General features: G+C 61.7%; 43 protein-coding genes and 1 pseudogene (1 of these 44 running past the window's edge). 23 read left to right on the top strand and 21 right to left on the bottom strand.

Annotation, left to right across the window (positions count from 1 at the left end):
- Nucleotides 1-205: 205 nt before the first annotated feature.
- On the top strand, nucleotides 206-622 hold the full coding sequence (locus tag AB6809_RS30515) for a MarR family winged helix-turn-helix transcriptional regulator (protein WP_371027899.1): 417 nt from the start codon (nucleotides 206-208) through the stop codon (nucleotides 620-622).
- Between the two features lie 476 nt (nucleotides 623-1098).
- On the opposite strand, the gene AB6809_RS30510 is transcribed toward AB6809_RS30515, so the two are convergent.
- Nucleotides 1099-2211, bottom strand: a complete 1113-nt coding sequence (locus AB6809_RS30510) for an MFS transporter (protein ID WP_371027898.1) — start codon at nucleotides 2209-2211, stop codon at nucleotides 1099-1101.
- A 147-nt stretch (nucleotides 2212-2358) separates the two neighbouring features.
- Here AB6809_RS30510 and AB6809_RS30505 point away from each other — a divergent pair, with 147 nt between their 5' ends.
- Entirely contained in the window at nucleotides 2359-2928 is a 570-nt protein-coding gene (locus tag AB6809_RS30505) for a CGNR zinc finger domain-containing protein (RefSeq protein WP_371027897.1), read from the top strand.
- Between the two features lie 217 nt (nucleotides 2929-3145).
- Here AB6809_RS30505 and AB6809_RS30500 read toward each other — a convergent pair whose 3' ends face one another.
- From AB6809_RS30500 to ribA, 4 genes are all read right to left on the bottom strand, one after another.
- A complete protein-coding gene (locus tag AB6809_RS30500; protein WP_371027896.1) occupies nucleotides 3146-4645 on the bottom strand; it encodes an IS3 family transposase in 1500 nt (499 codons plus the stop codon).
- Nucleotides 4545-5276 carry a hypothetical protein gene (locus AB6809_RS30495; RefSeq protein ID WP_371027895.1) on the bottom strand — a complete coding sequence of 244 codons (732 nt, stop codon included), beginning with the start codon at nucleotides 5274-5276 and terminating at the stop codon, nucleotides 4545-4547. Before AB6809_RS30495 ends, AB6809_RS30500 begins: the two co-directional genes overlap by 101 nt.
- Before the next feature lie 253 nt (nucleotides 5277-5529).
- Nucleotides 5530-6804 carry a tyrosine-type recombinase/integrase gene (locus AB6809_RS30490; RefSeq protein ID WP_307259596.1) on the bottom strand — a complete coding sequence of 425 codons (1275 nt, stop codon included), beginning with the start codon at nucleotides 6802-6804 and terminating at the stop codon, nucleotides 5530-5532.
- A 221-nt stretch (nucleotides 6805-7025) separates the two neighbouring features.
- The gene (gene ribA / locus AB6809_RS30485) at nucleotides 7026-7676 is read right to left on the bottom strand and encodes a GTP cyclohydrolase II (protein WP_006053011.1); all 651 of its coding nucleotides are present in this window, start codon (nucleotides 7674-7676) and stop codon (nucleotides 7026-7028) included.
- A 336-nt stretch (nucleotides 7677-8012) separates the two neighbouring features.
- On the opposite strand from ribA, the gene AB6809_RS30480 reads away from it, so the two are divergent.
- Nucleotides 8013-8453: a CBS domain-containing protein gene (locus AB6809_RS30480; protein WP_006053012.1), complete on the top strand. Its 441-nt coding sequence runs from the start codon at nucleotides 8013-8015 to the stop codon at nucleotides 8451-8453.
- 316 nt (nucleotides 8454-8769) lie between these two features.
- Here the strand turns inward: AB6809_RS30480 and AB6809_RS30475 are convergent, their stop codons facing one another.
- Both AB6809_RS30475 and AB6809_RS30470 read right to left on the bottom strand, forming a co-directional pair.
- The gene (locus tag AB6809_RS30475) at nucleotides 8770-9114 is read right to left on the bottom strand and encodes a DUF4148 domain-containing protein (RefSeq protein ID WP_371027894.1); all 345 of its coding nucleotides are present in this window, start codon (nucleotides 9112-9114) and stop codon (nucleotides 8770-8772) included.
- Nucleotides 9115-9386: 272 nt separating this feature from the next.
- The gene (locus AB6809_RS30470; protein ID WP_029968764.1) at nucleotides 9387-10034 is read right to left on the bottom strand and encodes a DNA-3-methyladenine glycosylase; all 648 of its coding nucleotides are present in this window, start codon (nucleotides 10032-10034) and stop codon (nucleotides 9387-9389) included.
- 426 nt (nucleotides 10035-10460) lie between these two features.
- Between AB6809_RS30470 and AB6809_RS30465 the strand changes: the two genes are divergently transcribed.
- Nucleotides 10461-10826, top strand: a complete 366-nt coding sequence (locus AB6809_RS30465; protein WP_029968762.1) for a BON domain-containing protein — start codon at nucleotides 10461-10463, stop codon at nucleotides 10824-10826.
- Between the two features lie 194 nt (nucleotides 10827-11020).
- Complete coding sequence (locus tag AB6809_RS30460) at nucleotides 11021-12103, top strand: calcium:proton antiporter (RefSeq protein WP_006053016.1); 1083 nt, start codon at nucleotides 11021-11023, stop codon at nucleotides 12101-12103.
- Nucleotides 12104-12132: 29 nt separating this feature from the next.
- On the opposite strand, the gene AB6809_RS30455 is transcribed toward AB6809_RS30460, so the two are convergent.
- Entirely contained in the window at nucleotides 12133-13026 is an 894-nt protein-coding gene (locus tag AB6809_RS30455; protein WP_029968760.1) for a LysR substrate-binding domain-containing protein, read from the bottom strand.
- A gap of 332 nt (nucleotides 13027-13358) precedes the next feature.
- On the opposite strand from AB6809_RS30455, the gene AB6809_RS30450 reads away from it, so the two are divergent.
- The 3 genes from AB6809_RS30450 to AB6809_RS30440 are packed head-to-tail and all read left to right on the top strand — an operon-like array spanning nucleotide 13359 to nucleotide 15630.
- Nucleotides 13359-14183, top strand: a complete 825-nt coding sequence (locus AB6809_RS30450) for a transporter substrate-binding domain-containing protein (protein ID WP_029968758.1) — start codon at nucleotides 13359-13361, stop codon at nucleotides 14181-14183.
- 41 nt (nucleotides 14184-14224) lie between these two features.
- Nucleotides 14225-14971, top strand: coding sequence for an amino acid ABC transporter permease (locus AB6809_RS30445; protein WP_029968756.1), 747 nt, complete (start codon nucleotides 14225-14227; stop codon nucleotides 14969-14971).
- A 2-nt stretch (nucleotides 14972-14973) separates the two neighbouring features.
- Nucleotides 14974-15630, top strand: a complete 657-nt coding sequence (locus tag AB6809_RS30440) for an amino acid ABC transporter permease (RefSeq protein ID WP_029968753.1) — start codon at nucleotides 14974-14976, stop codon at nucleotides 15628-15630.
- Nucleotides 15631-15721: 91 nt separating this feature from the next.
- Here AB6809_RS30440 and AB6809_RS30435 read toward each other — a convergent pair whose 3' ends face one another.
- The 3 genes from AB6809_RS30435 to AB6809_RS30425 are packed head-to-tail and all read right to left on the bottom strand — an operon-like array spanning nucleotide 15722 to nucleotide 19742.
- Entirely contained in the window at nucleotides 15722-17020 is a 1299-nt protein-coding gene (locus AB6809_RS30435; protein WP_029968750.1) for a cytochrome c, read from the bottom strand.
- A 12-nt stretch (nucleotides 17021-17032) separates the two neighbouring features.
- Nucleotides 17033-19285 carry a xanthine dehydrogenase family protein molybdopterin-binding subunit gene (locus AB6809_RS30430; protein ID WP_192700283.1) on the bottom strand — a complete coding sequence of 751 codons (2253 nt, stop codon included), beginning with the start codon at nucleotides 19283-19285 and terminating at the stop codon, nucleotides 17033-17035.
- Nucleotide 19286: 1 nt separating this feature from the next.
- Complete coding sequence (locus tag AB6809_RS30425; protein WP_371027893.1) at nucleotides 19287-19742, bottom strand: (2Fe-2S)-binding protein; 456 nt, start codon at nucleotides 19740-19742, stop codon at nucleotides 19287-19289.
- Nucleotides 19743-20066: 324 nt separating this feature from the next.
- Here AB6809_RS30425 and AB6809_RS30420 point away from each other — a divergent pair, with 324 nt between their 5' ends.
- Entirely contained in the window at nucleotides 20067-20465 is a 399-nt protein-coding gene (locus AB6809_RS30420; protein ID WP_006053024.1) for a hypothetical protein, read from the top strand.
- A gap of 399 nt (nucleotides 20466-20864) precedes the next feature.
- Complete coding sequence (locus AB6809_RS30415; RefSeq protein WP_371027892.1) at nucleotides 20865-21683, top strand: alpha/beta fold hydrolase; 819 nt, start codon at nucleotides 20865-20867, stop codon at nucleotides 21681-21683.
- Between the two features lie 30 nt (nucleotides 21684-21713).
- On the opposite strand, the gene AB6809_RS30410 is transcribed toward AB6809_RS30415, so the two are convergent.
- From AB6809_RS30410 to AB6809_RS30400, 3 genes and pseudogenes are all read right to left on the bottom strand, one after another.
- On the bottom strand, nucleotides 21714-22646 hold the full coding sequence (locus AB6809_RS30410; protein ID WP_371027891.1) for a peptidoglycan DD-metalloendopeptidase family protein: 933 nt from the start codon (nucleotides 22644-22646) through the stop codon (nucleotides 21714-21716).
- 471 nt (nucleotides 22647-23117) lie between these two features.
- Complete coding sequence (locus AB6809_RS30405; protein ID WP_029968743.1) at nucleotides 23118-23534, bottom strand: hypothetical protein; 417 nt, start codon at nucleotides 23532-23534, stop codon at nucleotides 23118-23120.
- A gap of 133 nt (nucleotides 23535-23667) precedes the next feature.
- Nucleotides 23668-24422, bottom strand: a pseudogene (locus AB6809_RS30400) (DeoR/GlpR family DNA-binding transcription regulator).
- 128 nt (nucleotides 24423-24550) lie between these two features.
- On the opposite strand from AB6809_RS30400, the gene AB6809_RS30395 reads away from it, so the two are divergent.
- Nucleotides 24551-25138 (top strand): NUDIX domain-containing protein, encoded by a 588-nt coding sequence (locus tag AB6809_RS30395; protein WP_107710336.1) that lies wholly within the window; start codon nucleotides 24551-24553, stop codon nucleotides 25136-25138.
- A gap of 72 nt (nucleotides 25139-25210) precedes the next feature.
- Complete coding sequence (locus AB6809_RS30390; RefSeq protein WP_310032136.1) at nucleotides 25211-25693, top strand: hypothetical protein; 483 nt, start codon at nucleotides 25211-25213, stop codon at nucleotides 25691-25693.
- 28 nt (nucleotides 25694-25721) lie between these two features.
- Here the strand turns inward: AB6809_RS30390 and AB6809_RS30385 are convergent, their stop codons facing one another.
- Nucleotides 25722-26882, bottom strand: a complete 1161-nt coding sequence (locus AB6809_RS30385) for a porin (RefSeq protein ID WP_053860276.1) — start codon at nucleotides 26880-26882, stop codon at nucleotides 25722-25724.
- A gap of 502 nt (nucleotides 26883-27384) precedes the next feature.
- On the opposite strand from AB6809_RS30385, the gene AB6809_RS30380 reads away from it, so the two are divergent.
- The gene (locus AB6809_RS30380) at nucleotides 27385-28494 is read left to right on the top strand and encodes an OpgC domain-containing protein (RefSeq protein ID WP_029968732.1); all 1110 of its coding nucleotides are present in this window, start codon (nucleotides 27385-27387) and stop codon (nucleotides 28492-28494) included.
- A 77-nt stretch (nucleotides 28495-28571) separates the two neighbouring features.
- Nucleotides 28572-29444: an esterase family protein gene (locus AB6809_RS30375; protein WP_029968730.1), complete on the top strand. Its 873-nt coding sequence runs from the start codon at nucleotides 28572-28574 to the stop codon at nucleotides 29442-29444.
- A 49-nt stretch (nucleotides 29445-29493) separates the two neighbouring features.
- Here AB6809_RS30375 and AB6809_RS30370 read toward each other — a convergent pair whose 3' ends face one another.
- Complete coding sequence (locus AB6809_RS30370) at nucleotides 29494-30612, bottom strand: AI-2E family transporter (RefSeq protein ID WP_029968728.1); 1119 nt, start codon at nucleotides 30610-30612, stop codon at nucleotides 29494-29496.
- Between the two features lie 347 nt (nucleotides 30613-30959).
- On the opposite strand from AB6809_RS30370, the gene AB6809_RS30365 reads away from it, so the two are divergent.
- The 3 genes from AB6809_RS30365 to AB6809_RS30355 all read left to right on the top strand — a co-directional run bounded on the left by AB6809_RS30365 (nucleotide 30960) and on the right by AB6809_RS30355 (nucleotide 35707).
- Nucleotides 30960-31247 (top strand): DUF3331 domain-containing protein, encoded by a 288-nt coding sequence (locus AB6809_RS30365; protein ID WP_029968727.1) that lies wholly within the window; start codon nucleotides 30960-30962, stop codon nucleotides 31245-31247.
- A gap of 272 nt (nucleotides 31248-31519) precedes the next feature.
- The gene (locus AB6809_RS30360) at nucleotides 31520-34099 is read left to right on the top strand and encodes an adenosylcobalamin-dependent ribonucleoside-diphosphate reductase (protein WP_307259620.1); all 2580 of its coding nucleotides are present in this window, start codon (nucleotides 31520-31522) and stop codon (nucleotides 34097-34099) included.
- 129 nt (nucleotides 34100-34228) lie between these two features.
- Nucleotides 34229-35707, top strand: a complete 1479-nt coding sequence (locus AB6809_RS30355) for a diguanylate cyclase domain-containing protein (RefSeq protein ID WP_029968725.1) — start codon at nucleotides 34229-34231, stop codon at nucleotides 35705-35707.
- 19 nt (nucleotides 35708-35726) lie between these two features.
- On the opposite strand, the gene AB6809_RS30350 is transcribed toward AB6809_RS30355, so the two are convergent.
- Entirely contained in the window at nucleotides 35727-36725 is a 999-nt protein-coding gene (locus AB6809_RS30350) for an AraC family transcriptional regulator (RefSeq protein WP_029968722.1), read from the bottom strand.
- A 340-nt stretch (nucleotides 36726-37065) separates the two neighbouring features.
- Between AB6809_RS30350 and AB6809_RS30345 the strand changes: the two genes are divergently transcribed.
- Together AB6809_RS30345 and AB6809_RS30340 are read left to right on the top strand one after the other, a co-directional pair.
- Nucleotides 37066-38118 (top strand): NAD(P)-dependent alcohol dehydrogenase, encoded by a 1053-nt coding sequence (locus AB6809_RS30345; protein WP_371027890.1) that lies wholly within the window; start codon nucleotides 37066-37068, stop codon nucleotides 38116-38118.
- A gap of 855 nt (nucleotides 38119-38973) precedes the next feature.
- Complete coding sequence (locus AB6809_RS30340) at nucleotides 38974-39930, top strand: LysR substrate-binding domain-containing protein (protein WP_310401648.1); 957 nt, start codon at nucleotides 38974-38976, stop codon at nucleotides 39928-39930.
- Nucleotides 39931-39991: 61 nt separating this feature from the next.
- Here the strand turns inward: AB6809_RS30340 and AB6809_RS30335 are convergent, their stop codons facing one another.
- Together AB6809_RS30335 and AB6809_RS30330 are read right to left on the bottom strand one after the other, a co-directional pair.
- Complete coding sequence (locus tag AB6809_RS30335; RefSeq protein WP_006052912.1) at nucleotides 39992-41128, bottom strand: nucleoside hydrolase; 1137 nt, start codon at nucleotides 41126-41128, stop codon at nucleotides 39992-39994.
- Nucleotides 41129-41290: 162 nt separating this feature from the next.
- Nucleotides 41291-42253 carry a hypothetical protein gene (locus AB6809_RS30330; RefSeq protein WP_029968715.1) on the bottom strand — a complete coding sequence of 321 codons (963 nt, stop codon included), beginning with the start codon at nucleotides 42251-42253 and terminating at the stop codon, nucleotides 41291-41293.
- Nucleotides 42254-42378: 125 nt separating this feature from the next.
- On the opposite strand from AB6809_RS30330, the gene AB6809_RS30325 reads away from it, so the two are divergent.
- The 4 genes from AB6809_RS30325 to AB6809_RS30310 all read left to right on the top strand — a co-directional run bounded on the left by AB6809_RS30325 (nucleotide 42379) and on the right by AB6809_RS30310 (nucleotide 49335).
- Nucleotides 42379-43224: a M15 family metallopeptidase gene (locus AB6809_RS30325; RefSeq protein ID WP_029968713.1), complete on the top strand. Its 846-nt coding sequence runs from the start codon at nucleotides 42379-42381 to the stop codon at nucleotides 43222-43224.
- 270 nt (nucleotides 43225-43494) lie between these two features.
- A complete protein-coding gene (gene tssM, locus AB6809_RS30320) occupies nucleotides 43495-47373 on the top strand; it encodes a type VI secretion system membrane subunit TssM (protein ID WP_006052915.1) in 3879 nt (1292 codons plus the stop codon).
- Nucleotides 47370-48362 carry a type VI secretion system-associated protein TagF gene (gene tagF / locus AB6809_RS30315; RefSeq protein WP_006052916.1) on the top strand — a complete coding sequence of 331 codons (993 nt, stop codon included), beginning with the start codon at nucleotides 47370-47372 and terminating at the stop codon, nucleotides 48360-48362. The genes tssM and tagF overlap by 4 nt, the downstream gene beginning before the upstream one ends.
- A gap of 4 nt (nucleotides 48363-48366) precedes the next feature.
- On the top strand, nucleotides 48367-49335 hold the full coding sequence (locus AB6809_RS30310; protein WP_029968711.1) for an OmpA family protein: 969 nt from the start codon (nucleotides 48367-48369) through the stop codon (nucleotides 49333-49335).
- Between the two features lie 103 nt (nucleotides 49336-49438).
- Here AB6809_RS30310 and tssA read toward each other — a convergent pair whose 3' ends face one another.
- Both tssA and tssH read right to left on the bottom strand, forming a co-directional pair.
- The gene (gene tssA / locus AB6809_RS30305; RefSeq protein WP_029968709.1) at nucleotides 49439-50569 is read right to left on the bottom strand and encodes a type VI secretion system protein TssA; all 1131 of its coding nucleotides are present in this window, start codon (nucleotides 50567-50569) and stop codon (nucleotides 49439-49441) included.
- Nucleotides 50570-50604: 35 nt separating this feature from the next.
- Nucleotides 50605-51728, bottom strand: the 3' portion of a protein-coding gene (tssH, locus tag AB6809_RS30300) for a type VI secretion system ATPase TssH (protein ID WP_029968707.1). 1552 nt of this gene lie beyond the right edge of the window; the window shows 1124 of its 2676 coding nt (coding positions 1553-2676); its start codon lies beyond the right edge, outside the window; the stop codon is at nucleotides 50605-50607.

The raw sequence follows: 51728 nt of genomic DNA, 5'->3' as shown, positions 1-51728 counted from the left end.
ACAGACCGGATATACGTGAGCGATCGATCCTGAGGCTTAAAAGGCGACGTGTTTGCAAACGAGGAGGAGTCCATATAGGGTCACTCGGCATCGTGCTCAAAAGCTACCGTTCGGTTGCGGGTTGATTCCTGATACCTACGTTTCCGCAACAACGTCAATAAAATATCGGTTGGCTTGCTAATCATATTGCGCTCTAATGAGTCTCATGTTTGATCATTGCCTCTACTTCAATTCATCGGCTCTCGCGCGCCTCGCTGAGCGCGAATGGGCGGCGGTATACGCACCATTCGGGCTGACACCGGCGCAGGGATTTGTGCTGCGCGTCGTGCTTGCATCGCCTGGGTGCCTGAGTAGTCAGGTTGCGGACACATTAGGCATCGCTCGTCCCACTGCCACCCGACTTATCGACAATCTCTCTGAAAAGCGATTGGTCGAACGCCGCCAGGCTGAATCGGATGGTAGGGAATGGTGCATTTACCCGACCCGTGCAGGAAAGGCGCTCGACCGGCCTATCAATGATGCTAGTGCAGAGGTCGCGAGAGCACTGCGTGCGAAAGTTGGACCTGAACTGTTCGAATCGGCTGTCTCCAGCATGCACGGCATCAGGAAGGCGCTTTCTTGAGGCTTGGTTTCTTGCTCCAAATAATTGTCTTGCTAATTAGATTGGAAGATCAATGAGAAACGCATCGACACAAAGTACGACTACCTTACGCAGTTCGCAGCCACGATCATGGAGATTGCGGGGAGTAGCGCGATGGACGGTGGGCATCGCCATCGCGGTAGCGGCGATTGCATTGTTCCTCATGGCTGTCGCCAGTGCGCCGGCAAGCATTCGCGCAAACAATAATCTTTGTCTTCGCCAGGTTGCGAACGATGAACACGCGAGTCTCGAAGCTTTTTTTCAGAGTCCCGCTGAACAAGACGCCTTTGTACAGGCCATTACTGTCTGTTCGCGCTGAGCAAACAAAGTCCTCCCACGAATGCATTGGCGAGCATCCGATTCTTCGTTTCTCCAAGGGCCGCTGTGGGTCAGAGAGACCCTGAGGGAAACGGAGTCGGACGGAGTTCGGCGGCAGTCGCTCGATTTGAGCTGCGGGCCTACTCGACCATTGCAGCGCGCTGACGCTTGGGAAGCATCAGCGCGGCTGCTGCAAATCCGATCGCGCCGACGCCGCCCAACACCGTCCATGTTTCCACCGGTGTCCCGTTCAGGATGAGCCAGCTACCGGCGTAGTAGCCGGCAGCGCCAGCCAGCGCTCCAGCGGCACTCAGCATACCGAAGAACGTCCCCTGGCTGCCCTCGACGGCCAGCGAAGCTGTCATGGTGTCGAGCGCGGGAAGCATGACTGTCTCGATGATCGTGTACCCGGCGATGAAGATGAGAAACCACCCGAAACCATGGAGCACCCCTACGCTGGCGAAGGCACCCGCAGCAGCCAGGTAGGCGTAAATGGTCGAGGTGACTGGATTCATACGCACGAGCCAGCGTTTCGCGGACAACATGAAGGTCAATCCGATCAGACCGTTCACGACGTACACCGCCGACGCCGCGTGTGGACCTGCCAGCCGCGCGGCATACAGTGGAAATGCGACGTAAAGCTGTGGAAACAAAAAGAACCAGGGCGACGCAACGACGATCAGGCGCCAGAGGTGCCGGTTGGTTGTAGCAGTCCGGAGACGTGAAAGAACCGGAGTGCGACCGGATGTTTCAGACAACGCCAGGTCCAAGCGAAAGACAACGACTCCAAGCATGGCGAACGCGATTGCGCTCGCCGCGAACGCGAATCGGGCGTCCGCAAGACCGGCGAGCCCTCCAATTATCGGACCCACCGCCGCCCCCGTGTTCAGCATCTGGTTGTTCGCGGCGAACACCGCTGCGAGCGACGCTTTCGGTTGCCGACCAAACGTGCCGTAGATACCGGCCTCGTAGCAAGCGACGCCTGAACCTGCCGCGAATGCGAAACACGTCCACGCAGTCACGTCGGTCGTGATGCTGAACCCGAGAAACCCCAATCCTCTTAAACAGAGCCCCAAAGCCATCATTTGCCGCGATCCGAAGCGGTCCGCGATCGCCCCTGCAAACAGCGGCAGAGCCTGAGCGGACAATAGATTAGCCGACATTACGGTCGCAAGCGCTGCGGAATGAAAATGCAGCGTAGCAGACATATGCAAGGCAAGAAGCGGAACGGTCATGAAGTGAGAAGCATTCATGAGACCCTGCGTACGCAGCAGCGCCACGACGTGGGGTGAAAACGCTGGCCTGGCTGAGAAGACATTAGCGGGCATCTTGCTTCCTTGTAACCACCGTAGTATTTTGATGGTTACGTAAACTTTGCGCTTTTGCAACACGGAGAAGTCATGCCTGATCACAATCAGACCGCGCCAGGCGATCTGGAAGTCGTGCGACGGTTCATCAACACGTGGTCGATCCCGAACGACACCCGTGAAGAAACAGACGCGCTGCCACAGCTGGCAGGCTCGCCCGAGTTGTGGCGCACTGGGTTTCCCGAGAACGCCCGAGCACGAGTCGACACTGTGTCGAGGCTGCAACGGCTGCGCACCGATCTGCGCAGAGCTTGCCGGCGAGAGGTTTCAGGTGAGGATGCGTTGAACGAATGGTTCAGTACCGCTGAACTCAGCGTGAAGGTGCGATCGATTGGCGATGCCGTGAAGTTGATTGTCGAGCCCTCGGAAGCGAGCTTCGTAGGTTATGTCGTTGCGGGTGTAGCCAATGCCATCGCGTCCGGCGAGTGGCTACGTCTGAAGACTTGTCCCGATTGCCAATGGGCCTTTTACGACCACACACGCAACGGGACAAAACGCTGGTGCGGTATGACGAAGGGAGGTCCTGAAGGACGCGCGTGCGGCACCATCGCTAAGGTCAGAGCGTATCGTGCTCGCGAAGAAAAGAAGGGCAGCACTGGTTGATGCGGTTTCTGACTCACGTCGATCCTTGTTCTTGTCGGTTCTGTGTCGGTTGCCCACAAACCGGAATGTCGGCTTTGGAGAACGCTGACTGGCCGCTTCGGGTCGTCTACGGAAGTTCAGCATTCGGCGGAGGACGTTGCTGCTCGCGCCATCCCTGGACTGTTTACGCCGACCGAAAATTCAGCCACAGGGGGTGCGGCTATTTTCTTGGACTGAGTTATGCCGCGATTCCAAGACTTTGCCGGTATTCGATCGGGCTAAAAGAGCCGAGCGAGACCTTGATCCGTTTTGCGTTATACCAGCGGATGTACGAGTCAACGGTCTCGATGACTTGATCAATGGTCGTGGTTCGCCAGTCACGAGAATAGAACAATTCTGTCTTGAGGCGGCCGAAGAAACCTTCGCAGGCAGCATTGTCCGGCGAACATCCTTTGCGCGACATCGAGCGAGTCAGTCTGGCAGACTGCATACGCGAGAGCCATCCCGGCCAGCGATAGTGCGCACCACGATCCGAGTGAACTACGGGCCGCTCCTTGCAGCCAGCCACTGATTCGATTGCCGAATCCAGCATGGTGTTGACGAGTTCGGCGTCCGGCCGCGTACCGATTGACCAGCTCACAACGAGACCATCGAAGCAGTCGATAACCGGCGACAGATACACTTTGCCGGCCGGGATCTGGAATTCGGTAAGGTCCGTGAGCCATTTCTGGTTAGGAGCAGCGGTGTAGAAGTCACGATTGAGGATGTTCTCCGGCGCGGGACTAATTTCTCCACGATAGGAGCCATAGCGACGTCGCCTTGTCGTGGCGGCGGCCAGACCTTCCTGTCGCATCAAACGACGCACTACCTTCTCCGAGATGAAGGCCCTCTGCCTGATCAATGCCGCGCGAATCCGACGATAACCGTAGCAACGGTGATTGAGTTTGAAGATGTCCGCGATGACGCGACGCGCGTCAGCATGCCTGTCAGCGACCAACAGCCGTGCACGGTGATAGAAGTAAGAGCTACGGGCAAGACCCAAAGCGGCTAGCAATTCTGACAACGCATAGGCCTGCTTCAGGGCATCAACCAGCTTCGCCTTCTCCCGGTTGCTCAGGAGTTGCGGGTTGATGCCCATCCCTTTTTTTATCAGTTCGTTCGCCTTCTTCAGGATATCGTGCTCAAGCTGCAGCCGTCGGATGTCGCGTTGAAGCGATTCGACCTGTTGTTCCAGCTGCGCACGCTCATGGTCCGATGCTGGTTTCTTTTTGCGTTTCATAGATGCTGGAACCTCTCGACCGAGTAGCTGATTCTTCCAGTTATACAGCGTTGGCCGACTCACACCGGCTTTCTCGGCAACCACGCGTGCGCTGCGCTCTCTGGTGCACAGCTCGATGACTGCGGCCTGCTTCACCTTTTGTGACTTTGGAACGCTACCAACGGCTCGGCCAACAATACGTTTTCTGATATCTGGACACAGTTCTTCGATCCAGGCTGCAAGCGTCTCGCGACTCGGATAACCCAACGCCCTCAAAGTTGCGGCAGCACAGCGGCCATGGCTTAGATAATGATCGACGGCCACCTTCTTCTGCTCATCCGAATACCTCGGCCTCGAACGGACATAGCCCGCCCGTAGATCATGGCACTGCTCGTATTCGCGATGCCAGGCCTTGAGAGAGTTCTTGGTCGGATAGCCCAGCTGCCGAATGGTGGCTCCGATGCGCTTGCCCAGCTTCAAGTAAAGTCGAACCGCTCGAATGCGATCTTCGTATGAGAACATGAACTACCTCCAGGTAGTCCAAGAATTTGTCCGCACCCCCGGTGTGTATCAATTTACAGGTGCCGATGACAACAGCGCCCATCAGGGCGAGCGACAACTGTAGCAAGACCCAGAACATGGTTCGCGCGAACGGCGCCGCGCTATGCGGCAAGGGTTGGATCGTAGTGAGCGACGTTCTGATAAAAAAACTGACGCCGAAGATCAGCAGCACCCAGAGGAGAACGTGGTTGACGATGCGGCCATGGCAGTGTTTCCTGAAACGGATCGCGGTAGACAACATCAACAGCCCGGCGCTGAAATTCAGAATGTAGATACGCACCAGCAGGTTCGGCGTCACGAAGGAGAAGTAATACATGCCGGCCAGCACCAGCGCGAACATCGACGCATGCGTCACCAGTCGCAAGTGAAGCCCGGCCCTGCGCATCACACCTTCCGCCAACAGTTGAATGCTCAACGCATAAAACGTTGCGGATACAAGGGCGTTCAATCGCCATTCATCCGGCAGGTGGCAGATCTGCACGGCGGAGCCGAGCGCAAAAAGCAACAAAAGAAGCGGCAAGAAGGCGCAGATAACGCAGTCGTCGATCATAGAACCATGCACACGCAAAACCGAACGCAAAGACGGCCGTGATGCCTGGAATGATCAATTGAATGAGTTGATTGGGCGTTATCTGAACGGACATCTAGCTCGTTCTCCGCTGCCGGCTACGACACCGACGTGCCTACGAGTTCGCGTTGAGAGTGTCGGATAGTATCAAGACTGCTGCATGGCAGGCACCGCATCGGCGGACAGCTAAGATCCGAGCGGAGCGTTTCCCGAGGGGGTCAGGCGGCGGCGAAGGTTACCTCTTTGCAGGATATGTCGCCGCAATTTCTTCCAGCCGATGTGACAATTTCGTGAGCCACTCGCGTCGCTCTCTGTCGTAGTTATGCCGGTTATAGATACCGATGATTCCAGACTGGACATGGCCAAGCACGGCCTCGGCGATTTCGTTTGGGCAACCAAGTGTGGCAAGAAGTGTGCGCGTAGTGCGTCGAAGATCGTGGGCTGACCAATGCGTCACAGGCAATCGCGGGCGATCATGGTTGGGTGCGATTTTGCAGTACGGCTGATGATAGTAGACGCCGTGCTGCACCACGGTCTGCTCCATCGCCTTCCCACGCGACGAAGGAAACAGAACAGTTCCCTTGGCCTGATCGAGTCGTCGCCGCACAATTACTTCCGCGCGGCCCACGAGCGGCACACGCAGATCCGTTGCTCTTTCGTTATGAAGCCCCTTTGTCTTCTGTTTGGGAATCGTCCACCAAAGACCATCGCTTTCGTCCGCGATCTCGGTGCTCGCCATAGAGACAATCTCGCCCCCTCTCGTGCCAGTCCAGAGGTAGAGCGTCAATGCGTCAGCGACGGTCAGGCTGAAGTTCGGAAGCCATCGAATCAATGTACCGAGCTCCTCTACCGAAAGCACCCGTTTCTGGGTCCCAGTATATTGGCCCTCGACCTTGCGCCCTTTGCTCTTCAATCGCCCTCTTAAAACTACCTTCCACCAGTTAGCGGTGTTTTCAGGAAGACGACCAGCATCGAGCGCGTAGTGCCAGGCACAGCCCAATTCCATGCGAAGGCGGGCTGCGAGCACAGGAGTGGACCGATATGATTCGAGCAGATCGAAAGCCTCGGCGCGCGTAATGGTAGTCGCTGGCCTGTCCGCGATAGGCCCTAACATCGCTTTGAATATACGTGCGACCTCGACTGCACCTTTGGCCTTCCGGTTGACTTCTACATACCCCTCCAGATAGTCGCGGCACAGCTGTCTGACGGTGTAATTGTCCGGTGATGGACGAGTAGCCTCTGCCTGCGTCAATCGGCGCAGTGCCGAAAGCTCGGCGCCCGAATCTCTCTCGACGCGGCTCTTCTCCCACGCAGCGATGGCTCCGGCAAACGACATTGCTGGCCATTCACCGAGCTTGACTTGCCGCATGCGGCTATCGACCGGTGACTTGTAGCGGTACGTCCACGATTTCCGGCTCGTAGACGCCTGCAAGCGCAGTCCGGGAAATCCATCGAAGGTCATGTGATCGCCGCTCGGCAGTCTGGCCGCGGCGCGTGCATCGAAGCGCATTCTTCCCTCGGCGTAGGTTTTTCTGAAGGAAGAATATCCGGCGTAGGTTTTCCTGGCAACGCCGAAAAAACCTACGCCAGCGTCGCAAGTGTAGACATGCGGAGACAAGTGTAGGTGAGCCGACCAAAGTCCTCGATGCGGATAATTTTTGTTTTATTTTCAAACAGTTACGGACCACTTTGGCTCACCTTGGCCGACTGTGGACAGACATCAAATTGTCGCTATTCGTTCTCGTCGAAGTAATGCCCAAACTTCAACTGCTTCGTGCGGATATAGCGCTCGTTTTCCTCGCGCATCGGAATCGCGAGCGCGACGCGTTCGCACACCGGAATGCCGTGCTTGGACAGCGTGTCGAACTTCTCGGGATTGTTGCTCATCAGCCGGACCGAGGTGACTTTCAGCGTGCGTAAAATGCCCGCCGCCGAATCGTATTCGCGTGAGTCGTCCGGCAAGCCAAGGTCCAGATTGGCCTCGACCGTGTCGCGCCCCTGCTCCTGCAGCGCATAAGCGCGAATCTTGTTCGAGAGGCCAATGCCGCGGCCTTCGTGGCCGCGCAGATAAAGCAGCACGCCGCAGCCTTCGGCGGCGATATAGCGCAGCGCGAGATCGAGTTGCTCGCCGCAATCGCAGCGATATGAGCCGAGCACGTCGCCCGTCAGGCATTCGGAGTGCAAACGGGTCAGCACCGACGACTTGTTCGCGACGTCGCCCATCACGAGCGCAAGATGTTCGGCGCCGCTGTCGACCACGCGAAACACATAAGAGGTGAACGTGCCGTAGCGCGTGGGAAGCGTGGCGGTGGCGTCGAGAACGACGCATTCGCCGTTGATTGCGCCGTCTGCCGCAGGCGACGGATCGTGAGACGTGAGCATGGCGTTAGACAGTGGTGCTGGACATGAACCCGATGAAACCGGGGATAAGGTACGGACAGGAGTTTACCGCTAATCGGCGCACCGCACCCGGATGCCCATGCATGGCGCACGGTTCTTGCACCACCAGAGCGCAAGCGCGAGACGCAACGCGCAATACGCTTCACGCGATCGCAAAGCGCGCGCAAAACCGCGCGCTACATGAATTGCGTGCGTTGCGCGCTCCAGGTATTCCCGGACACACTCGCTGGCGCGTCGCGCCTATACTGGAATCGCCTGTCACCGACAGCCCGCCGCGCCGGCGTGCTGCACTGCTGCACTGCGAAAGGGAGCCGCTCCATGACAACCGTTGCACAGCTGCTAAAAACCAAACCAAACACGACCGTTTATACGATCGGAGCCGACGACTCCGTCTATGAAGCGATCAGGCTGATGGCTGACAAAGGCATCGGCGCACTGGTCGTGACGGACGGCGACAGCATCGCGGGAATCATCACCGAGCGCGACTACGCGCGCAAGGTCGTGCTGATGGACAGGTCGTCGAAGGCCACGCCGGTACGCGAGATCATGAGCAAGGCGGTGCGCTTCGTGCGCCCGGATCAAACCACCGACGACTGCATGGCGCTCATGACCGAGCGGCGCATGCGCCACTTGCCGGTGATCGAGAACGACAGGCTCATCGGCATGGTGTCGATCGGCGACCTCGTGAAGAACATCATCGCCGAGCAGCAGTTCACTATCCAGCAGCTCGAGTTCTACATCCACGGCGAGCGTCCCTGACGGGCCACGCCTCTTGCCTACCCGCCGGTTTTAGCCGCAAAAAAAGCCCAATCGCTGAACGGTTGGGCGAAGCTACCTTGCGGCAGCGGAGGTTCCTCGATTCTGGTCAGCCCACTGGAACCAGGGGCTATAGGGATCGTGTGTCTAGCGCCTGCTTCTGCAAGCGCCAAAGTGCGCTCACGTATGCGCGCTGGGCGAACTGAGATCCGCATCGCTAGCTGCGGCGCGCCGCTTTTATCGCGGCGCGCTCGCTGCTATCGCAGATGACATTTCTACTGCCACCAGCGCAAACCAGCTACGAACTCAACTTCCCAACTTAATTGCCGAAATACACCGACTTCGCGCCGGTCATCGACTCACGCACGCCGCCCGATTGCGACGAGCCGCTCGTCGTGCCGCCATAGCCGCTCGTGTCCCCGACCGGCAACTGCGTTTGCGCGACTGCCGGGTTTTGCTCCTGCACGCGGCGTTCCGCGGCCTGAATGTCGGCCGGATAGTACGGGTCGTTGCTGACCGACGGGTTGTAACCCGCGCGCTCCAACTGAATCAGTTCGTTGCGCACTTCGGCGCGCGTGACCGGTTGCTGGCTCGACTGCGCGAACGACGCGACCGGAGCGGCGAGAACGGCTGCAATGGCGACTGCCTTGATAAGCGATTTCATGATTATTACCTCCAGACCTGGTTTTATTTGCCGCGCTTGCCACACCATGTGGAAGCGAGTGATTCCAGTCTAGTCATCGATCCACCAAGGGAAAACACCTATTTGTGAGATACATAATTGTCGTCACTGAAAAAGTGCGCCGAAGTTTCCGGCGATAGCAATGCGCGCCGCATCGACCGCGTAATAATTGGGCAGCGCGTAGCCGCGTGTAGCCTTCGCTTTGGAACAAGCGCGCCGACGTGCAGACCTTGCCGCAACGGCTTTGCACGCGGTCAGATTTGCGGACCGTCGCCGAGGTCCGCGTGCGGCGCAACCAGCAGCTTGCGCGGACCGCTCACGAACGCGCTGCCGGGCTCGAAAAAGCGCAACGGCCGATGCATCTCGCGCGACAGGCCAATGCGCGTCGTCACGCCGACCGGCACGTCGCCTGTCTCGATGACGCCGATCCACAAATCGCGGCCGGTGCACAAATCGCGGCCGTCGAACGATTGTCCGATGCCGAGCGCCACAGTCAGCCGGCCGGGCCCGCGCGCGAGATCGCGCAGCGGCACGCCGGGGCGGCGCGCTTCCATCAGCGGCAGACCTTCGAGCGGCTCGATCGCGCGGATCAGAATGCCGGCGCCCACGTCCTCCGCTTCGGCGGACATGTTGAGCATGTACGAGAGACCATAGGTGAGCCGGACGTACGCATAGCCGGGCGCGAGGAACATCGAGCCGTTGTGCGGACGCCGTCCGATAAACGCATGGCTCGTCGAATCGCCCACCGGATACGCCTCCGTCTCGACGATGCGGCCGCTCATGCGCCCTTCCGGCACGTCGTGAACGAGATACTTGCCGATCATGAAGCGCGCGAGTTGCGTCGCGCCGACGGGCAAATCGTCACGCGACAAGGGGATGATGGGAAGCGACGGTTTGCGCATGCATTGGGCCTTTGTTTTTGCGTCGGTTTTGGCGTCGAGTTTTGCGTCGGTCGGTGCATCGGTGGATGCGTTCATTTATGCCCCGATTCGCGCATGTTGCGCAAGCGCCGGGGCGCACGCACCATCTCAGAGCGCCAGACTATGCAGTCACACATCGCGGCCCATCGTCGCGAGCGTTGTAGCGACGCCTCACTTCGAGGCAGCGGCAGCCTCATTCTGGAACCAATTGGAGTATCGTGTCCTTCGGCCCGCAGTGCGCCTCGCCGGCCGCGCGCTTCGGCCGCATCCGCAGCATCCAGCAGTCTCTGTCAACCTGAAGCATCCGCAAGACCCGCAGCAACGTCCTTTCCGTTCCATTGCGCTTTACCGTAGTCCAGCACACGTTCCCGCAAGGGGACGAATTATTCACGACAAGGAGAAATTCGCATGAAAGCATCCACGGCAATGAAGATGGTCGGCGGCGCGCTGATCGTACTGGCATCGCTCAACGCATCCGCGCAAAGCAGCGACGCGGCGGCCGCACCGGCAGCGGCGGCATCATCGTCGGCGACAACCGGCAAGCAGGCCAAGGCCGCCAACCGCGCGCTCGGGCGCAAGGTGCGCAGCGCGCTAGCCAAGACCAAGGGCGTCAGCGTCGCGAACATCAACGTCCGTGCACGCGGCGGCGCTGTGACGCTGGCCGGCACGGTGCCGGACCAGTCGCAAGTCGACCTCGCCACGCAAGCGGCGCAAGGCGTGGCAGGCGTGACGTCGGTCAAGAACGCATTGACGGTTCGGCCGGTCGGGCAGTAAGGCTCGGGCCGGCGCGTGATCGCGCCGGCAGTCGCATGGTCGGATGCCTACGGTCCGGTTGCAAGGACGTTGGCATCCGCCAGACCTGAAGCCTCGATTGCATCGCCCGCGTTTTTGGAATCGCATGCTGTTCCGCGGGCCGGGAACACTCACAGAAGTCACAGAAATCACCGAAGTCACAGACCAACCAGCCGATGACCATGTCCGCAACCGTCTTGCCCCGCTGGACTCTGGCCGTGCCGTTCGTCGCGTGGATCGTGCTCGGCGCGTCCTACGCGTTGCCGGGCAACGGGCTGCTGCTCGCGCTGGTGGGCATCGCGCTGTGCGCGGCGGTATTCGCGGCCGTGCATCACGCGGAAGTGGTCGCGCATCAGGTCGGCGAACCCTTCGGCACGCTGGTGCTCGCGATCGCGGTGACCGTGATCGAGGTCGCGCTGATCGTGTCGGTCATGCTGACAGCCGGTCCCGAGAAAGCGGGCCTCGCGCGCGATACGGTGTTCGCCGCCGTCATGATCGTATGCAACGGAATCGTCGGGATGTGCCTGCTGGTGGGCGGCATTCGCCATCGCGAGCAGGATTTTCAGATTCGCGGCGCGGCTGCGGCTCTAGCGGTGCTCGCGTCCTTATCGGTGCTGACGCTCGTCATGCCCAACTACACGACGACCAACGTCGGCCCCATGCTGTCGTCGTCGCAACTGGCGTTCGCGGGCGTGTCGTCGCTCGTGTTGTACGGCGTGTTCGTGTTCGTGCAGACGGTCCGGCATCGCGACTATTTTCTCGCCGACGTGTCCGACGAAGACGTGCATGCCGCGCCGCCGGGCGCACGGCTCGCACTGACGAGCGGCGGCTTGCTGCTGGTGTGCCTCGTCGCCGTCGTGCTGCTCGCCAAAGTGCTGTCGCCGGTTGTCGAGACGGCCGTTGAAAACGCGGGCGCACCGGCGGCGGTGGTCGGCATCGTGATCGCCGCGCTGGTGCTGCTGCCCGAAGGTCTCGCCGCGGTGCGCGCGGCGCGCGCCGACCGCTTGCAGAACAGCCTGAATCTCGCGCTCGGCTCGGCGCTCGCCAGCATCGGCTTGACGATTCCGACGGTGGCTGCCGTGTTTCTGACGACGGGGCAACCGCTCGTGCTCGGCATCAACGGCAAGGAAACGGTATTGTTGGTGCTCACGCTGCTGGTCAGCACGCTGACGATTAGCACCGGCCGCACGACGATCCTGCAAGGCGCCGTGCATCTGTCGCTGTTCGCCGCCTACCTGTTTTTATCGTTCGCGCCCTGACACACGCCGTCGCGCGACGGCGCCCTCGCCTACTCTTCCCAATGCGCCGCGATCCAGTCGCGAAACAGACTCAGCTTGTGCTGATGCGCGACTGAATCGGGATAGACGAAGTAGTAGCGCCAGCCGGTCTTCAGCACCGTATCGAACGGCCGCACGAGACGCCGCGCGGCCACGTCCTCGTCGATCAGCGCGAGGTCACTGATCGCCACGCCGAAGCCTTGCAACGCCGCGTTGGTCGCCATGTCGAGCGTGTCGAAGCTCGGGCCGTGCTCGGCGTCGATCGCGCGCGCGTCGGCCGGGTCAGCTTCGGCGACCCTCGCGAGCCACATCTTCCAGTCGCGATGATCGCGCGTCGGATGCAGCAGCGTATGGCGCGCGAGATCCGCGACCGATGCCAGCGGCTTGTCCTTCAGCAGATCGGGCGCGCAAACGGGCGTTAGACGCTCCTCGAAGAGCGGCACGGATTGCACGTCCGCACCCGGCGACGAACCGTAAATAATCGCCGCGTCGAACGGTTCGAGCTGGAAGTCGACATCGTGCTGCCACGTCGTGGTGATCTGCACATGCAGGTCGGGATACTCGGTCTGAAAGCGCATGATCTTCGGCAGCATCCAGCGCATCACGCAGGTCGGCACCTTCAGCGCGAGATCGGTGCGCTGCCGCGTGAGCCGCAGCGAAATCTCCTCGATACGCGCGAAGCTCTCCTTGACTGCGGGCAGCAGCAACTCACCCTCGGCGGTGAGCGTGAGGCCCTTCGCGTGACGCTTGAACAGCGGAAACTTGTAGTAGTCCTCGAGCGCGATGATCTGCCGGCTCACCGCGCCCTGCGTGAGACACAGATGATCGGCCGCGCGCGTGAAGCTGCGATGGCGCGCGACGGTTTCGAAAATTTGCAGCGCGTTGAGCGGCGGAAGACGTCGCATCGACATATCGGGATCAGAAAAAGTCATTGAGGCGGCGCGGCGAACTGCTGTCCGGACACGCCTTCCAACCCCACAGGATACGCGATCGCGCGTCGCGCCACGAGTTGCGGCGGACCCTGGCTGCATGCACTGGGCTCATACGTCCAACGATTCATCGCGCCGTTCGCGTCGCCGCGCAACTGCCGGCGGGCGATGCGGCGAGCATGAGCTTACGTCATGGCCTCCATGCGCATATTTCGTTTGTTGAGGGATTTTGGCAAACCTAGAGTCCACTTCATCCTTCCACCTCATCCATCTCACTCCAATAAGCGTTTTTCGACAGAGGACACACCATGAACCAGCACCAGCCCATTCAATCGACCGCCCGCCGCGCGTTCGCCACGCTCGCCGCGGCCCTCGCGTTCACCGCCGCGGGCGCGCTCAGCGCGTTCTCGCCCGCCGCGCATGCCGATGCGCTCGACAACATCGCGAAGACGGGCACGGTGCGCATCGGCGTGTTCATGGACTATCCGCCGTTCGGCTCGATCGGTCCGGACATGAAGCCGATGGGCTACGACATCGACGTCGCCAATCTGATCGGCCGGGCGCTTAACGCCAAGGTCGAACTCGTGCAGGTGACGGGCGACAACCGCATGGCCTATCTCGCGGACCACAAGACCGACATGCTGCTGTCGGTCGGCCAGACGCCGGAACGCGAGAAGGTGATCGACTTCTCGAAGCCCTACGCGCCGTATTACCTCGCCGTGTTCGGCCCCAAAGCGCTGCCCGTGAAGAACGCCGCCGACCTCGCCGGCAAGTCGATTTCAGTCGCGCGCGGCACGCTGGAAGACCTGAGCGTGACGAAAATCGCGCCGCCCAGCGCGAACATCAAACGTTTCGACGATCCCAACGGAGCAATTTCGGCGTTTATTTCTGGTCAGGTACAGTTGATGGTGGTCGGCAACGACGTCGGCGCCACGATTCTCGCGCGTCATCCCGCGAACGATCCCGAGCAGAAGTTTTCGTTGTTCAGCTCGCCGGATCACGTCGGTTTGAACAAGAACGAGCCGCGTCTGAAGCAGAAAGTCGACGAAACCATCGCTAAGGCTCGCAGCGACGGCACCATGAACGCGATCTCGCAGAAATGGCTGCGCACGCCGCTGCCCGCCGATCTCTGAATTTACCGCCCGGAGTTTGACCTCACGATGAGCGCCACGCCATGACCTATGCGTTCGATTTCAGCGGCTTCGGCCTTTATGCGGGCATGCTCGCGCGCGGCGTCGCGGTCACCCTGGGGCTGACCGCGATCTCGACGTTGCTCGGCGCGCTCGTCGGCATCGCCGGCGCGAGCGTCGCGGTGGCCGGGCCGAAGTGGGCGCGCTGGGTCGTGGCGAGCTATGTCGAACTGATCCGCAATACGCCGTTCATCGTGCAACTGTTTTTTGTGTTCTTCGGCCTGCCGACGCTCGGCATTCATATCGACGAAATGCAGGCCGCGATTCTCGCGATGACAGTGAACCTCGGCGCCTATGCGATCGAGATCGTGCGCGCGGGCATCGATTCGATCTCGCGCGGCCAGGTACAGGCGGCGCAGGCGCTCGGCCTGCATGGACGCCAGGTGTTTCGCTATATCGTGCTGCCGCAGGCGCTCGCCAATGTGTTCCCCGCGCTGCTGAGCCAGGTGCTGATCGTGATGCTCGGCTCGGCGGTCGTGTCGCAAATCTCCGTGCCGGACCTCACGTACGCGGCCAACTTTGTCCAGTCGCGCAACTTCCGCTCGTTCGAGAGCTACCTGATCATCACCGCGACGTATCTGCTGCTGTCAATCGTGCTGCGGCAAATCCTCAACCGGTTCGGACGCGGTCTGTTCGCGGGGCGCGCGGCGCGCGGCTCGGACAGCGCGCCTCGCGCCTGGCGCAGCCGCCTGATGTGGCGCGCCGCCCGCACTGTGCCAACGGAGCGCTGATCATGGTCGAATTCACGCTGTGGGACATTGCCCGTAATCTGCTGCTCGCCGCGCGCTGGACCGTGCTGCTCTCGCTGATCGCTTTCGTCGGCGGCGGCATCTTCGGATTGATCCTGCTCGCGATGCGCGTGTCGCCGATCGCCTGGCTGCGCCGCATCGTCGTGCTGTATGTGGAAGTGTTCCAGGGCACGCCGCTGCTGATGCAACTGTTTCTCGCGTTCTTCGGCTTGCCGCTGGTGGGCGTGGACGTGTCGCCGTGGGTCGCGGCGACCGTCACGTTGACGCTGTACACGAGCGCGTATCTGGTCGACATCTGGCGTGGCTGCGTGGAAGCCGTGCCGCGCGGTCAATGGGCTGCGGGCGCGAGTCTCGGCATGACGTTCGCGCAGCAATTGCGCTATATCGTCTGGCCGCAAGCGCTCAAAATCGCAGTCGCGCCGACGGTCGGTTTTCTCGTGCAGGTGGTCAAGAGCACGGCGCTGGCGTCGATCATCGGCTTCACGGAATTGACGAAGACCGGCACGATGATCACGAACGCGGCGTTCCGGCCGTTCCCAATCTACGGCATGGTGGCCATGATCTACTTCGCGATGTGTTTTCCGTTGACGTGGTATGCGCGTGTGCTCGAAAAGCGCAACAAGGTTGGTCAACACCGTTAGCCGCGTCTTTGCAAGCGACACAACAAAAAGCGTCAACCGCCGAAAGACGGTTGACGCTTTTTTCATGCTCGGCCGGTTTGAGTAACTACTGCTAGCGGGCCGCTTGAGTCGACTTGCGCAGCTTCGTCACATCGGCTGCGGTCACGGCCGGCGCGCCGTTGTTCCAGCCGGCGCGCACGAACGTCAACACGTCGGCGATCTGCTGGTCGGTCAGCACCGGCGCGTACTTCGGCATCGGATACGGCGCGGGAATGCCGCCGATCACCAGATCTTCGGTGCCGTTCAGCGTCACGTTAATGAGCGACGACGCGTCCTTCTCCAGCACGTTCGGATTGCCGGCCAGCGGCGCGAGCATCGGCGCGAAACCGCGTCCGTCGACGCCGTGACAATGCATGCAATACGCGGTGTAGACGCGCGCGCCGGCGTCGTTCGCGGGACGGTTCAGCGACACCTTCGTCGCCTGCGGATCGTACGTGTAAGGCGGCGCGCCGTTGCCGCCCGCCGGCGGCAGCGATTTCAGATACGTCGTCATGGCCGCGATGTCGGTATCGTTCAATGCCTGCGTGCTGTTGTTGATCACGCTCGTCATCGAGCCGAACGCCGTGGCGTGACGATTCGCGCCGGTCTTCAGGAACGCCTGCAAGTCCTGATCGTTCCAGCGTCCCAGGCCGACGTTATGCTCGCCGGTCAGGTTGGTCGCGAACCAGCCGTCGAGGAGGCTGCCGGTAAGAAACGCGCTGCCGCTTTCGTCGAGCGCCTTCTCCTGGAACGCGATGCCGCGCGGCGTGTGACACGAGCCGCAGTGGCCGAGGCCCTGGATCAGATACGCGCCGCGATTCCATGCGACGTCCTTGCCCGGCTTGTTCTGATACACGCCTTTCTCGAGGAATACCATGTTCCAGAGCTTCAACGGCCAGCGCATGTTCATCGGCCATGCGATGTCGGACTCGCGATTCGCCTGCTGCACTGGCGCAACACCGCTCATGAAGTACGCGTACAGCGCCTTCATGTCGTCGTCGTTGACCTTGGCATACGACGGATACGGCATCGCCGGATACAGGTTGTGCCCGTCTTTCGCGACGCCTTCGCGCATCGCCCGCGCAAAGTCCTGTTCCGTATAGCCGCCGATGCCGGTTTGCGAGTCCGGCGTGATGTTGGTCGTGTAGATCTGACCCATCGGCGTGTTCATCGGCAGGCCGCCCGCGAACGGCTTGCCCTTCGGCGCCGTGTGGCACGCGGCGCAGTCGCCGGCCTTCGCGAGATAAGCGCCGCGCTGCACGAGCGCGGGATCGAAAGCGGATGATGTTGCCGCTGCTGCCGCCGATGCCTGCATCAGCAACGGCAGCGCCACGCTCAGTGCCGCGCCGAAACCCTTGAGTATGTTTTTCATGTCGGGCTCCCGTTAAGCGGTTTGCAACTGGCTGCCGACCGGCAAATGCCGCAACCGCTTGCCGGTGGCCGCGAAGATCGCGTTGGTCAGCGCCGGCGCGAGCGCCGCCGTGCCAGGCTCGCCGATGCCGCCGGGCGCCTCGCTGCTCTTCACGATATGCACGTCGATAGGCGGCGTCTGGTCGATACGCAGCATCCGGTAGTCGGTGAAGTTGTTCTGCTGCACGCGGCCGTCCTTGATCGTGATCTCGCTGTAGAGCGCGCCCGTAATGCCGAAGATGATGCCGCCCTGCACCTGCGCCTCCACCGTGTTCGGATTGACGACCATGCCGCAATCGACCGCGCAAACCACGCGCTTGACCGCCACCTCGCCCTGCTCCACGGCGACATCGACGATGATCGCAAAGTAGCTGCCGAACGCATGCATGACCGACACGCCGCGCCCTTGCCCCTTCGGCACCGCGCTGCCCCAGTCGGCCGCCTGCGCCGCGACGTTGAGCACGTTCAGCGCGCGCGGCGTCTTGCCGAGCAGATCGCGCCGGTATTTGACGGGATCGACCTTCGCCTCGGCCGCGAGTTCGTCGATGAAACTCTCCACCACGAACGTGCTGCGGGTGGGACCGACGCCGCGCCAGAACGCGGTGGGAATAGCGTGCGGTTCCTGGCGCACGTAGTCGACGAGCTGGTTCGGCAAGTCGTACGGCAGGTCCGACGCGACCTCGACCGCGTCGGGGTCGAGCCCGTTCTTGAACGCGGGCGGCGCGAAACGCGCGAGGATCGACGAGCCGACGATCCGGTGCTGCCACGCGAGCGGCTTGCCGTTCGCGTCGAGACCGGCGGAGATCTTGTCGTAGTAGTACGGACGGTACATGTCGTGCTGGATGTCTTCTTCGCGCGTCCACAGCACCTTCACGGGCGTCGACACCTGCTTCGCGATCTTCACTGCCTGCGTGACCATGTCGAATTCGAGCCGCCGCCCGAAGCCGCCGCCGATCAGATGGTTATGCACGATGATCTTGTCGGCGGGCAAGCCGGTGACGGCCATCGCCGCGTCGCGCACGCGCGTCGGCACCTGCGAGCCAAGCCAGACTTCGCAACTGTCCGCGCGCACATGGACCGTGCAATTGATCGGCTCCATCGTCGCGTGCGCGAGAAACGGCTGCTGGTAGATCGCATCGACGCGCGTCTTCGCGTTCGAAAACGCGTGCACCACGTCGCCGTCCTTGCGCGCGACCGCGCCATTGCGTTGCGACGCGTTGGCCAGATCGTCGACGATCTGCTTCATCGACAGCTTCGCGTCCGCGCCTTCGTTCCACTTGATGTCGAGCGCTTGCAACCCGCGTTTGGCGGCCCACGTGTGATCGCCGATCACGGCCACCGCGTTGTCGATCTTCACCACCTGGCGCACGCCGGGAATCTTCTTCGCGTTGGTATCGTCGACGCTTGCGAGCGTGCCGCCGAACACGGGACAGTTCGCGATGGCCGCGTAGACCATGTCGGGCACGCGCACGTCGAGGCCGAACATCGCGGTGCCGTCCACTTTCTCCGGCGAATCGAGCCGCTTGACCGCCGTGCCGATGATCTTGAAGTCTTTCGGGTTCTTCAGCGGCACGTTCTGCGGTGCGGGCAGTTTGGCGGCCGCCTCGACCAGTTGACCATAGCCGATGCTGCGATTGCTCGCCGCGTGGATGACCTGGCCGGCCTGCGCATGACAGCTCGCGGCGTCGACCTGCCATTGCTGCGCGGCCGCGCTCACGAGCAGCGTGCGCGCGGTCGCGCCGGCGCGGCGCATCGGCTCCCATGCATAGCGGATCGACGTCGAACCGCCGGTGAGCTGGCCGCCGAGCAGCGGGTCGGTGAAAAGCTTTTCGTCCGGCGGCGCGTGGTCGAGCGTGACGGTGTCGAGCGGCACTTCGAGTTCTTCTGCGATCAGCATCGGAATCGACGTGTACACGCCCTGGCCCATCTCGACCTTTGGAATCACCAGCGTGACCTTGCCTGCCGTGTCGATCTGGATGAACGCGTTCGGTGCGAACACGCCGTTCTGCGGCGCTTCGTTTGCGTCGCCGCCGATCACCGACTTGCCGCTCTTCTGATCCTGACTGACGGCCGGCAGACTGAAGCCGAGCAGCAGACCGCCGCCCGCCGCCGCGCCGACGCTCACGCCGAACTTGAGGAACGTGCGGCGCGACACGCCGCGCGCTTCATCGGCTTCGGCTTGCGGGCGCTTCGCGCCTTTGTATGCATCGAGCAATCCCTGGGACATGTCAGACTCCCTTCGCCGCGTGCTTGATCGCCGCGCGAATGCGGTTGTAGGTGCCGCAGCGGCAGATGTTGCCGGCCATCGCGGCGTCGATGTCCGCATCGCTCGGATTGGGATTGCTTGCGATCAGCGAGGCCGCCGACATCACCTGTCCCGACTGGCAATAACCGCATTGCACGACGTCCAGTTGACGCCATGCCTGCTGCACTTTCTGGCCGGCCGGCGTGTTGCCGATCGCTTCGATCGTCGTGATCTTCTTGTCGCCGACAGCCGCCGCGGGCAACACGCACGAACGCACCGCCACGCCGTCGAGATGAACCGTGCATGCGCCGCATTGAGCGATGCCGCAGCCGAACTTCGTCCCGGTCAGGCCGACGAGATCGCGCAGGACCCACAACAGAGGCATGTCAGGCGGCGCATCGACGGTATGCGTTTCGCCGTTGATATTGAACGTTGTCATGAGCGGTTCCTTGTCGAGTTATGTTTTATCAGCCTGTTTAGAACGGGACGCCGATCAAAACGCAACGAGTTGCCGCGTTTATTCGAGAGCCCGGACTAATGCGCAATGCCGATGCGCGGCTTCGCCAATGCGTCGCCGCACGACTTCGGACCAGGCATTGCGCGAGTGTGCTGTGAGGGTCCGGCGATTGTAGCCGTGCATTAAGAAATTCGCCTGCACCCCGACATGCGCCGTTGCGAAGGCGCCGAAGGCGGTTCGTCGCCCGCAATTTTGCTAGCATGACGCGACTGCACTGACTATCTGACTATCCGAAGGAGACGCATCATGAACGACCCGCAATGCACCCAATTCCTCTCCGACATCCGCAAGCCGCTGCTCGCGCTGCATAAGGCGATACTCGATCACGAACGCGCGGCCTATGAAAAAGAATTCGGCCCGGTCACGCCGGCGGCTTTTCTGCAGGTGCTGATCAACGGTTCCGGGTTTCGCTGGCTGACGCCGCTGTCCACCATCATTGCGAACGTGGACGAAATACTCGACGACAAGGAAGCCGATGCCGCCGACCGCCTCGCCGCGGTCGAAGCCGTCACCGGTCTCTTTTCCGCCGATCAGCCGAACAACAGTTTTCTGCCGCGTTATCTGCCGCTGCTGCAGGCCGACCCGGGCATCCTGCATCTGCATGGCCAGGTCTCGCAGGTGTTGCGCGGGGCGCAGACGAAGTAGGTCTGAGTCGAGCGCGCTGCGTTTGGGCTCCCGGATTTCCTCACCGTTAAATGTGGGTGAGCTTGCGGAGTTTGGGGCGGTGAGGCGTCGCGGTTTAGGCGCGACCTTCATTGTTGTATAGAGGATTACCAGGCTTTCTTCAACGTACGCGTGGAAAATCGCTGTATTTGAAGGTGATTCGTGCGCGATTCGCAAGGATCATCGACGCTGTGTGTTCGAACGAGCATGCGGCCTGAGTGCAGCGAAGCATGGCATCGGCTGAATTGCCTGGTTTTGCTGAACAAATCAATGGTGAGCTTTTGCGGGAAGTGCTTGCGCGTTCCATTGTCCTTGGTGCGTCCTGCAGCCAATCACAAGCCCTGTTAAGGTAAGCGGACCTCGTCACCACCGATCACCGCCATGACCGACTGGCCGCTTCCCGAGACCTACACGTTCCGCGATCAAACCGTGCGCTTCAATGTGACGGGCACCGGGCCACCGCTCGTACTCGTGCACGGCACGCCGTTCTCATCGTACGTGTGGCATCGCATCGCGCCGCATCTGGCGCAGATTCGCACGGTGCACTATTACGATCTGCTCGGCTACGGTCAGTCGGAGATGCGTGACGGCCAGGACGTGTCGCTTGGCGTCCAGAACGCCTTGCTCGCGGAGTTGCTCGCGCATTGGCAATTGAAGAGCCCGGATGTAATCGCGCATGACTTCGGCGGAGCGACTTCGTTGCGCGCGCATCTTATCGACGGCTGCGACTATCGCAGCCTGACGCTGATCGATCCGGTCGCGCTGGCGCCGTGGGGCTCGCCGTTCGTGCAGCATGTGCGCCGTCACGGCGATGCGTTCGCCGGTTTGCCGCCGTATATTCACGAAGCCGTAGTGAACGCCTATGTGCGCGGCGCGATTGCACGCGACATCACGGATGAAGAACTCGCGCCGTACGTCACGCCGTGGCTCGGCGCGACGGGACAAGCCGCGTTCTACCGGCAGATCGCGCAAATGGATCAGCGCTATACCGATGAAGTCGAATCGCGCTATCCGCAAATGCGTTGTCCGACGCAGATTCTGTGGGGCGAAGAGGATCAGTGGATTCCGCTCGAGCGCGGCCGGCGTCTGGCCGCGCTGATTCCTCACGCGCGCTTTCAGGCGGTGCCGCGCGCGGGCCATTTGATGCAGGAAGACGCGCCCGAGGCGATCGTCGCGGCGGCGCTGCGGTGGCTCGACTGAGGCCACCCACAGCACAGCCGCGCGCTGCGTTTAGCCGCGTCCTTGCGGCAGATACGGCATCGGATCGACCGGTTTGCCGTCGCGGCGCAACTCGAAACCGACCGACACGCGCGAGTTGTTTTCGTCGCCCATCTCGGCGATCTGCTGGCCCTGTCGAACGATCTCGCCGGTTTTGACCAGTAGCTTGCGGTTATGCGAGTACGCGGTCAGGAAGTCCTTGTTGTGCTGCACGATGATCAGACTGCCGTAGCTGTTCAGGCCCGTGCCGGCATACATGACTTTGCCGTCGGCGGCCGCGCGAACCGGATCGCCCGCCTTGCCGCCAATCTCGATGCCGCGCGTCTCGCCCGGCTGGAAGGCTTCGACGACCCGGCCGCCCGCGGGCCATGCCAACGACAAGCCGTTTGCATGACGCATGCTTTGTTGCGCGACTTCGCGGGCTTCGGCGGCGCTGGGACCGGGCGAAGGCTGCGCGATAGCTGCCGATGGCGCCGACGCCTGCGCGCCAGACGCACTCGACGCCGCCGCAGCTTTTGCCGCAGCCGCATTAGCCGCATTAACCGCCTGCACGGTCTCCGGCGATGCGACGCGCAACACCTGGCCGTTCTTCAATCGCGACGACGCCTTCAGGCCGTTCCATGCCTGCAACTGCTTGACGCTGCAATGATGGCTCTGCGCGATGCGCGCGAGCGTGTCGCCGCGCTTCACCCGATAAACGAGCGGCGGCGCCTTTTTGAGGGGCGCAGCCAGAGGCGTGTCGCCCGAAGCGGCCGCACTCGCCGACGCGGACGTCCCCGCCGTGCCTTGCAGATTCGCCGCGCCTGCCGCGGACACACCCGAAGCGGCTGCTGCGCCGGTCTGCGCGCCCGGCTGCCCGACGCCGGCGCAACCGCTCATCGCGAGCGCGAGCCAGGCGCCGGCGATGCCTGCCATCACTGCCCTGTCGAAACCCTTTCCCATCATGTTCGGCTCCTGCTTGTTCTGTAGGCGGGCCGGACGCCGCCTTGCCGCCTGCACGCGCGCGTCGCGCTGACGCGCCGCCGTTCGCATCGCGGCCTGGCGAGCGTGCTGGCACCCTCACCGTTGTATTGCCGGCTGGCCTTGTTCGTTGCATCGCTCCGTACGTCGAATCTTCGCGCGGGCGACGGCGGATTCCGGCGCTTACACAGCCACTTTTCCGCGGACGGCCAGACTACGATTAAATTTCCAGCCGGATTGTAAAGTGCGATTAACAGAAAACGCGTGCGCCACACAGTCTGATACAAACGTTACCAACAGCGTCTGCGTGTCTCGTTGTGCGCACAACCACGCGGCAAAACCGGGCCGCATGGGCAGTGCCATCGACGCCATCTGCTTAACGGCACGCCCGCGCGAGAACTTGAATTGCCGGTTCGAAAAACGCGATGGTGCTTGCGCGGAGCGCGCGGCGAGCCGCTAGCTGTAGTAATGCCCCGCGTATGACACATAGCCCACGGGGTGATGAGTAAAGTGGAGCACGGGCAGTACAGGGTTGGAGTTGTCGTCGGTGGGATAGGCGCTTGCCTCGGGGATGTATTCGCCCTGCGCCTCGATGGGCTGCCCGGCTTGGAGTCCGGGGATCTCCTCGGCAAGCCCTTCGTTGTCGCCGAACCGCACCGCAATGAACACCTCGGTGCCGACGAGGTTCTGCGTGCCGCCTTCGAACTTCAACACCTTGTCGATCTTCACAATCAGGTGCTGATGATTTGCGCCGTGGTGGTTGTCCGGGCTCGCGAACACCTTCGTGATCGTGCCTTGCACGCAGGCAAGCGGCGCACCGAGCGAATGAACATAGCGATGATGAGGAAGGATCTGCGTCGCGCGATTGCTCATGAAATCTCCGTGGAAGAAGCCAGGCTGAGACGGCGGAAGAACAGGCGCATGCGGGCCTGCTGCGCGATCCGTTTGAGCGGCTCGACGGGCGGGAGTTCAGGGCGCGTGCCGATGCGATTGCAGCGGCCAACCTCTACGCGCGCACAACCGTCAGGCCCAGCGCTTCGAAAGGCGCGGTAAGTGTCTCGGCCGTGCCGCGTTCCACCACGATCGTGCTCGCCGCCGATACGTCCGCGATCCGGTACGCCGACGCCGCATTGAGTTTCTCCGCCGATGCGAGCACCACCGTCTCCGCCGCGTGCTCCGCGAGCGCGCGCTTCACGTACGTTCCTCGATGTCGCCGGTGCTGAGGCCGGCTTGCGGATGCACCCCCGTCACGCCCATGAAGTACAGATCGGCGCGGATATGGCTGAGCGCTTCGATGGCGGCCGCGCCGACATTGACCATCGAATGCCTGAAAAGCCGGCCGCCGATCATCACCACTTCCAGTTGCGCATGCCCGGCGAGTTCGACGGCGATGCTCGGGCTATGCGTGACGATCGTCGCACGCAAGTCACGCGGAAGGTGTCGCGCGAGTTGGACAGCAGTCGTGCCGCCGTCGACGAACGCGATTTGCCCCGGCGCGATCATGCCCGCCGCGGCGCGCCCGATCGCCGCCTTCGACGCCGATTCGATCCGCTCGCGCCCGGCGAGATCCACCGCTGCCGGCGACGCCGGCAAAGCGCCGCCGTGCACGCGCTGGAGCTGCCCTTCCGTCGCGAGTTCGCGCAGATCGCGGCGGATGGTGTCCTCGGACACGTCGAACTCCGCGCTAAGCGTCTTGGCGACGACCTGCCCGTCGCGCCTGAGCGCCTCGAGGATCAACTGTTTTCTCTGCGATGTAAGCACGCTCGTCTCCGGCAGACGAATCGCGCGATCCGTCCGTTGCACGAAATCCCTTGTTTTTGCACGATACTGCACGATACCATGATTCGCGTGTCGGCCTAACCACTACCAACCAATCAAAGGTGCGAGCCATGAATGAGACCGCGGAACGAGTACGAATCGTGGACGTGAAGGTGCTCTCCGACGACTGGTATGTGCTGAAAAAGACCACCTTCGACTATCGCCGCGCCGACGGCTCCTGGCAGCGCCAAAGCCGCGAAACCTACGACCGCGGCAACGGCGCGACCTTGCTTCTGTACGAGCCGCGCCGGCGCATGGTTGTGCTGACGCGGCAGTTCCGCTTGCCAGCGTTCGTCAACGGTCATCACGGCATGTTGATCGAGACACCCGCCGGTCTGCTCGAGTCCGCTTCCCCCGAGGAGCGGATTCGGGCCGAAGTCGAGGAAGAAACCGGTTATCGCGTCCATGAAGTGCGCAAAGTGTTCGAAGCCTTCATGAGCCCCGGTTCGGTCACGGAGAAACTGCATTTTTTCGTCGCCGAATACGATGCGCTCGCGCGGGTCGGCGCAGGCGGCGGTCTTGAACACGAAGGCGAAGATATCGAGGTCTTGGAATTGCCGATCCGACAAGCGCTTGCGATGGTCGAGCGCGGCGAGATCGTCGACGGCAAGACGATCATGCTGTTGCAGTACGCACAGCTGAACCTGTTCGACGCTTGATCGCGTCGGGTCACGTCGCGCCACACTCGCTTTAGGAATTTTCCCAAGCCCGATTAGGAAACGGACGATAGGTTGAGGAACGCAAAAAAAATATTCTTACGTTGCTTTGACGTTGACCGGCGGCGCGCCACGCTCCCGCCGGAAAACTCAAACGGAACCCTTCCCTTCAGAATATTTTTGCTTCGTCAACCTGCATTCCGGGCGATGAAGAAGTCGAGGCTCAACGTGGATTCTCTTACATCGGCCAACCGCTTCATGGGCGGTTTTTTCTTTGGCGCTGTCGTCGCTACCGCGATCATGGTCGTGCTCTGCGTCAGCGGCGAATTTGTGCCTCTCATGGCGAAGCTGTATGCGATCCAGCAAGTGATTGCAACAGCGGTCATTTCAGTGCTCGTCGCCGGCACCAAGCCGCTTCTGTATAAAACCGTCTGGCGCGAGCGCCGCTGCAGTTTCATTCTCGACGAAGACTTGAGCGCGACGCTTCGCGGCAGAAGCTTTGGTATTCCCGCCGGCGTGATGGTCGGCATTCTGGTTCAAAACGTTTTGATGAATTGAACGCAGTTCAGGCACCCGGCATGAAACTCTAGAATTTATGCCGGATCGCAGCGCGCACCACAACCTGTTTCGACGTCGATGACGGCGCTTGCGCGCCTGGTATAAACGCCTCATCGAGTATCGAATACGTCGAGTCGCCAGTCACTTGCTGGTATTCACCCTGAATGTAGACGTCGGTCCGCTTGGACAGGTTGTAATCCGCCATCAGTCCAAATGAGTGGATTTTCGGTTTGACGCCGCCACTCGACGCATCGAAGTTTTCTATCGTGTAGACATATTGCGCGCCGACAAACAGCATCGGCGAGATCTGATACTTGCCGTTCAGTTCGAAGTTCTGATATTTCAACGAGTTCAGCAATACGCCGGGCGGCACGAGTGGTGTAATGCCGAGATAACCGTTGCCGGTCGGATTCAAATAGCTCGATTTGCTATACGCGAAACCCGCCGTGGCCGGACCGAAGTTATAAGTAATGCCGCCGCCGAACACGCGCATGCGGGCCGCGATAAAGCTTGCGTCGTTAGCCGTAATCGCACCATTCGCACCATTGCCCGGATTATTGGCCTGCAAATACGCGGCGCTCACCAGCAAGCCGCCATACGCATACTGCCCGCCCACGCTATAGGCGCGGTTATTGCCGAAATTCGTATCGTTGCTAAAGCTGTACGTGCCGCCGAATTGAAAGCCGCTAATCGACGGGCTTGTGTATTTCACGGTGTTGTCGAGCCGAAACGAGTTATCGGTATTGTCGTTATCGTAGGGATGCGAGAAAAGCGAGCCGGCCCAATTGCCATTCGCGGTAGTTTGCGCCAGATAATCGACCACTGAATCGTATTGCCGCCCGAACGTCAATACGCCATAGCGCTCCGCGCTCAAGCCCACAAAAGCCTGTCGCCCGAACATCCGGCCGCCCTGATTCAGGCGCCCCGAACTGACGTCGAAACCATTTTCGAGCTGGAAAATGGCTTTGAGGCCGCCGCCCAGTTCTTCCGCGCCCTTCAAGCCCCAGCGGCTGCCTTGCGCGTAGCCGCTTGCCAGCTCGTACACATGTCCTCGGCCCGCGTTGTTCGTGTAGTTGATGCCTTCGTCGAGTACGCCGTACAGCGTGACGCTCGTCTGCGCCGAAGCCGGCGTGCTAAAGGCGGCGGACACAGCGGTGGAAACGGCCAGCGCGAACACTTGCTTGTTCATGACGATCCCCCTGCACTCGAGTAATCGGCCTAACTCGATCTGACGCGTTCTTCTTGACCCTACGACAACGCGCTTCTTCAAGTCCGACGCGCTTACGGGAAATCCTCACACGCCGGAACGCGTCCGTCCATTGGGTGTCGCCTGGATGTGTCGAAACGTTGCGAAATCTCCACTGTCTTTAAACGTCCATTCCGCCGAGGCTCCGCCAGCACTGCGTTTGCAATGTGCGCTGCCAAGCAGACTTGTCACAGAAAGAAATATAATTGCCGACTTTCGCGGCACCGAGGCGGAACTCCGCCGTGCTGTCAGGGTCATTTTTACTGCTTCATGCAAGCGCGTGCGCGCGCCGGCTTTGAGGCAGGTCCGTTACGGCGGCAACGCGCGGTTCAGCGCAGCAACGCCGCTGCAGCAACAGCATCAACCCACTATTCCAAAGCCTTGTGAGACGCCCGACGCGCTAAAGAGCGCGCCGTCGCACGGGGCTGCTTTGGGCATAAAAACAATGCAAGCTTCGCAATCGCGTTTAATCGAGCTCGACTTTTTCCGAGGACTCGTTCTGCTGATCATCGTGGTGGACCACATCGGCGGAAGCATCTTGTCGCGCGTCACGCTGCATGCGTACGCGCTGTGCGACGCCGCGGAGGTGTTCGTGTTTCTCGGCGGCTTCGCAACCGCGACGGCCTACGCGGCGCTCGCGGAGCGGCGTAGCGAATCGATCGCGCGCAACCGCTTCCTGCGGCGCTCGCTGGAAATCTACCGCGCCTTTCTCGTGACCGCCGGGCTTATGCTGCTCGTGAGCGCGGTCCTGAACGCGTTCAACGTCGAGGCGCCGAATCTCGCGATCACCGATCTCGACGACCTGATGGACACGCCCGTCGCCGCCTTGCGCGATATCCTGCTGTTCCGCCGTCAGCCTTATCTCGCGTCCGTGCTGCCGATGTACGCCTTCTTCGCGCTGCTGGTGCCGATGATCCTGCCGCTCGCGCGCAGCAAACCGTGGCTGCTGCTCGCGGGCAGCGTCGCGCTGTGGGCCGGCGCGCCGGCCATCAACGCGTATCTGCCTGCCGCGCCGGACATGCATTGGGACTTCAACCCGTTCGCCTGGCAGTTGCTGTTCGTGCTCGGCGCGCTCGTGCGTTGCCAGCCGGTCTATCAGCGCGTGAGTCAGCACCGTCTCGGCTGGCTGGTGACGCTCGCGGCCTGCTGTGTGGCGGCGGTCGCGGCGTACTACAAGCTCTTTGTCGAAGTCGAGCCGCTCGATCCGAGTTTCAAACAGAATCTGTCCTACTTGCGCGCGGTCAATTTCCTCGCGATCGCGTGGCTCGTGGCCAAGCTGATCGAGGCGGGCTGGGCAAGAAAGCTCGCGCAGTCTCTGCCGCTGATTGGGCTCATCGGGCGCAAGGGCCTGCTGTGCTTTATCGCCGGCGCGGTGATCTCGCTCGTGGTGGACTCGGTGCTGTATGCCGCCACCGACGGTTACCTGAACTATCCGCTAGGCTTGCTCGCCGACGCGTGCGCGATCACGGCGCTCGTTGCCGTCGCGTGTGGGACGGAGCCGCTCAAGCGGCTCGTGATGCGCATGGTAGGCACGCGGCTTCGGACGTCGCCGTAACATGTGTGGGTCAGCTCTGAGCTTTGAGCTTTGACTCAGCGTTGGCCGCCGTCCGCCGTGACTGTTTCCACCTCGACATGCGCCTATTCCTACACCTTGCGCTGACCGTTCTGTGCGCCGCGTGCGGCACTTCGTCGTTCGCGAGCACGGTGACGACCCGCAGCTTCCATTCGTCCGCGCTCGGACGCGATTGGTCCTACACGCTTTATTTGCCGACCGGTTATCGTCCCGACGCCGCGCGCATTCCGGTGATCTATCTTCTGCACGGCAACAACGGCGATGCCAACGACTGGATCAGCCGCGGCCATCTGCAAAGCACCCTGGACGCGCTGATCGAACATCGCGATATTCCGCCGCTCGCCGTCGTGATGCCGCAAGGCGGCACCGACTGGTACGTGGACCGCAAGGAAAAAATGGAGACGGCGTTCTTCGACGATCTGCTGCCCGAAATCGAAACGCACTACGCGGTGTCGACGCAGCGCGCGGGGCGCATGATCGGCGGCGTGTCGATGGGCGGCTTCGGCGCACTGCGCTACGTGATGACGCAGCCCGAGCGCTTTTGCGGCGCGCTGCTGCTGAGCCCGGCCATCTACGCCGACGAACCGCCGCGCGGTTCGGCCGCGCGCCGCGTCGGCGTGTTCGGCGAACGTCAGTTCGATCCGCGGATCTGGCACGAGCTGAACTACCCGGCGCAGTGGGAGCGGTATATGAGCCGGCCGTATCGCGTACCGGTCTTCATCGCTGCCGGCGACGACGACCTCGCGATCCAGGCCGATGCATCACTGCTTTATACGCAGCTTCGCCTGGCGGGCAATCCGGCGGCGCTGCGCATTATCGACGGCGGCCATACGTGGGACGTGTGGAGCGCCCTGCTGCCCGGCGCGCTGAAATACACGCTCGGTTGCACGAGGCTGCCGGCGCAGGAACATCCGTCGAACCAGCGGCCTTGAATCAGTAAAGCACTCGCGAAAATCGCGAATCGGACGACACCCGGCCGGGCTATTGCACGAGGTCGGTCCACAGCACCATCAAGACCGTCATCAGCGCGGGGCCGATGAAGAGGCCGAGCAGCCCGAAGGTCTCCGCGCCGCCCAGAATGCCGAACAGCACGAGCAGAAACGGCAGTCGCGTGGAATTCCCGATCAACACCGGCCGCACGAAATGCTCGGCGACGAAGACCACGATCGACCCGAACACCAGAAGACCGATCGCGCTCGCGACCGATCCCTGCGAGAACAGCCACAACGCGGCGAGGCTGAAGGTTATCGGCGCGCAGAAGGGCAACATCGCGGCAATCGCGGTGATCAGCGCAAGCAGCGCGACGTGCGGCAAGCCCGTCACGAAATAGGCGACGCCGAGCAACGCGCCCTCGCCGAGTCCGACCACCACCAGCCCCGACACGGTGCCCCGCACAGCCGTGGCCATCCGCTGGACGAGTTGCGCGCCGTCTTCGCCGAAACCGCGTTGCAGACCTCTCGCCAATGCGCCCGACAGACGCGGCCCCGCCTGGAAGATCACGAACAGCGTCACGAGCATGAACGCGAAGACGGTGACCGCATGCACGGCACGCGCCCCGAAATGGCGGCCAAGCGTGACGACCGTGGTGCTGTGCAAGCCCTTCATCGCCGCGGAGTCGCGCAACGGCGGCGTCAGATAGGCTTGCCACCACGCCTCGGCCTGGTGCGCGCCGAACGGCAAACGGTGGATGAAGTCCGGCATCGCGATGCCGTTCTCCTGCGCGGCCTTGAACCAGTCGGTGAGGTCATGCGCTTCGCGCAACGCCTGCGCGATGCCCACGCCCACCGGCAACACCACCAGCAACGCGATCGCCAGCGTCAGCACGGCAGCAATCAGCGTGGTGCGCCCGGTCAGCCAGCGGCTGCCTTCGACCTTGCGCAGAAGCGGCCATAGCGCGATCGCCAGCACGGCGGCCCAGCCGACCACCGGAAGAAAGTCGCGCACGACCCACAACGCGAGCAGCACGAGCCCGATGTACAGCGCGAGCGAAGCAGCCCTCTGTTTTTTGACGCGCTCGGGCGTCAACAGCGACTGCGTCGGATGCGACGAGCGCGGCGGGTGCGTCGATCTGGACGGGCCGACGGGGGGACGTGAATTCATGTGGTTCGTGTGTGGATGCCGGTATGTGCGCGAGCCGACCCGAAAAAAGCAAACCCGCTAAACTGCGGGACGCGCTCGCCCAATAAACAACGACATCTTAATGGAAGCGCGCAGAGCCCTCGCGGCCTGCTTTGGCTGTCTCACCAGCTACAACACTGCGTTGCAAAAAGCGCTCTTATCTCATTTTTGGGCGACACGCCCTTCGCCAGGCCCCGCCAATTCAAGTGCCGTCGAAAGTCAAGTCGGATTGTTGCTAATTGGGGAACAGTGTTTCAACGTAGACACAATGGCTCTGCAGCCGTTGGGGGACTAAATTCGGGCACACCACAAATTCGGAGCCGACGATGATGACCCTGGAGTCCATCCCCCTTGACGGTACTAACGGCATACGCATCGAGATCCTCGAGCGCTCCGACACCACGCTGGTGATCCGCTGGGTCGAGCCCGGACGATGTCATTACGGCGAGCAGCGGTGGCGTCGCAGGTCGGCGCATACGTCGGGAACCTGCGCGGTATCGCGCCGCAAGATTCGCCGCGGCGATGCCGTCTTCAAGCCGGCCGAGCGCCCGGCGCCGTCGAATGCCTCCGCGATGATCTGCGCGGAAATTCTCGGCGCGCTGCCCGCCGAAGCCTGATTTCGCCGTCAATCCTGCCCACGCGCGCCGTCGCGCGCGCCATCACGCGTGCCCTGCACCTGCCCTGCGCCTGCCCGCTCGCGCTGACTCCGCCATCGAGTCCCTAACGCCGCCGCGCGCATGAAACCGCCCCGATTGCGGCCCTTCGTCGCGTGCGTTAAGGTGGACCTGCTTGCGTCAAATCACCCTGCCGGCCCGACGCCCGGCGGTAAAGTGACGCGCATCTCCACCCATCGCGCCGTGCGCGGCACGGCGCCGTTTGAGGGCACACCATGGCGGAAGACACGCCGCACACGTCGACCCGGCCGGAGACTCGCGCAGCCAGCGCGCCCCCTGCTCCGCTCATCGCTCCCCAGCAGTTTTCCACCGACGTCCTGCTAGAGAAATACGCCAAAGGCGACGAGCAATCCGCCGACGACGTCTTCAAGCGCGTCGCCCGCGGCGTCGCCGAGGCGGAACCGGAAGCGCTGCGCGAATCGGTCGAGGCGCTCTTCGTCGACAATCTGCGGCACGGTGCGCTCGGCGCGGGCCGCATCATGAGCGCGGCGGGCACCGGCATTGCCGCCACGCTGATCAACTGTTTCGTGCAGCCGGTCGGCGACGCGATTCAGGGCGTCGACGAACAAGGGCTGCCGGGCATCTACGTCGCGCTGCTGCAAGCCGCGGAAACCATGCGGCGCGGCGGCGGCGTCGGCTACAACTTCTCGGCGATCCGGCCGAAGGGCGCGCGGGTTCACACCACGAGTTCGTCGGCGTCCGGTCCGTGCAGTTATATGGATGTGTTCGACGCGTCGTGCCGCACCGTGGAAAGCGCCGGCTCGCGGCGCGGCGCGCAGATGGCCGTGCTCGACTGCAATCATCCCGACCTGCTCGAATTCATCGAGGCCAAACATTCGAAGGGACGCTGGAACAACTTCAACGTGTCCGTCGGCGTGACCGACGAATTCATGCGCGCCGTCGAAGAAGACCAGCCGTGGCAACTCGTGCATCGCGCGGAACCGTCGCCGGCGCTGCGTGCGGCCGGCGACGTGCGGCAGCGCGACGACGGCCTGTGGGTCTACAGCGAGCGGCCGGCGCGCGAGATCTGGGACCGCATCATGCGCTCCACGTACGACGTCGCGGAACCGGGCATCGTGTTCATCTCGCGCATGAACGAGGACAACAACCTGCGTGCCGTCGAAACGATTCGCGCGACCAATCCGTGCGGCGAACAGCCGTTGCCGGCTTACGGTTGCTGCAATCTCGGGCCGCTCAATCTGACGCGTTTCGTGATCGACCCGTTCGCGCAACTCAAAGGCCGCGAGCCTTCGTTCGATTGGGACGGCCTCGCTCGACGCACGCGCACGCAAGTGCGCTTTCTCGACAACGTACTCGACGTCACGCTGTGGCCGCTGCCGCAGCAATACGACGAATCGCGCGCGAAGCGCCGCATCGGCGTGGGCTTTACGGGTCTCGGCGATACGCTCGTGATGCTCGGGCTGCGCTACAACTCGCAGGAAGGCCGCGACTTCGCGGTGCGCATTGCGCGGCTGATGCGCGACGAGGCGTATCGCGCGTCGGTGGAACTCGCGAAGGAGCGCGGCGCGTTTGCGCTTTTCGATGCCGCGCGCTACCTCGAAGCCGGCACCTTCGCGTCGCGGCTGCCCGAGGACATCAAGGAAGCGATTCGCCGCGACGGCATCCGCAACAGCCATCTTCTGTCGATCGCGCCGACCGGCACCGTGAGCCTCGCGTTCGCGGACAACGCGTCGAACGGCATCGAGCCGGCCTTCTCGTGGACCTACACGCGCATGAAGGTGATGGCCGACGGCGGCCGCGAATCGTTCGATGTCGAAGACTACGCGTACCGGCTTTATCGCGAGCTCGGCGGCGACGTGACCAGGCTGCCCGACTACTTCGTCAGCGCGCTGGAGATGTCCGCACGCGATCATCTGGACATGATGGCCGCGGTGCAGCCGTATGTGGACACGTCGATCTCGAAGACCGTCAACGTGCCCGCCGACTATCCGTTCGAAGCCTTCGAAAGCCTCTATTTCGATGCATGGAAAAGCGGCCTGAAAGGTCTCGCGACTTATCGCCCGAACGAAACGCTCGGCGCCGTGCTGAGCGTGAGTCCGGCGCAAGCCGATGACACGCTCGCCGAAAGCGATCTCGACCCGCTGCGAATCGCGATCGATCATCGGCCGAAAGGCGAATTGCCGGCGATCATCGAAAAGGTCGAGTACCTGACGCAAGCCGGCAAAAAATCGCTGTACGTGGCGGTGTCGTTCATTGAAGTGACCGGACGTCTCGGCGGTGAAGACGTGACGATCGAGCGGCCCATCGAGTTCTTCATTCCGACCGGTCAGCGCGACGAATCGCAGCAATGGATCACGGCGACCATGCGTTCGCTGTCGCTCGCCGCGCGTGGCGGTTTCGTCGCGCGCAATCTGCAGGACATGCGCAAGGTCTCGTGGGATCGCGGGCAAGTGCGGCTTGGCGAAGTGCAGCGTCTGGACGGTCATCGCACGCCGCGCTGGCACGATTCGGAAGTGGCCGCGCTCGCGTTTGCGATCCAGCAGATTCTGCATCGTCGCGGTTTTCTCGACGCCGAGGGCAATCAGGTTCCATCGCGTCTGCTCGCACGTTTGCCGCGCGGACAGATGAAAGCGGAAACGGCGCTGTCCGCGGACTTCGGCATCCGTCCCGCTCCCGCCGATGCGCACACAGCGGAACTGACGCAGCCTGGCATGGTGCCGGGATTGCATACGATGCTCGGTCGCAAATGCGGATCGTGCGGCGCGAACGCCGTGATCCGCAAGGACGGATGCGACTTCTGCACGGCCTGTGGCGAAGTGGGAGCGTGCGGGTGAATTAGCGTTAGCGGATCTCTCGCCCCGCTATTGCACCTGTCGAAAGTGCTGACACTGGAAAGCTGGTTGTTTTTTAGACCGATGCGCAACCAGCCGTAGAATAGCCGCACTTTCCGCGACGAGACTCTCATGCTGGATATTTCGCCAGGCGTTACCAAGCCCGCTAACGACGATTCGAAAATGTTCGATCTCGCGCCCGTCTCGCTGTGGGTCGAGGACTTTAGCGGCGTGCGCGATCTGTTCGATACCTGGCGCGCCGAGGGCGTGAGCGATCTGCGCGCGTACTTCGCCAAAGCGCCCGAACAGGTCGCCGAATGCGCGCGCAGCATTCGCGTGGTGAAGGTCAATCAGAAGACGCTGACGCAGTTCGAGGCCGCGGACTTCGACACGCTCAACGGCAATCTCGCCGCTGTGTTCCGCGACGACATGCTCAAGACGCATCTCGAGGAGCTCTGCCAGTTGTGGGCCGGGCAATCGCATTTCACGAGCCAGACGGTCAACTACACGCTCGCTGGACGGCGACTCGACGTGCTGCTCAAAGGCTCTATTCTGCCGGGCCACGAAGAACGCTGGGACCGCGTGCTGGTGTCGGTGGAAGACATCACTGAACTGGAAAGCGCGCGGCATCGTATGACGCTCGCCGAGGAATACGCGCGCGGTCTCTTCGAACATTCTCCGGTGTCGCTATGGGTCGAAGACTTCAGCGCGGTCAAGCAACTGCTCGATCAGGCGCGCGCGGCAGGCATTAGCGATTTTCGCGTGTTCACCGACGTGCACCCTGAGTTCGTCGAGCGCTGCATGCAGGAGATTCACGTACTCGACGTGAACCAGCACACGCTCGAGATGTTCGCCGCGCCCGATAAAAAAACGCTGCTCGCGCATCTGCCCGATGTGTTCCGCGACGACATGCGTCCGCATTTCCGCGAGCAGTTGCTCGATCTGTGGGAAGGCAAACTGTTCCAGCAGCGCGAGGTACTCAACTATTCGCTCGACGGCAACGAGGTGCATGTGCACCTGCAATTTTCAGTGCTGCCGGGGCATGAGAACAACTGGGACCTGGTGCTGGTCGCATTGACCGACATCACCGCCCGCAAGAAGGCGGAGGCGTACCTGGAGTTTCTCGGCAAGCACGACGTGCTGACGAAGCTGCGCAACCGCTCGTTCTATGTCGACGAATTGAATCGGCTCGAACGCAAGGGGCCGTGGCCTGTCACGATCATCATCGCCGATCTGAATGGACTGAAGCGCGTGAACGATCAGCTCGGCCACGCCGCCGGCGATGCGCTGCTGCGCCGTGCGGGCGAGGTGCTGGCCAAAGCGATGGAGCCGCCGTTTCAGGCGGCGCGCATCGGCGGCGACGAATTCGCGATTCTGATGCCGGATACCGACGAGCGCGGCGGCGCGGCGATGATCGATGCGGTCGGCAAACTCGTCGAAATGAACAACCAGTTCTATCCGGGTTCGCCGCTCAGCTTTTCGATGGGCATGGCGACCTGTCAACGCGGCGACCGTCTTGAAGCCGGCGTGCAGCGCGCCGATCTGCAGATGTACGACGAAAAGCGCTCGCATTACGCCAATCAGGCGGATGCGAAAATTAGCGGTGGTTGATGAACGCGAAGCGCTTTCTCTACACCGCCGTCACATAACGCGCAACGGGCTTCACGATGCGCGGCGGCGGTGAGTCGTAAATTGCGCGCATGCGCTTCACTTCGTCGACGGGACTCAGGCCGAAAAGACGCTTGAATTCGCGGCTGAATTGCGACGCGCTTTCATAACCGACTCTTGCGGCCGCGGCGCCCGCGTTTAAACCATCCTGCACCATCAGCAAACGCGCGTGATGCAAACGCGTGGTCTTCACGTATTGCATCGGCGAGGTCGCCGTGACGGCCTTGAATTGCGCGTGAAAAACCGCGAGGCTCATGCCGGCTTCGGCGGCGAGCGTATCGACGTCGAGCGCGCCGTGATAGTCGGCGTGAATGCGGCGCAGCGCCTTGGCAACGCGTCCAAAGTGATTCTGATGCGTGAGCGCCGCGCGAATTGCATCGCCCTGCTCGCCGGTCAACACGCGATAGCAGATTTCGCGCACGATGCCCGGCGCGAGAATGCGCGCGTCGAGCGGCGACACCAATGCGTCCAGCAGACGCTGCACCGCGTTGCTCAATGCCGGATCGAGCGGCGTCGAATAAATGCCGAGCGGTTCGTTTCGCGCCGCGCCCTGCGTTTCGTTGAGCGCCATCAGCAACTCGGCAACCATCGTCAGATCGACTCGAATGGAAATGCCGAGGAACGGCTCGTCCGGGGTCGCCTCAGTCTCGCATTCGAACGGCAGCGGCACGGACAGCACGAGGTACTGCTGCGCGTCGTACTGGAACACCTGGTCGCCGAGATAGCCGCGCTTGCGCCCCTGGCACACGATCACAATGCTCGGCTCGTACATCACCGGCATGCGCGGCAACGGACTATTCGCGCGCATCAGATTGACGCCTTCAAGACTCGAGCGCGTCATGCCCGGCTTGGGCGCGAGTGCGTCGAACACTTCGATCAGGCGTTGCTGCGCAGCATGAGCGGCGTGCGCGAGTGGAAATTCGGCGGAAGACAACGACGGTTGCGATAGGTGCGGCGACATGACGAAATAGTGACGTACAAGAGAATAGTGCTTGAAATTTAGCATCAAACTGCCTGGCGCGCTTCGCCCCAGGAGTTTTAGGCAAATCTTCAAGACGTTCAGGTATTCACTGGCTCGCCGTCGGCTTCTACTATGGGAACCCTGTCGGATGAGCTTTGCTGCGCGACGTTTGTTGGACGACCTTCATTCGCGCTTTCATCACGCGCCGCGACCCGAACCGTGCGGTTAGGCGCATGCGCGACATGCGTTGTCCGTTGCCGATTGCCATTACCGTCGCCCGTCGCCGATTGCCCATTGCCGGCGCCTTCTGACATCACCCATCTTTGCTGGAGAACTACCCATGAGCACGACTTATGCCTATGCCGCGACCGACGCCAGCGCGCCGCTCGCCCCGTTCGAAATCCAGCGTCGCGAACTGCGCGCTCATGATGTGCAAATGGAAGTGCTGTTTTGCGGCGTGTGCCATTCCGACCTGCATCAGGCTCGCAACGAATGGAAGAACACGATGTATCCGGTGGTGCCGGGTCATGAAATCGTCGGCCGTGTGACCGCGGTGGGCCCGGATGTGACGAAGTACAAGGCGGGCGATCTGGTGGGCGTCGGCTGCCTCGTCGATTCGTGCCGTACGTGCGCGAGCGGCGCGGAAGGCCTCGAGCAGTACTGCGAGAACGGCTTTGTCGGCACGTATAACGGCGTGGACCGCGTCGACGGGCAAGTGACCTACGGCGGTTATTCGACGCAACTCGTCGTCGACGAGGAATTCACACTGCGTGTGCCGCAAAACCTCGACCCTGCCGGCGTCGCTCCGTTGCTGTGCGCGGGCATCACCACGTACTCGCCGCTGCGCACGTGGGGCGCGGGTCCTGGCAAGAAGGTCGGCATTGTCGGCCTGGGCGGCCTCGGCCACATGGGCGTGAAGCTGGCGCGCGCAATGGGCGCACATGTGGTGCTGTTCACGACATCGCCGTCGAAGATCGAGGACGCCAAGCGGCTTGGCGCACACGAGGTGGTGATCTCGAAGAACGCGGAAGAACTGGAAGCGCATGCGAACAGCTTCGATCTGATCGTGAATACGGTGGCTGCGCCGCACGACCTGAATCCGTTCTTGAACCTGCTAAAGCGTGATGGAACGATGACGCTGGTGGGCGCGCCCGAGCACGATCATCCGTCGCCGCAAGTGTTCAACCTGATTTTCAAGCGCCGCCGGCTGGCCGGTTCGCTGATCGGCGGGATTGCCGAAACGCAGGAGATGCTGGATTTCTGCGGCGAGCATGGGATTACTTCGGATGTCGAAATTATTCCGATGCAGAAGATTAATGATGCTTATGAGCGGATGTTGAAGAGTGATGTGAAGTATCGGTTTGTTGTTGATCTGGATTCCATGCGGAAGTGATTTTGGTTTTTTTTGCCGTGCGGCTGGGGGCTTTTTTGGGTGGGCCCTTGGCCTTTCCTTGAATTCATAGTGGTCTATTTGCGTTGCCCCTGTGCGGGGCGGCACCTACTTTCTTTGCCGCCGCAAAGAAAGTAGGCAAAGAAAGCGGGCTCACACCGCCAGCTTTTAAGTGGGTCCCTCGGTTCGGAGCGGGTAGTGGTGCGTTTGACATCCGTGTTCTCGCACATTCCGCGCTCGTGACAAAGCAGTCATTCTTCCGGCGGCGCTTCGCGCGCCGTGCGGTCGTTCCCCAACCCGTCGGGTGGTCGGTGGTGTCTGGGATTGCGAGCCATTAGCGCGTTGCGCCCTCCTCGCTTTCATCGAGGGTGCTCATTCAAATGCGCGATTGAATGCAGCACGATTGGATGCAGCCACGATCCGATGCAGCCATTAAGAGCCCTGCCACGCAACGCGATCGCCCCAACAGCGCCACGCCGAGGCGCAGCCGACGGCCCCCACCGCGCGAAAACGCGAGCGGATGGTGTAAGCCAACCCTTCCGGCGAGCACGTAGTGCGAGGCGGGAAGCATGACTGCCTTGTCACGAGTGCCGAATGCGCGAGGGCACGGATGTTAAACGCACCACTCCGTTCTCCAAACGAGGGACCCACTTATAAGCTGGCGGTGTGAGCCCGCTTTCTTTGCCTACTTTCTTTGCGGCGGCAAAGAAAGTAGGTGCCGCCCCGCACAGGGGCAACGCAAATAGACCACAACGAATTCAAGGAAAGGCCAAAAACAAAGGCCAAAAACAAAAGCCAAAAAAAACGAACCCCAAAAAAGCCCGCCGCAGGCAAAAAACCCAACCCCGAGAGGCCCAAATGCTAGACCGAATAACAGCAATGCGCACCTTCCTAAGAATCGTGGACACCAACAGCTTCACCCGCGCAGCGGAATCCCTGAACATTCCGCGCGCGACGGCGACCACCATTGTCCAGAACCTGGAAGCCCTACTCGGCACGCAACTGCTCGCCCGCACTACCCGGCGCATCAGCGTGACGCCCGAAGGCGCCGCCTACTACGAACGTTGCGCGCAAATTCTCGCGGACATCGACGAGATGGAAGCCAGCATCCGTCACGCCACCGATAACCTCACAGGCCGCCTGCGCATCGAAATGCCGGGCTCGGTGGCGAGCGCAATCGTGCTGCCCGCTCTCGACGACTTCCACGCGCGCTATCCGAATCTCGATCTCGCCATCGGCGTCAGCAACCGCACCGTCGATCTGGTTGCCGAAGGAATCGATTGCAGCATTCAACTCGGTGAACTGCCCGATTCGAATCTCGTCGCGCGACAACTCGGCACGCTCGAACATGTGACCTGCGCGAGTCCGGACTATCTCGCGCGTTACGGCACGCCCACCGACCTCGACGATTTGCGCGGACATGTGGCTGTCAATTGCATGTCGCCAAATAGCGGCCGCGAAGTGGCGTTCGATTTCGAAGTCGAAGGCGAAGCGCAAAGCGTCAAGGTGAACGGCTTTATCAAAGTGAGCGACGAGCAGGCGTATCTCACCTGCGGACTGCAAGGTCACGGGCTCATTCAACCCGCGCGAATTGCCGCGCAACCGTACCTCGACTCAGGACAATTGCGCGAAGTACTGCCGCAATGGAAACCCGTGCCGATGCCGGTTTCCGTCGCTTATCTGAAGAATCGACGTGTGTCGCCGCGCGTGCGTGCTTTCGTCGACTGGCTTGCGGAGCTGTTCGAAAAGACCGAGCACGTCGATCAAGATCTCTCGCGCGTGCGCCAGTTGTTGCGCGGCCTGCATCCCGCCTGAAGCGGATTCGATGCAGGCTCGCAGCACGTTCAACGCATCAATCAATCAATCGATCAATCGATCAGCCCGGCACCGGCACTGGGCGCGTCAGCAAGTCCACATAGAAATTGAAGAAGTTCTGATTGTCGAAGCGCTTGATGATCGTCATCTTCTGTAGACCAGCCGGCGGCGAACTCGTATAGCCGGTCGCTTTTCCATCATTGGCGCCGAAGCTCATATCGACATCGACCCACTCGTCGACCGTTTGCGTCGCGAACGAAGGATGCATCAAATAGCCGAGAGTCAGCGTGTCCCAGATGTTCGTGGTGTAGTTCGGGTTCGTCTCGAAACCGTTCTTGCCGTCGAAGCCATAACCGTTCAACGTCTTGAACAACTGCGTAATGATGGTCTGCTTCGACGGGTCATGCGCGATCCGGTCATAGAGCGCCTTATCCATCTTCACGGTGTCAGTCACATCGAGCGGAACGACAACCTGCTTGATCGGCAGACGCAACACCTCTTTCGCTGCTTGCGGATCGAACCACCAGTTGAATTCGGCGGTCGGCGTCGTATTGCCCGGCACGTCGATCGCGCCACCCATATAAATGATCTGCTTGATCAACGGCACGATCTCGGGATGCCGACGCGCGGCAAGCGCGATGTTCGTCAACGGTCCGATCGCAAGAATCGTCACCTCGCCGGGATTCTGCTTCACCGAGTCGACGATGAAATCCACCGCGCTTTTGCTTTGCACTTTCGTATGCGTTGCGAAGCCGTCAGGCGGCGCGACGAGATCGCTATCGGACTTGGGCTCGGGTGTTCCCCACGCGCCGAGATAACCGTCGCCACCGGGGAATTGGGCCATTTCAGCCTGGATCGTGGCGAAATCGTGCGACAACGCATAGTTTGCACCGGCATAAACGCCGATCTGCTTTTCGACGCCGAGCCGTTCGACGGATTTCAATGCATCGGCGACGCCCTGCTTCAACCACTGATTGCCCGACACGACCGTAATGCCGAGTACTTTCAACGATCCCTGCGCCTGCAATTGCGCGGCCATGACGCCAAGCTGGCCGTCGTCGCTCAGCGTGTTGTAGTCGCTGTCGATAATGACTTTCGGGGGATTGGTTGCATTCAGATTGTCACCGCCGCAAGCCGCAATTGCGAGAGCAGTCACGACGCTTGCTACATAGCTCAATGCCACGAGAAACCGCTTCATTGATGTCTCCTGTTCTATCGCATCGGTGTGCGACTAAGGAGAGTCATCATAAACGCAACGGCGGCCAAATCAAACATGCGTCAGACGTGTGCGTCGACGAGGCTCGCAAACAACACGAGCCTCACGATCCGTCTTTCGAGTAAACCGCCCGCGCGGCGAACGTCAGGGCTGACGCGCTTGCGGCGTCGAGCCGGGGCATGCGGGGTCTTTACCCCAATGACCATCGCACACACGCCAGCGGCACAACTGGTCCTGGAAAAAGCCTCGCTGCCCGCACTCTTTCACGCGCTCGGCGAGCTTCGCATTGCCGGGCCCAGCCGAGGTTGCGACCTTCGTCGCCGGATTGCCGGTGCTTGTCTTGCTATCGGCGGGCTTCGTGCGTGCGACGAGCGCGGCCAATAGATCGGCGTCCGAATCATCTTTCGACGCTGCGTCCGGCTTTGCTTTCTTCGATTGCGCGGCGGCAGTCGTCGTACTCGAACGATGACTGCTCGCACTTGCCGTGGCACTTTCCTTCTTGCCGTGCGTGCCGGCCTCGTGCTTGCTCTTGCTCGCGATTGCCGGACTCTTGTCGTGCTTCGCCGTCGATGCAACGTGCGCCGACGAGGCCGAAGCGCCGGAAGCAACCGAAGCAACGGGCACGGAAGCGCCGCTCGGCTCCGCACCATCGGCCAACGCGCGCGACAAACGGCTTTCCGCCGCGCCCGCCGATACAGAAGACGCAGTTGCCGCTTTACTGTCACTGTCATCGGCGATGATCGTCGCGGCTTGCGACGAAGCAGGCGCCGGCGCTTGCGCATTCGCGGCGACCTGCACCGCGCCGTTCACCGCCGATGCCGGCACCGCCGCCTTGCCGATGTTCACCGCGCTCGCCGGCGCGGCCGCAGCCAGTGACTCGTTTTGCCCGCGTTGCTGCATGTGCCACGCGCCCCAACCGCCCGCCGCTATCACGAGCAATGCGACAAGCGCAAGCGGCGTTCGGGACCGGCGTGGTTTATCGGCAGGCGGCGCGACGCGGCCTTCCAGATTCGCGAGAATTCGCGAACCATTGCCGTCGGCGCCTTTAGCCTTATCGGATAACAGGCTTGGCGGGGCTTTGGAATTTGAATTTTCCGGCGCACTCATTCACTGTCTCATTGAATCCTGGATTATTTCGCCGTGATAATACCGCTCCGGCTCCTCTCCGAGCAGGCCTGATTCTAAGAGCAAGCATTACAAAATACAATTGTTTCCAATTTCCGGGGTCTCCATTGATTGCCGTAGTACTTCTTGCCTATTTCGCCGTCGCAGTGCTCATCGCCGCAATGCTGCTTTTGCCGGCGGTGCGCGCTTCTTTATTAGGCGCCGCGCAGACAATTCATGGCCGGGTTATGCGCGGGGCATCGCGCCACGCATCGCATGCGCGCGGTCAATTAGCACGCTCGGCAAGAATTTCGCAATCTACCGTAGTGGATATGAAAAAATTACTGGCGCGCCGGCGCTTGCTGATTTTTACCACCACAGGTATTCTTGCGACGCCGCCATTGGTGGCATTGGGATTACGGGGTCGTCAGTTATTCCAATTCGACGAAACCGCGCGGGTGCCGGACGAGAAAATTGCCGCATTATTGAACGGCGAACAGCTCGTGCCCCCGCCGCCGCTGCCGCCGGAGGTATTCGCCACGCGGGAAGTCGAGCAGATCCGGCCAGCGCTAAAAGACGCAAGCCGCGACTGGAATTTGCTCGATGCGGATTTCCGAACCCGTCTATTGCTCGTCTACAAAATCATGCACGAGCAGTACGGCTACGAAATGGCCCTGCTGGAAGGTTATCGCAGTCCGGAGCGGCAAAACCGGCTCGCGCAAATTGGGAGCAATGTCACCAATGCCGCTGCGTTTCAAAGCTATCACCAATACGGCCTCGCGGCGGACAATGCGTTTCTGCGCGACGGCAAGCTCGTCATTTCAGAAAAAGATCCCTGGGCCATGCGAGGCTATCAGTTATATGGACAAACAGCCGAGCAGGTCGGCCTGACATGGGGCGGCCGCTGGAAAATGATGGATCTCGGGCACGTTGAATATCACAAACCCGGCTTCGTTCTCGGGCGGGGTCATTAAGCGCGGCGGCACAAGAGGTTGGAAAATGGGGCGTTCAATCAATATTTCTGGCAAAAAGCGGCAATACCAACCGCAATCCGGCATACAGCGTCGCATTCGTCCGCCCGCTTTTGCAGCGCCGGCAATCGCGGATTTAACAATTCGGCCGTTTTACCGTTCCGCGTGAATCGGCTTTCGATTTCTTTCGCTCCATTTTCAAACGCCGCACGCGCGTGATGCCGTTTGCCACAGCACGCGCCACAACACATATCACCAAGACCTGAACGGCTTATGCGACGCTTTCTCAACGTGTTGACCCATCCACGCACGCTCTCGATCATCGGCCTGCTCGCGCTCGCTGCTGTGTTGTTCGTCGGCGCCGATACCTTGCAGATCGACCTGATGTGGCCGGCCATCGCGCTCGGCGCGGTCGTCGCGTTATGGCTGCTGGTATGGGCGGTGCGCCGCCTGCGCGCGCGTCGCGCGAATAACAAACTCGGCGAAATGCTCGAGCAGCAGGCTGAAAAACAAAGCGTCGAAGCCGGACCCGCGCCTACGCCGGCGCGTCAGGCGGAACTCGACGTGCTGCGCACACGCCTCGTCGATGCAGTGAAGACGATCAAGACTTCGAAGATCGGCCAGGTGTCGGGCGGCTCCGCGTTGTATGAGTTGCCGTGGTACATCGTGATCGGCAACCCCGCAGCGGGCAAGAGCAGCGCCGTGCTCAATTCGGGCTTGCAATTCCCCTTCGCCGACAAGAACAGCGCGGTGATTCACGGCATTGGCGGCACGCGCAATTGCGACTGGTTCTTCACGACGGAAGGCATTCTGCTCGACACAGCAGGCCGCTATTCGGTGCATGAGGAAGACCGCACCGAATGGCTCGGCTTTCTCGGCCTGCTTAAGCGCTTCAGGCCCAAAGCGCCGATCAACGGCATCATCGTGACCGCGAGCATCGCGGAACTCACCAGCAGCAAGCCCGAGTTTGCGATCAATCTCGCGAAGAACCTGCGCCAGCGCGTGCAGGAATTGACCGAGAAGCTGGAAGTCTTTGCGCCCGTCTACGTGATGTTCACGAAGGCCGATCTGATTACCGGCTTCACCGAGTTCTTCAGCGGCAGCGAGCGTCATGAATACGACCGCGTATGGGGCGCCACCCTGCCCTACGAGCCGGACGAGAAGCGCGACGTGGTGGGCCTTTTCGATGAACATTTCGAGGAACTCTACGACGGCCTGAAGGAAATCAGCGTCGCGCAGATGTCGATCAATCGCGGCAACAAGCTCTCGCCAGGCCAACTGAGTTTCCCGCTCGAGTTCTCGACGATCAAGCCCGCACTCCGCGCGTTTCTCGCCACGCTGTTTGAGACGAACCCGTTCCAGTACAAGCCGATTTTCCGCGGCTTCTATTTCACGAGTGCATTGCAGGAAGGCGAAACCAATAGCGCCGCGGCCACGCGCATCGCGAACCGCTTCGGTTTGAGCGCGGACAGCATGCCGAAACCGCACAGCGCGTTTTCGAAGAACGGCTTCTTCCTGCGCGATCTGTTTTCCAAAGTCATCTTCGCCGACCGGCAAACGGTCAGGCAATTCGCCAGTCCCGCGAAAACGCGTATGCGTTACGCGACCTTCTTCGGCTTTGTCGCGGTCCTCGCGCTCGCGTTGGGCGGCTGGACGTGGTCGACCATTAACAATCAGCAACTCGCGGAGAACGTCAAAGCCGATCTGGACAACGTCGTGCGTTTGCAGCAGAACCGCAACGATCTGCAATCGCGCCTGCAGGCCATGGATGTTCTCGAAGACCGCATCGACCAGCTCGAACAGTTCCGCCGCGATAAGCCGCTCGCTGTGTCGTTCGGTCTGTATCAGGGCGATCGTCTGGAGCAGCGTCTTCTCACCGAGTACTACAACGGCGTGCGCCAGATCCTGCTCGATCCGGTTTCGCAAAACCTCGCGTCGTTCCTGAAGGACGTCAACGCGCATCCCGATCAGCTCACGCCGCTCAATCGCACGCCGGATGCGGCCGCGATTCCGGTCTCCGCGCACAACGCAATGGCGGCGAATAGCCAGGGCGGACTCTACAGCGACGCATCGCCGACCAATGTGGAAGACGCGTACAACGCGCTCAAGACGTATCTGATGCTAAGCGACAAGCGTCATGTGGAAACGGCGCATCTGACGGATCAGGTGGCGCGCTTCTGGCGCGGCTGGCTCGAAACGAATCGCGGCAACATGCCTCGCGACGAGATGATCCGCAGCGCCGAGCGCATGATTACTTTCTACCTGGCGCGCGTATCCGACGACGACTGGCCGATGATCGACCAGAACCTCGGCCTCGTCGATCAAACGCGTGAGAACCTGCGCCGTGTCGTGCGCGGCATGCCGGCGCGTCAACGTGTTTATGAAGAGATCAAGGCACGCGCGTCGACCCGCTTCGCGCCGATGACGATCGCGCGCATCGTCGGTGAAAACAATACCGCGCTGGTGGCGGGCAGCTATGCGATTCCCGGCACGTTCACGCGCGAAGCGTGGTTCCAGTATGTGCAGCCCGCGATCCGCGAGGCCGCAACAAAAGAACTGCAAGCAAAGGACTGGGTGCTCAATACGTCCGCGCACGACGACCTGACGCTCGAAGGCAGTCCCGAACAGATACAGAAAGCACTCGTCACGATGTACAAGACCGACTATGCAATGCACTGGCAGAAGTTCATGCAAGGCATTGCGGTGCAGAGCTTCGGCAGCTTCGGTCAGGCAGTGGATGCCATGAACCGTCTCGGCGATCCGCAAGATTCGCCGATTCGCAAAGTACTCGAAACCGCGTATGACCAGACCTCGTGGGATAACCCGTCGCTCTTCAATGCAAACCTGAAGCGCGCGCAAAGCGGCGTGACGAGCTGGTTCAAGCAATGGTTCTCGCGCGCGCCGACGGGTCAGTTGAACGCGAACATCGACATCAACGGCAATCCGGTCGAAATGCCGATGGGACCGATTGGCCAGGAGTTCTCCGCGCTCGGCCGCATGGTTCAGACCGGCGATAACGGCTCGATGCTGAAGGGCTATATGGACACGCTGTCGAAAGTCCGTACGCGCTTTAACGTGATCAAGAATCAGGGCGATCCTGGACCGGGCGCGCGTCAGCTCATGCAGCAGACGCTCGACGGCAGCGGCTCCGAACTTGCCGATTCGCTGAAGTACGTCGATGAGCAGATGCTGACGGGCCTCACCGATTCGCAACGCAAAGCCCTGCGTCCGCTGCTCGTGCGTCCGCTGATGGCCGCGTATGCGGTCGTGATCCAGCCGGCCAGCGTCGAAGTCAACAAGGTGTGGAACGCGCAGGTGTACCAGACGTTCCAGAACTCGCTCGCCAACAAATATCCCTTTGCCGGCGATGCGAAAGTCGAAGCGGGCGCCGGTGAAATCGCGCAGGTGTTCGGACCGGACGGCTCGATTGCGAAGTTCGTCGGCACCACGCTCGGACCGCTTGCAGTGCGCCGCGGCGACACGCTCACCGCTCGCACGTGGGGCGACATGGGGCTCGCGCTCACGCCTGACTTCACCAGCGGATTCGCGCGCTGGGTCGCCCCGCTGGCGGGCGGCGCAGCGGGCGCGTCGGCTGGCCAGGGCTCCGCGGAACCGCAGACCGTGTTCCAGATCCTGCCGCAACCCAGCAGCGGCACGACCGAGTACACGCTCGCGATCGACGGTCAGCAGATGCGCTATCGAAACACGCCGCCGCAATGGACCAACTTCGTGTGGCCGAATCCGTCGGGCTCGCCAGGCGCGACGTTGAATGCCACGACTTTCGACGGCCGCACGCTGCAGCTCGTCAACGAGCCGGGCCGCTACGGTCTCGAGAAGCTGATCAATTCGGCGCAGCGCAAGCGCCGGCCTGACGGCACGTTCGACCTGTCGTGGACGCAAGGCAACATCACGGTGGCGGTCAGCATGCGCATCATCAGCACGTCGCAAGCATCGGGCGGCAGCAGCGACGCGCCGCAGCAGCAGAGCCTGCGCGGCTTGCGGTTGCCTTCGTCGGTGGCCGACGTCAGCGCGGCGGCGAATTCGGTCACGGCCACGGCCGCGAACGCAACGCCCGCGGCAACGGCGGCAACGGCGGCAACAGCGGCGCGACCGGCGACGACCGCGGTTTCGAACACAGGAGGTGCGCAATGACGCAGACCGTGCAGGCGCAAATCGCGTACTTCGGCAAGATTCCGTCGCGCGGCGACTTCGTGAAAAGCGCGCATAACCCGCAGTTGCTTGCGACGCTCGACCGCTGGATCGCCGAAGCAATGGAGCTGCTCACCGACGACCCGCGCTGGAAGATCGTCTACGAAAACGCGAAGCCGATGCATTTCGCGTTTCTCGGTTCGCGCAGCAAGCTCGCGATTGCGGGGCACATGGTCGCGAGTCACGATCAGTCGTCGCGACGCTTTCCGTTTCTCGCCGCGACCGCGCTCGAAGTCGAAAAGCCGCTCACGTTCCTCGCGCACAGTCCGCTTGCGTTCGCGCGTTTGTGGTCGCGCGTGTCGGCGCAAATGAAGCCCTTGCTTGGCGTGAGCGAGCCGGCCGGCGCATTGCAGGCGCTCGGCGAAACGCAGGTGCCCATCGAGATCGGCGGCGGTCCGGGCAATCCGCATGACGGCACGTTCAACGACTTCGTCGAACATCAGACGCTCGCCGGACTCGAACAGATGCTGCTCGCAAGCGGGCATCCGGTGCGCTTGCGCGGCGCGATGCTCGCGCTCGGTTCGCTGCTGCGCCCCGTGATGCAAAGCGGTTCGTCGCATCTCGAACGCGGGCTCACGCTGCCGTTGCCGAACGATCCGTTCTATCGCAGCCTCGTCGCCGCATTCTGGCTCGAACTGATCGCGCCGTTCGTCGCGCAAGCGGATTTCGAACTGGCGATTTTTATCGGCACGATCGCGGAGCGCGAGCGGCTCATCATCGGCTTTAACGGTGCGTCCGCGAAAACGCTGCACAGTGTGGTCGATCCGCAAGCATACGCAGCCCATAACATCGATATCGACGACCCCGAGTGGATCGACGAACACGCACAGAACGATCATGGCATCAGCAAGCTCGTCAGTTACCTCGACCAACCGCAACTGTCCTTGCGCGTCAGCATCGACACGTTCCGCGAAGCCTTCACGGGAGCGTGACGCGATGACTTATTCACGCACCGCGATCAGCGCGCTGCTCGCGAGCCTGCTGGTTAGCGGCCTGTTCAGCACGCTCGCTCACGCCGACAACGACGGCCCCGCACGCGTCACGCCGGTCGACAACAGCGGCATTTCGATTCGCACGACGGCGCTCCCCTCGCCTTCGTCCACTACGGCAGGCAGTGCGGGTCCCGCAGTGAATACGGCGGGCCTCGCAAGCGGCACGACCGGCGCCGGCACCGGCGCGGTCACGGCTTCGCCTCCGCCCGCGAACGCGGCGCCGGGCCAGGTCGTGGTCGGTGGAAAAGTACCGGACGAGGCGACCAAAGCCGCGGTGCTCGCGCGTTTGCGCGACACGTATGGCGCGGCCAACGTAGTGGATCAGATCGAAGTCGCCGACGTCGCGACGCCGCCGAACTGGTCCGCCAATGTACAAAAACTGATTGGCCCGCAACTCAAGCAGATCAGTAAAGGACAGTTGAAGATCGACGGCACGCAGATCGACGTGAAAGGCGAGGTGCGCAACGAGTCGCAGCGTCAGCAACTCGCAAGCGACATGGCGAATGCGCTGAATCCGACGTATACGATCAAGAACGGCTTGCGCGTCAGTGCATCCGAACAGGGCCTGCTTGATCAGACGCTAGCGAATCGCACGATCGAATTCGAAACCGGCAGTGCGACGCTCACGCCGCAAGGCCGCGCGATTCTCGATCAGATGGCGGCGGCAATGCTGAAGATGGCGACGAAGACGGTCGCGATCATCGGTCACACCGACAACTCGGGTAATCGCACGTCGAATATCGCGCTGAGCCAGGCACGCGCAGATGCGGTGAAGGGCTATCTCGTCGCCAAGGGCATCCCGCCGCAACAGATGAGCACCACTGGAGTCGGGCCCGATCAGCCGATTGCATCGAACGATACGGCCGATGGCCGCGCACGCAACCGGCGCATCGAGTTCCGCGCCGGATCTTAAGCAGATTACTGCGTGCTTGCTGCAAGGCACGCATGAAGCATGAAAAAAGCCTGGCCTGGGTTCTCTCGACCCAGGCCAGGCTTTTTAATTTCGACGCGGACGTCTAGCTGTTTTCTTCAGGCTTCACACCCAGCAACTCACGAATGTGCGCGAGCGAGCCGTCGTCTTTCACCACCGTCGACAGCCATTGATGCAACGGCATGTCCGCCGCTTCGGCAGCCTTCTCGGCAAAGTACGCAGCCGGATTGTGCGGCTCCGTACTGCGAAAGAAACGGGCCACCGCGCGCAACTGCGCGACGGCTTGCGCACGGCTCTGGATGCCTGCGACTGCGTGGGTCGGCGTGGTCGTCAACACAGGTTCCTCGCGTTGCGGTGAGGTCTTGAAAGTGGGCTCGGCGCGTTCGTGTTCGTGCGCGTGTTCATGACTTGCCGAAGCACTCGATCCACTACCGGGCGTCTGCTGCGCTTGTGCGGTCACACCGAGTTCGCGCGCAAAGCGTTCGGCGAGACGATAGACGCTTTCATAGGCGTCTTTCGCCTGACGGAAACTTGGCGCAAAGTCCGCAGCGCGACGATCCAGTTCCTGTTCGAGCGCGAGCATCGCCGTTTCGAACGCCTTGAGATCGGCCAGCAACGTCGAATAGAACGCGGGCGGCGTCGCACGTTTCGACGCGTCGATCTGCTCGATGGACGGCTTGCCGCGCGCGATGTCGTCGGCATGATCGGGATCGCGCTTTACCGCTTGCGCGACATGCGTGGCGACGTCCCAATCGATCGTGCTGTACGCATTCCCTTGCGACGACGTGAGCGGCATTGCACGCAGCAGATCGCCGGTTCGCCCGACGAGCCACACGACATTGCCAAGGCGATATTCGGTGTCGTCGCCTTCCGGCAGCGGATGGACGGTGTCCCAGTACTTCTCGCACAGCGCCGTGAGCAGCGTGTAGCCCTGCGTGAGACCGCCCACGCCTTCTTCAATCGCGAGCGCTTCGGTGAGCCACACGGCAAGGCGCAAGTCTTTCGTTTGCGTCTGCAGTAACGCACTGGAGCGCTCGATCACCAGCGGCCAGTCGGCTTCCTTGATTTCGGTGACCCATTCGCCCTGGTCGAGCGACGGGTCTTCGAAACGCCGCGCGTGCTGGATTGCATCGAAGTCGGCGGAGAACAGAAGATCTTCGCCACAGGGCGCACCTTCACTGATTGGAGCAAGCAGCGTATTCAGATCGATCGGCATGGCATGGAGCTTTCAAGTTTCATTCGTCAAACCGCTTATACGACGGCGTAGTCGAACTCGCCCGCCTCGGTCGCTCGCACCGAAATGCGCTCGATCGCCGCACCGTTGGCAATGCGCTCGAGTACTTGTTGTGCGACTTCGGGCAGCAGCGTGCCGTTCAGAATATGGTCGACATTGCGCGCACCCGAATCCACTTCGGTACAGCGCGCGAGCACCGCATCGACCAGCGACTCGTCCCACTCGAACACCGCCTTGTGATTAGATTCGATGCGGCGGCGAATTCTTTCCAGCTTCAACTCGATGATTTCAGCGAGCACGTCGTCGGAAATCGGATAGTACGGCACTACTTTCATGCGGCCGAGAAACGCCGGCTTAAACGCTTTATACAGTTGCGGACGCAAGGTTTCGGCGAGTGCGTCAGCGTCGGGCAACTCGTCGGCACTTTTATTCAGGCAAGCCTGCATGACCGCTTGCGAACCGACATTCGACGTGAGAATGATGAGCGTATTGCGGAAGTCGATCTCGCGGCCTTCGGCGTCGTCCATCGTGCCCTTGTCGAATACCTGGAAGAACATTTCGAGTACATCGGGATGCGCCTTTTCGACTTCATCGAGCAGCACCACCGAATACGGATTGCGGCGCACCGCTTCCGTGAGTACGCCGCCCTCGCCATAACCGACGTAACCGGGCGGCGAGCCTTTCAGGCCCGAAACGCTATGCGCTTCCTGATACTCGCTCATGTTGATCGTCACCATCTTGCGCTCGCCGCCGTACAGCACATCGGCGAGTGCGAGCGCCGTTTCGGTCTTGCCGACACCCGAAGGCCCGACGAACATGAACACACCGCGCGGCTTATTCGGATCTTCGAGATTCGCGCTGGCCGTGCGCACTCGCTGCGCGATGGCTTCAAGCGCATGATCCTGACCGATCACGCGCGCGGCAAGGAGCGGCTGCAGATTCAGCACCGTCTGGATCTCATCCTTCACCATGCGGCCCAGCGGAATGCCCGTCCACGACGCAACGATTTCAGCGACGACGTGCCCGTCCACCTGCAACGGCACCATCGGCTGAGTACCTTGCAATGCATGCAATTCGGCCACGCGCAGCGCGAGCGTTTCGCGCGCTTGCGCCGCTTTCTGCGCCTGCTCCGCGTCCGCAC

Source organism: Paraburkholderia sp. RCC_158 (assembly GCF_041355255.1).
GTDB lineage: Bacteria > Pseudomonadota > Gammaproteobacteria > Burkholderiales > Burkholderiaceae > Paraburkholderia > Paraburkholderia graminis.
The sequence above is the reverse complement of the archived record's forward strand: the minus strand, read 5'-3'. Positions and strand labels throughout refer to the sequence as shown.

What these genes read in the sequence shown, in the direction of transcription:
- AB6809_RS30515 (WP_371027899.1), top strand. Translation starts at nt 206, where the DNA reads ATGTTTGATCATTGCCTCTACTTCAATTCATCGGCTCTCGCGCGCCTC.
- AB6809_RS30510 (WP_371027898.1), bottom strand. Translation starts at nt 2,211, where the DNA reads ATGAATGCTTCTCACTTCATGACCGTTCCGCTTCTTGCCTTGCATATG.
- AB6809_RS30505 (WP_371027897.1), top strand. Translation starts at nt 2,359, where the DNA reads ATGCCTGATCACAATCAGACCGCGCCAGGCGATCTGGAAGTCGTGCGA.
- AB6809_RS30495 (WP_371027895.1), bottom strand. Translation starts at nt 5,276, where the DNA reads ATGATCGACGACTGCGTTATCTGCGCCTTCTTGCCGCTTCTTTTGTTG.
- AB6809_RS30490 (WP_307259596.1), bottom strand. Translation starts at nt 6,804, where the DNA reads ATGCGCTTCGATGCACGCGCCGCGGCCAGACTGCCGAGCGGCGATCAC.
- ribA (WP_006053011.1), bottom strand. Translation starts at nt 7,676, where the DNA reads ATGCTCACGTCTCACGATCCGTCGCCTGCGGCAGACGGCGCAATCAAC.
- AB6809_RS30480 (WP_006053012.1), top strand. Translation starts at nt 8,013, where the DNA reads ATGACAACCGTTGCACAGCTGCTAAAAACCAAACCAAACACGACCGTT.
- AB6809_RS30475 (WP_371027894.1), bottom strand. Translation starts at nt 9,114, where the DNA reads ATGAAATCGCTTATCAAGGCAGTCGCCATTGCAGCCGTTCTCGCCGCT.
- AB6809_RS30470 (WP_029968764.1), bottom strand. Translation starts at nt 10,034, where the DNA reads ATGCGCAAACCGTCGCTTCCCATCATCCCCTTGTCGCGTGACGATTTG.
- AB6809_RS30465 (WP_029968762.1), top strand. Translation starts at nt 10,461, where the DNA reads ATGAAAGCATCCACGGCAATGAAGATGGTCGGCGGCGCGCTGATCGTA.
- AB6809_RS30460 (WP_006053016.1), top strand. Translation starts at nt 11,021, where the DNA reads ATGACCATGTCCGCAACCGTCTTGCCCCGCTGGACTCTGGCCGTGCCG.
- AB6809_RS30455 (WP_029968760.1), bottom strand. Translation starts at nt 13,026, where the DNA reads ATGCGACGTCTTCCGCCGCTCAACGCGCTGCAAATTTTCGAAACCGTC.
- AB6809_RS30450 (WP_029968758.1), top strand. Translation starts at nt 13,359, where the DNA reads ATGAACCAGCACCAGCCCATTCAATCGACCGCCCGCCGCGCGTTCGCC.
- AB6809_RS30445 (WP_029968756.1), top strand. Translation starts at nt 14,225, where the DNA reads ATGACCTATGCGTTCGATTTCAGCGGCTTCGGCCTTTATGCGGGCATG.
- AB6809_RS30440 (WP_029968753.1), top strand. Translation starts at nt 14,974, where the DNA reads ATGGTCGAATTCACGCTGTGGGACATTGCCCGTAATCTGCTGCTCGCC.
- AB6809_RS30435 (WP_029968750.1), bottom strand. Translation starts at nt 17,020, where the DNA reads ATGAAAAACATACTCAAGGGTTTCGGCGCGGCACTGAGCGTGGCGCTG.
- AB6809_RS30430 (WP_192700283.1), bottom strand. Translation starts at nt 19,285, where the DNA reads ATGTCCCAGGGATTGCTCGATGCATACAAAGGCGCGAAGCGCCCGCAA.
- AB6809_RS30425 (WP_371027893.1), bottom strand. Translation starts at nt 19,742, where the DNA reads ATGACAACGTTCAATATCAACGGCGAAACGCATACCGTCGATGCGCCG.
- AB6809_RS30420 (WP_006053024.1), top strand. Translation starts at nt 20,067, where the DNA reads ATGAACGACCCGCAATGCACCCAATTCCTCTCCGACATCCGCAAGCCG.
- AB6809_RS30415 (WP_371027892.1), top strand. Translation starts at nt 20,865, where the DNA reads ATGACCGACTGGCCGCTTCCCGAGACCTACACGTTCCGCGATCAAACC.
- AB6809_RS30410 (WP_371027891.1), bottom strand. Translation starts at nt 22,646, where the DNA reads ATGATGGGAAAGGGTTTCGACAGGGCAGTGATGGCAGGCATCGCCGGC.
- AB6809_RS30405 (WP_029968743.1), bottom strand. Translation starts at nt 23,534, where the DNA reads ATGAGCAATCGCGCGACGCAGATCCTTCCTCATCATCGCTATGTTCAT.
- AB6809_RS30395 (WP_107710336.1), top strand. Translation starts at nt 24,551, where the DNA reads ATGAATGAGACCGCGGAACGAGTACGAATCGTGGACGTGAAGGTGCTC.
- AB6809_RS30385 (WP_053860276.1), bottom strand. Translation starts at nt 26,882, where the DNA reads ATGAACAAGCAAGTGTTCGCGCTGGCCGTTTCCACCGCTGTGTCCGCC.
- AB6809_RS30380 (WP_029968732.1), top strand. Translation starts at nt 27,385, where the DNA reads ATGCAAGCTTCGCAATCGCGTTTAATCGAGCTCGACTTTTTCCGAGGA.
- AB6809_RS30375 (WP_029968730.1), top strand. Translation starts at nt 28,572, where the DNA reads ATGCGCCTATTCCTACACCTTGCGCTGACCGTTCTGTGCGCCGCGTGC.
- AB6809_RS30370 (WP_029968728.1), bottom strand. Translation starts at nt 30,612, where the DNA reads ATGAATTCACGTCCCCCCGTCGGCCCGTCCAGATCGACGCACCCGCCG.
- AB6809_RS30365 (WP_029968727.1), top strand. Translation starts at nt 30,960, where the DNA reads ATGACCCTGGAGTCCATCCCCCTTGACGGTACTAACGGCATACGCATC.
- AB6809_RS30360 (WP_307259620.1), top strand. Translation starts at nt 31,520, where the DNA reads ATGGCGGAAGACACGCCGCACACGTCGACCCGGCCGGAGACTCGCGCA.
- AB6809_RS30355 (WP_029968725.1), top strand. Translation starts at nt 34,229, where the DNA reads ATGCTGGATATTTCGCCAGGCGTTACCAAGCCCGCTAACGACGATTCG.
- AB6809_RS30350 (WP_029968722.1), bottom strand. Translation starts at nt 36,725, where the DNA reads ATGTCGCCGCACCTATCGCAACCGTCGTTGTCTTCCGCCGAATTTCCA.
- AB6809_RS30345 (WP_371027890.1), top strand. Translation starts at nt 37,066, where the DNA reads ATGAGCACGACTTATGCCTATGCCGCGACCGACGCCAGCGCGCCGCTC.
- AB6809_RS30340 (WP_310401648.1), top strand. Translation starts at nt 38,974, where the DNA reads ATGCTAGACCGAATAACAGCAATGCGCACCTTCCTAAGAATCGTGGAC.
- AB6809_RS30335 (WP_006052912.1), bottom strand. Translation starts at nt 41,128, where the DNA reads ATGAAGCGGTTTCTCGTGGCATTGAGCTATGTAGCAAGCGTCGTGACT.
- AB6809_RS30330 (WP_029968715.1), bottom strand. Translation starts at nt 42,253, where the DNA reads ATGAGTGCGCCGGAAAATTCAAATTCCAAAGCCCCGCCAAGCCTGTTA.
- tssM (WP_006052915.1), top strand. Translation starts at nt 43,495, where the DNA reads ATGCGACGCTTTCTCAACGTGTTGACCCATCCACGCACGCTCTCGATC.
- tagF (WP_006052916.1), top strand. Translation starts at nt 47,370, where the DNA reads ATGACGCAGACCGTGCAGGCGCAAATCGCGTACTTCGGCAAGATTCCG.
- AB6809_RS30310 (WP_029968711.1), top strand. Translation starts at nt 48,367, where the DNA reads ATGACTTATTCACGCACCGCGATCAGCGCGCTGCTCGCGAGCCTGCTG.
- tssA (WP_029968709.1), bottom strand. Translation starts at nt 50,569, where the DNA reads ATGCCGATCGATCTGAATACGCTGCTTGCTCCAATCAGTGAAGGTGCG.